The sequence below is a fragment of the Phycicoccus flavus genome, assembly GCF_004025965.2.
GTDB lineage: Bacteria > Actinomycetota > Actinomycetes > Actinomycetales > Dermatophilaceae > Phycicoccus > Phycicoccus flavus.
Map to the genome: position 1 here is coordinate 1 of NZ_SAYU02000031.1, position 45,562 is coordinate 45,562.

Sequence of the window (45,562 nt, forward strand, 5' to 3'; positions counted from 1 at the left end):
CTCTTCGACGGCCTCGACCTCGGCGGGTCCGGACGCCCCGGAGCCGCGGGTCCCGCGACCCACGACAGCGCGCACGCCGCCCTCGTCAACGCCGCCGGCGTCCCCACCTGGGCGCAGGCCGCCGCGGAGGGCCGCGGTCCCGACGGGGGTCCGGTCGCCCCTCCTGGGCGGCTCGACGCCGACGCCCTCCTCGAGGGCCTGAACCCCCAGCAGCGCGAGGCCGTGCTCCACGAGGGGCCGCCACTGCTCATCGTCGCGGGCGCCGGGTCGGGCAAGACCCGGGTCCTCACCCACCGCATCGCCCACCTGCTCGCCGACCGCGGGGTGCAGCCGGGACAGGTGCTCGCCATCACCTTCACGAACAAGGCCGCAGCGGAGATGCGCGAGCGGGTGTCGGCGCTCGTCGGCCCGCGGGCCAGGGCGATGTGGGTCATGACCTTCCACAGCGCGTGCGTGCGGATCCTGCGCCGCGAGGCCGACAAGGTCGGGATGCGCTCGCAGTTCTCCATCTACGACGCCGCCGACAGCCAGCGACGCCGGCGGTCGTCGGCCGGGCTGCGAGGATGGCCCGCGTGACCGGCTCCGACACCGTGCCCGACGACTTCGCCCGCTACGTCGCCGACTCCCCGACGTCCTACCACGCTGCCGCCGCGGCCCGGGACCGGTTCGTGGCGGCCGGGTTCACCGCTCTCGAGGAGTCCGCCGAGTGGCCCACCGCTCCGGGCGGATACGTCGTCGTCCGCGACGGCGCGGTCGTCGCCTGGCGGGTGCCGGCCGGTGCCGGGCCGACGACGCCGTTCCGGGTGCTCGGCGCACACACCGACTCGCCGGGCTTCCGGCTGAAGCCGCACGCCGTCGTCCGCGCCGACGGCTGGGAGCGCCTCAACGTCGAGGTCTACGGCGGGCCGATCCTCGGCAGCTGGTTCGACCGGGACCTCGCCGTCGCCGGGAGGGTGGTCGACCCCGACGGCACCGTCCGGCTCGTGCGCACCGAGGCGGTCGCCCGCATCCCGCACGTGGCGATCCACCTCGAGCGCACCGACGACTTCCGCCCCGACCGCCAGCGCCACCTCCTGCCCGTCGTCGGGGTCGACGACGGCTCCGACCCCGCCGACGTCCGCCACTGGCTGCGGGAGGCGCTCGGGGACGCCGTCGCCGGGGACCTCTTCCTCGCCGACACCCAGCCCGCCGCGCGCATCGGCGTCGGCGGCCGGCTGCTCGCCTGCGGCCGGATGGACAACCTCACGAGCGTCCACGCCGGTCTCGCCGGGCTGCTCGAGGCACCGGAGGACGCCGGGCACGTCGCCGTCCTCGCGGCCTTCGACCACGAGGAGGTCGGGTCGGCGTCGACGTCCGGCGCGGCCGGCCCGCTGCTCGAGGACGTCGTCGGCCGGATCCAGGAGGGGCTGGGCGCGAGCCGGTCCGAGGCCGCCAGGGCGCTGCGCGGGTCCTGGCTGCTCTCCAGCGACGCCGGACACCTCGTCCACCCCGGGCACCCGGAGAAGCACGACCCCGGCAACCGCCCGCGTCCCGGCGGCGGTCCGCTGCTCAAGGTCAGCGCCACCCAGCGGTACACGACCGACGCGCGCGGCGAGGCGCTCTTCGCGGCCACCTGCGCCGCCGCCGGGGTGCCGTGGCAGCACTACGTCAACGTCAACACCATCCCCGGCGGCTCGACGATCGGACCGCTCGCCGCGACCCGGCTCGGGATCCCCACGGTGGACGTCGGGGTCGGGCTGCTGTCGATGCACTCCGCCCGCGAGCTCGTGCACGTCGACGACCTCGTCGCCCTGCACGCGGCGGTCGCCGCCTTCCTCGCCGGCTGACGAGGGACCCCGCGACGGGCCTCAGCCCGGGTCGGGCCGCGGGCCGCGCCGGGCCTCGCCGGGCACCGGCACCCGGCCGTGCCGGAACAGGGGCTCCTCGCCCTCGGCCGGCGGCTCCTTCTTGGGACTCAGCGACCACAGCAGCCAGCCGATCCCCCCGAGCGGCACCTCCATGACGTGGGTGACGAGCGAGAACAGGACGACCCCGCCGGTGGCCGCCGCGGCGTCGGCCCCCCAGCCGACGAGGATCGCGCTCGTCGCCGTCTCGGTGACCCCGACCCCGCCCGGCGTGATACCGACCGCCGTGAGCAGCCGGCCGACGGCGTAGGCCGCGAAGAGCAGGTCCAGCGACAGCGTGACGCCCGTCTCGCGCATGACGAGGACGAAGAGGACGTAGTACGTCCCGAAGAAGGCGACGATCCCGAGGCTCATCGACCACCAGCGCCAGCGGACGACGTCGATGATGCGCGAGCGCAGGTCGCTCACGAGGTCCGCGACGCTCATCGCGGGGCCGGTGGCGCGCCGTCGTCGCACCAGCGGCCGGACCACGCGGTCGATCACCGCCCCGACCCGCTGGGCGACCCGCTCGCTGGCGAGCATGGCCGCCACCGTCCCGATGATCGCGAGCCCCGACAGCGACCCGGCGACGGCGAGGTCGGTGAGCGCGCGCGGCAGGTCGACCCCACCGGCGACGAGGACGAGGATCGCCAGCACCGGCAGCGCGATCCGGGCCAGGACGTTCCAGATGCCGGTGACGACGGCGGACGTCGACGTCGCGCGCCGGGTGAAGCCCCACGACCGGCACAGCGCGAAGGTGGCGGCGAGGCCGAGCGCCCCGCCGCCGGGCAGCAGGTTCGAGACCGACGACCCGCAGAGGTTGATGACGAGGGCCTTGCCGTGGGTCAGGCCGCGCAGCGAGCCGGTGAAGGTGAAGGTGTAGAACCACAGCCCGACGAGCATGAGCAGCTGCAGGCCGACCGCGTGCAGCAGCGGCACGGTGCGGATGACGGCCCAGATGTCGGACCACGACGTCTTCGCGAAGTAGGGCAGCCCCCACACGAGCAGCACGGCCGCCAGCGACAGCCCGACGAGGAACTGGAGGACCTGGCGGCCCTGGGTCGGCAGCTCGACGCCGCCGGCCCTCACGGCAGGCCCTCGAAGACGTCCCGGCGGACGCCGCCGCGGAACGGTCCGGAGGGGTCCCGGTACCACTCGCGGCCGAAGACGAGGTCGTAGAGGGGCCGCGGGATGCGCAGGAAGACGGCGAGCGTGCGGTCGCCGGTCTGCACACCCGCGCCGGGGGCCGACGCGCCGCCGCCGGTGGCCTGGGAGGCGTGCGCCCGCATCGCGGACCGCTTGGCCTCGACGTGGCGGCGGACGTCGATGCGGTGGGTGATGTCGCGCCGGGCGGTGAAGGCCCGTTCGAAGCTCGTGGGGTCGAACTCCTCCGGGAAGCGGTAGACGCGCGCGGCGAGCCGGACGGCGCGGGCGATGGTGTCGCGCGGGACGGTGGCCTCGAGCACCCGCGGCGTCCCGGCGATCCGGGCCGCCCGGGCGCCGACCTCGTGCACCCGCCGGTGGTCGCGGTGGCCGTAGCCGCCCGCGGCGTCGTAGCTGAGCAGGACATCGGCGCGCTCGGTGCGCAGGATGGCCGCGAGCCGTTCGGCGGCCTCCTCGACCGGGGCCCGGCAGAAGCGCGTCACGTCGGGCAGGTCCGGCTCGGGCTCGGGTCCGCTGCCGCTGTCCGCGTAGCCCAGCCACTCGACCCGGACGACGCCGAGCGCCGCGGCCGACCGCGCCGCCTCCGCGAGCCGCAGCTGTCCGAGGCCGATCCGCCGCAGGTCGTCGTCGGCCAGCCCCGCCCCGCCGTTGGTCGCGAGGACGAGCACGACGCGGTGCCCCTCGGCGGCGGCCTTCGCCATCGTGCCGGCCGTGAGGAGCGCCTCGTCGTCGGGGTGGGCGTGGAACGCCACGAGCGTGCGGGACATCGCGCCCATCCTCGCGCATGGCAGGGTGGTCCCCCGTGAAGGTCGCGCTCCTGTCGGACTGCTACCCGCCGCGGGTCGGGGGCATCGAGCGGCAGGTCCACGACCTCGCGCACCGGCTGGCCGGCGCGGGGCACGACGTCGAGGTGTTCACGGCCACCACCGGACCCGGGGGAGAGCGGCACGGCGCGCGGACCGCGGAGGACGGCGGCGTCGTCGTGCACCGGATGGCGCTGCCGCTGCCCGGCGGGGTCCCGGTCAACCCGCTGGCCCCGCCGGAGGTCCGTCGCCGGCTGGACGCGGGCGGCTTCGACGTCGCCCACGCCCACCTCGGCGTCGTCAGCCCGTTCGCCACCGACCTCGTGCGCACCGCCCGCGACGCCGGGCTGCCGGTGGCCGCCACCTTCCACTGCGTCCTCGGGGGGGCCGTGCCGGGGATGCGGGCCGCGGGCCACCTGCGGCGCTGGGCCGGCCGCGGGGTGGCCCTGAGCGCGGTGTCGCGGATGGCCGCCGACCAGGTCTCGCGCGCCGCCGGCGGGGCGCGGGTCGAGGTGCTCAACAACGGGGTCGACGCCGGCTGGTGGAGCGAGAGGGGCACCGACGACGCGGCGGACGGGGACGGCCCGTCGTCCGGGCTGCACGTCGTCACCGTGATGCGGCTCGTGCGGCGCAAGCGTCCCCTGGCGCTCCTCGGCGCACTGCACCGCACCCGGACCCTGCTCCCCGACGACGTGCCGCTGCGGGTCACCGTCGCCGGCGAGGGGCCGCAGCGGCGGGTCATGGAGTCCTACCTGCGGGCCCGCGGCATGGGCTGGGTGGCTCTGCCCGGGCGCCTGGACCGCGTCGGCCTGCGCCGCCTGCACCACGCCGCCGACGTCTACCTGTCCGCGGCCCGCCTCGAGGCGTTCGGCATCGCCGCGCTGGAGGCCCGGGCCGCCGGCCTGCCGGTCGTCGCGCTGCGGGGCACCGGCGTGGACGACGTCGTGAGCCACGGGGTCGACGGCCTGCTCGTCCCCGACGACGAGGCGCTGGCCGTCGCCGTGGCCGGGCTGGGCGCCGACCCCGGGCGGCTCGCCGCGATGCGCGAGCACCTGCGGGCGGTGCCGCCGCGGCAGGGCTGGGAGCGGGTGCTCGACGCGACGGTCGCCGAGTACCGCCGGGCCGGGGCCGCCGGGTGATCACCGTCGTCGGCCGGTCCGCCGGCACCGAGGTCGCGCGGTTCGTCCTCGAGCACGGCGCCGACCCGGCCGACGGGCTCGCCGCCCGGGGCTGGGCGACCGCGCCCGACGCCCCCGGTGACCCGTCGCGCGCGCCGGGGGTCGCCGTCAGCGGGGTCCTCGGCCGCCTCGTGCTCACCTACGACGTGACGGCCACGCGGGCCGTCGCCGCGTCGGCGGGACCGGCCGGGCCGGGGCTGTCCGCCACGGACCGGGCCGCGGTGACGCCCCGCCAGCGGGTGGCCGCGTACGCCGTCGTCGTCGACGCCGGACGCCTGCTGCTCACCCGGCTGTCGACCCGCACCGACGCCCCGGGCCGGTGGACGCTGCCCGGCGGCGGGCTGGACCCCGGCGAGTCGGCGGAGGCCGCCGTCGTCCGGGAGGTGAGGGAGGAGACGGGCCAGGACGTGGCCGACCTGCGGTTCGTCGGCGTGATGACCGCCCACTGGGTCGGCCGGTCCGACCGCGGCGCCGAGGACTACCACGCCGTCCGGTTGCTGCACACGGCCGTGTGCCCGGCACCCGGAGAGCCCGTCGTGCACGACGTCGGGGGCTCGACCTCGGACGCCCGGTGGGTCGCCCTGGACGCGCTCGGCGCCCTCGACCTCGTCCCCACCGTGCGGTGGGCCCTGCGGGCCACCGGCCACGCCTGAGCGCGACCGGGGCCGCAGGGCCCACGGGGTGGAGGGTCAGTCGGCCCGCCGCCCGGCGCGCAGACCGAGGACCCCGACCCCGGCGACGACGACCCCGCCGGCGACGACGGCCCACGGACCGATCTCGTCCCAGGCCGGGCTCACGTCGGCGGACTGCCCGACGAGGACGACGACGGCGACGAGCAGGCCGAGGAGCCCGAGGAAGAGGGCGAACGGGGCCGGGCCGGTGCGGTAGACGACCGGTGGGCCGTACGGCTGCGGCACCCCCGTCGGGGTGGGGCCGGCCGTCGTGGCGGGCGGCGGCACCGCCCGGCCGGCAGCCTCCGATTCCGGGCCCTCGGGGCCGTCCTCGCGGGTGGTCCCGCCCTCGAGACCGAGGTCGGCCGAGAGGGTCCGGGTGTCGTCGTCGGACCTGGGGTGGGTGTCGTCGGTGGCCATGTCAGCCCTCCTCGTCGATGGTGATGTCGCCGAACCCGAGCTGGACGGAGACGACGAGGTCCGGCTCGCCGCCGTCCCCGGTGACCACGCGGGGCGCGCGGTCGGTGCCGTCCTGCAGGACGTCGCTGCGCCGTTCGCCGGACGCGGTCGTGTAGTCGTGCTCGATGCGTCCGAGCCCGGTGGTCGGGACGATCTCGACGGTGAGGTCGGCGGGGACGCGGATGTCGAGCTGCCCGGCGCCGAGGCTGGCGCGGACCTCGCCGGCGGGGGCGCCGTCCGGCGGGGCGGTGAGCTGCCGCAGGTCGAGGACGGCGTCGCCCGCGCCCAGCTCGTAGTCGGCCGGCAGGCCGGACGTCATGGGGGTCCAGGTGCGGTCCCCGAAGCCGCCGCGTGCGTCGACCGCCTGGGTCGCGGCGGCCGTCGCGACGCCGAGGAAGGCCAGGACGACGACGAGGAAGCCGCTGAACCCGGCGGCCCGGCCGGAGAGGCCCAGCCCGACGACGACGGCCGAGACCCCGGCCAGGGCCAGCACGATCCCGAGGACGGCCGGCTCGCCCGGGAACCCGACGGGCCCGGCGAGCAGCGTCCCCAGACCGCCGAGGACGATGGCGACCCCGAGCGAGACGAGCCCGACGAACCCGCTCGGACGCCGGCGGCGGGGCCGCGGGGGCGGCGGCGGCACGGGGGCGGCGGGCGGGCGAGCGCCGCCGTAGGGGCCGCGGGCGAGGGTGCCCGGTCCGCCGGGGGGCGTCCCGGCCGGCGCCGCGGTGGACGGAGCGCCGGTGTCGAGCGTGCCGGGGGCGAAGGAGCTGGTCGGTGCGGACATCGGGGGTCCTCCGGGGGTGGGGCCGGCGACGGTGTCGTCGCCGACGGGAGCGGGGGTGCCGGGTGGCGGCGGCGGGGGGACGGCGCGGGCGGGGCCGGTGCCCGGCCACGGGGCGAGGGCGCCGGGCCGGCTGCGGGTGGCGAGGAACCACACGACGAGCGCGACCGGCAGGACGATCCACAGCGAGCTGCCGATGCCGTCGTTCCCGAAGCCCACCGAGGCGAGCCCGCCGACGACGAACAGCCCGGCGGCGACGCCGAGGACGACGGGCCAGGCCTCGCCCTGCCGCAGCGCGCGCTCGGCGAGGACGCGGTCGTGGCGGTCGGGCAGGACGAACCACAGGACGAGGTAGAGGGCGATGCCGAAGCCGCCGGCGATGGTCAGGGCGATGGCCGCGGCCCGGATGAGCAGGGGGTCGACGTCGACCCGGGCCGCGATGCCCGAGCAGACGCCGCCGAACCAGCGGCGGTCGGTGTCCCGGCGCAGACCGAGGCCGCGCAGCCGGGAGAAGAGGTCGTCGAGGGCGCCGGGCGCTCGCTGGGGCGGCGGGGGCTCCTGGGTGGTCGTGTCCGTCATACCGACCAGGGTCCCGGCGACGGCCGCCCGCCCGCCATGAGGGTCGACCCTGACCCTGCCCTGAGCGGACCCCTGGAGCGGGCCCGGAGGCCTCCCGGTGCGTCAGGATGGGGGTGTGCCCACCCCCTACGAGCCCGCGACCGTCCGGGCCGCCGCCGCCGCGCCCGAGCCGGTGCCGGCGCCGTCCCGGCCGCCGCTCGTGCGCTCGCGGGCGGCCGGGTGGACGCCCGGGGTCTGCGAGGCCGTGGCCCGCCACCTCGGGGTGTCGCGGCGGCTCGTGCGGCTCGCGTTCGTCGTCCTCGCGGTCTCCGGCGGGGCCGGCGTGGCCGCGTACGTCTTCCTCTGGGCCCTCACCGGCGAGGAGGACATCGCCCCGCAGGACGAGCCCGGCCGGCGCTGGTCCGAGCGGCGCCGGTGGCTGCTCTACCTCGCGGTCGGCGTCGTCATCGTCCTCGTGGGGCTGGCGCTGCTCGTCCCCGGCGTCGGCGTCGACATCCGCGGCTCCTTCCTCGTGCCGGTCGTCGCCATCGGGGTCGGGGCGGTCGTCGCCTGGAGCACCCTCGACGACGCCCAGCGCACCCGGTGGCTGTCGTCGGGGCCCGGCGGCGTCGGGTGGCTGCGGGTGGGCATCGGGTCCATCCTCGCGCTCGTCGGCATCCTCGCGCTGATGACCCGCGGCCGCTCCGTCACCGTCGTCTGGGACGCGATGCTCGCGGCGCTGTCGGTGCTCGTCGGCGCGCTCATCCTCGCGGCCCCGTGGGCCGTCCGGCTGTGGAGCGACTTCCGGCGCGAGCAGGTCGCCGCCGCCCGCGCCACCGAGCGCGCCGACATCGCCGCCCACCTGCACGACTCCGTGCTGCAGACCCTCGCCCTCATCCAGCGCCAGTCCGCCGACCCGCAGGCCGTGACCCGGCTGGCCCGGGCCCAGGAGCGCGAGCTGCGGACCTGGCTCTACGACGGGCCGACCGGCTCTCAGGAGTCGCTGGCCGCCGCCGTCACCGAGGTCGCGCACGAGGTCGAGGACGTGCACGGCGTCCCCGTCGACCTCGTCGTCACCGGCGACCGGCCCTTCGAGCAGCACGGCGTCGCCCTGTCCCGGGCGCTGCGCGAGGCACTGCTCAACGCCGTCCGGCACGGCGCCCCACCCGTCACCGCCTACGTCGAGATCGGGCCGAGCGGGGTCGAGGCGTTCGTCCGCGACCGCGGCACGGGCTTCGACCTCGACGCCGTCCCCGAGGATCGGCTCGGGGTCCGCCAGTCCGTCCTCGGCCGCATGGAACGGCACGGCGGCTCGGCCCGGGTCCGCCGCCGCGAGGACGGCACCGAGGTCGAGCTGCGGCTGCCGCCGATCGAAGGAGAACCGACATGAGCCCCTCGTCCAGCACCCCGTCCGGTGCGACCCCGGCCGGCCCGTCCGGCGGGTCCTCCGGCGGCGGGTCCGGCGGCGCGCCCACCCCGGTGCGCGTCGTCCTCGTCGACGACCACCGGATGTTCCGCACCGGGGTGCGGGCCGAGCTCACCGAGGCCATGTCCGGCGGGTTCCCGGTGTGCGAGTTCGTCGGCGAGGCACCCGACGTCGACACCGCGGTCGCGGTCATCCGCCGCGAGACCCCGGACGTCGTCCTCCTCGACGTGCACCTGCCCGGCGGCTCCGGCAACGGCGGCGCCGACGTCGTGCGCGGGTGCGCCGGCGTCGAGACCGCCGCGGGGACGCCGGTGCGCTTCCTCGCGCTGTCGGTGTCCGACGCGGCCGAGGACGTCATCGCCGTCATCCGGGCCGGCGCGCGCGGGTACGTGACGAAGACGATCACCGCCCGCGACCTCGTGTCCGCCATCCGCCGGGTGGCCGACGGGGACGCCGTCTTCTCGCCCCGGCTCGCCGGGTTCGTCCTCGACGCGTTCGGGGCCGCGGCGGGCGAGATCGCCGAGGTCGACGAGGAGCTGGACCGGCTCTCGGCGCGCGAGCGCGAGGTCATGCGGCTCATCGCCCGCGGCTACCAGTACAAGGAGGTGGCCAAGGAGCTGTTCATCTCCGTGAAGACCGTCGAGACGCACGTGTCGTCGGTGCTGCGCAAGCTCCAGCTGTCCTCCCGGCACGAGCTCACCGCCTGGGCCATGGGCCGCCGCCTCGTCTGAGCCCGCCTCCCCACCCGTCCCGACTTCCCCGCCCCATCCGCGAAGGGCGGGGTTGGCAAGGTTTGATCGCCCCTGCGAACCCCGGGTTTCCCGTGTAGAGCACGCGCCGGCCCTCAGGCCGCCGGGTGGCGGCCGAGCGTCGCGGCGGCGTCCCTAGGCTGTCCGCATGGAGATCGTCGAGAACCTGCTCGTCCTGCTGCACCTGCTCGGGATGGCGGCAATCGTCGGCAGCGCGGTGTTCGTCGCCCGTGGCCGCCCGACGCCGGCGCTGCTCTGGGGAGCCCGGGCGCAGATCGTCACGGGCCTGCTCCTCGTCGGCGTCGTCGAGATGGGCGATGACCCGGTGAACCACGCCAAGATCGGCGTCAAGCTCGTCGTCGCGATCGCCGTCGCCGCCTGCGCCGAGGTCGCGGCCGGCCGGGCCCGCCGGGGTCGGGGCGAGCGCCCGCAGCTCGTGCACGCCGCCGGCGGGCTCGCCGTGCTGAACGCGGCGGTCGCCGTCCTCTGGGTCTGAGGGCTGCCCGACGCCGGCGAGGCCGGGGCGTCCGTCACCGCCTGTGCGGCCGGCGGCGGTCAGGGCAGGAGCAGCAGCTTGCCCTGGGTGCGCCGACCCTCGAGGTCCTCGTAGGCCCGGGCGGCGTCGGCGAGGTCGTAGCGGCCGCCGATCGACACCCGCAGCGAGCCGTCGGCCACGGCGCCGAGCACCTCGCGCGAGCGCCACTCCAGCTCCTCGCGGGTCGCCACGTGGTGGCCCAGCGACGGTCGGGTGAGGAACAGGGAGCCGCCGCCGTTGAGGCGCTGGATGTCGAACGGCGGCACCTGACCGCTCGCCGCGCCGAAGAGGGCCATGACCCCGCGCGGGCGCAGCGAGGCCAGCGAGGCGTCGAAGGTGTCCTTGCCCACCCCGTCATAGGCGACGTCGACCCCGCGTCCGTCGGTCGCCTCGCGCACCGCGGCGGCGAGGTCGTCGACGTCCCGGTAGTCGATGACGTGGTCGGCCCCGAGCCCGCTCGCCGTCGCGCACTTCTCCGGTCCGCCCGCCGTCGCGACCACCGTGCCGCCGAGCGACTTCACGGTCTGCACGAGCAGCTGCCCGACGCCACCGGCCGCGGCGTGCACGAGCGCCGTCGTGCCCGTGGCCACCGGGTAGGTGCTGCTCGTCAGGTAGTGCGCCGTGAGGCCCTGGAGCATGACGGCGGCCGCGACGTCGAGGTCGACCCCGTCCGGCACCGCCACGACGCCGGAGGCCGGCTGGACGCTGAAGCGCGCGCCGCTGCCGATGCCCTGGGGCCACGCGACCCGGTCGCCGACGGCGAGCCCGGTGACGTCGGCGCCGACCGCGACGACGGTGCCGGCGCCCTCGTTACCGGCGACGAACGGGGTCTCCATCGGGTAGACGCCCTCGCGCTGGTAGACGTCGATGAAGTTGACGCCGACGGCGGCGACCTCGACGAGCACCTGGTCCCGGCCGGGCTCGTCGGCGTCCCGCTGCTGCACCTCGAGGACGTCGCGCCCCCCGGTCTCGGTGACGACGAGGGCGGGTCCGCTGTGCTGGCTCATGCCGCCGATGCTAGGCGGGCGCCCCCCGGTCGAGGGCGATCCAGTACCGGCGCTTGCCGTCGCGGACGTCCTCGAGCACCCCGCCGTTGGCCTCGATCGTCCGGGCCGACCCGACGTTGTCGTCGTCGCAGGTGACGAGGACCGGGTCGATGCCCAGGGCCGCGCACTCCGGCAGCGCGAGGCGCAGGGCGTCGGTGGCGACGTGCCGGCGGCGGGCGGACGGGCGCACCGAGTAGCCGATGTGGCCGCCGTACTCCAGGAGGAACGGCGTCAGCCGGTGCCGGACGGACAGCGACCCCAGGTAGGTCGTGGGGTCGGCGTCGTCGACCACCCAGAAGAAGGTGCACGGCACGTGGCCGGTCGGTCGCGGGGTGTCCTCGCGGGCCTGGTCGCGCCGGTGCCCTGCGAAGCGCGCGAAGCCCTCGGGGGTCTCGAGCTCGGCGCGGGAGAAGGCGACCCCCGCGAAGCCGCCCTCGTCCGGCTCCTCGACCCACAGCCCGTCGCCGTCGCGGTGACCCTCGCCGACCGCGACGAACTCGTCGTGGGCCGCGAGGTAGGACGCGCGCATCGCGGCGTCGGGGGCGTGCAGGACGATCACCCGGCCGACGGTACGTCGGCGGCGCGGGCGCCTTCCACCCCGTCACCCGGTGCGCAGGCCGCGCAGCACGGCGTCGAGCATGTCCGGCGTCAGCCGCTTCGTGTAGGTGTTGTGCGGACTCACGTGGTAGGAGCCGACGAGCCAGACGACGCGGCCGTCGGGCAGCCCCAGGGGGACCTCGGCGGCGTGCCCGAACCGGGGTTTGGGCCGCGGCACCTCCCAGCCGAGGGCGCGGGCGGCGTCGATCGCCGCGTTCCAGCCGATCGAGCCCAGGCAGAGGACCGCGCGCAGACGCGGCGCCGCGAGCACGAGGTCGCGCTCGAGCCACGGCGAGCAGGCGGCGCGCTCGTCCGGCGTCGGCGCGTTGCGGGGCGGGGCGCAGCGGACGGCTGCGACGATGCGCAGCCCGGTGAGCCGCTGGCCGTCGCCGGCGCCCACCGAGGTCGGGAGCGCGGCGAAGCCGGTGCGGTGCAGGGCGGCGTAGAGGAAGTCGCCCGAGGCGTCGCCGGTGAACATCCGGCCGGTGCGGTTCGTCCCGTTGGCGGCGGGGGCGAGCCCGACGAGCAGCACCTCGGCGTCGGGGTCGCCGAACGACGGGCCGGGGCGTCCCCAGTACGGCTGCTCCGCGAACGCGGCCCGGCGCCCGGTGCGCGCGACGTCCTCGCGCCAGGTGACGAGGCGGGGGCAGGCCCGGCACACCGAGATCCGCGCCTGGAGGGCGGGGACGTCCGCGGCGGAGGCGGCGAGCCGGCGGACCTGCGCCGGGGTGCGGGCCACCGGGGTGTCCGGGGCGGCGGGGTCGTCCGGCCAGCCGCCACCGGCCGGCGCGGGGGAGGGCAGCGGTGTGCCCGTCACCGGGTGCGGGTCGAGCCGGTCCCCGTCGGTGACCGGGTGCGGGTCCCGCCGTCCGTCCGCCATGCCGCGACTCTACGGAGGCGGGCGGCGCCGGTCGGCGTCCGACCGCGGCCCGTCCGCTCCCGGGCCGCCACGGCGTGGTGGCGGGCGGGGTACGGGAGGACTCGCGACGATGGGGTCGTGACGCGGGTGACGGTGGTCGGCGGCGGAGTCGTCGGGCTCACCGCTGCCCTGGCGCTGGCCGGGGCCGGCCACCGCGTGTGGTGCGTGCGGGAGGTCCCCGCGGCCGGGACGGTCTCGGCGGTCGCCGGCGGGCTGTGGTTCCCCTACCACGTCGAGCCCCGCGACCGGGTGGTCGCCTGGGGGCTGGTCTCGCTGGCCCGCCTCACCGGGCTCGCGGCGGACCCGACGAGCGGGGTGGCGCTGCGGGACGGCCTGCTCGTCGAGCGGGCGGGTCCGGACCGGTGGTGGACCGAGGGGGTCACGGGGTGGCGGGACGCCCGGCCCGGCGAGCTGCCGGAGGGGGCGGCGTCCGGGGTCGTCGCCCGGCTGCCGCTGGTCTCCATGCCGGTCCACCTCGCCTGGCTCGAGCAGGCCTGCGTCGCCGCCGGGGTGGAGCTGGCGGACGGCCGGGTCGAGGACCTCGACGAGCTCGAGGACGACGTCGTCGTCCTGGCCACCGGGCTCGCGACGCCCCGGCTGCTGCCCGAGGTCGAGGTGTCCGCCGCCCGCGGGCAGGTGGCGTTGCTCGCGAACCCGGGCCTGGAGCGCTGGTTCGTCGACGCCGGCGCCGACGCCGGCCTCACCTACGTCCTGCCGCACCCGGGGTGGGTGGTGTGCGGCGGGACCGACGACCCGGGGGAGGACGAGGCGCCGGACCCGGACGTCCACGGGGAGATCGTGGCGCGCTGCCGTGCGGCGGTGCCCGCCCTGCGCGACGCGGAGGTCCTCGGGTCGCGGGTGGGCCTGCGGCCGGTGGCGCCGGCGGTCGACCTGCGGCTGCGCGAGGTGCGGGGCCGGGCGGTCGTCACCGACGTCGGCCACGGCGGTGCCGGTGTCACCCTGTCCTGGGGGTGCGCCGACGAGGTCGTCGCCCTCGTCGCCGGTCTCGGCTGACCGCGCCCGTGCGGTCCGGGCCCGCCCCGCCCGGCGGACGGCGGGCCGGGGTCAGAGGTCCGGGCGGCGGGAGGGGCGGCCGCGCAGCGCCTTGGTCTCGGCCCGCTGCTTCTTGGCCCGGATCCGTCGCTCGACCGACCCGCGCGTCGGCCGGGTCGCCCGGCGCTTCGGCGGCGGCGGGGCGAGCGCCTCGCGCAGCAGGGCCGCCATGCGCTCCCGGGCGGCGACCCGGTTGCGCCGCTGCTGCCGGTGCTCGGACGCGGCGACGACGAGCCGGCCGTCGACGAGCCGGGCCTCCAGGCTCCGCAGCACCCGGCGCCGCTGGGCCTCGGTGAGCCCGGGGACGGCGGCGACGTCCAGCTCCAGCTCGACCCGGCTGTCGGCGGTGTTGACGCCCTGCCCGCCGGGACCGGAGGAGCGGGAGAACCGCTCGACGAGCTCACCGGCCGGCACGACGAGCCCCGCCGGCACCCCGGGGCCGGGCGGCACGACGAGGTCCATCAGGGCGTCCCGGTGTCGTCCTCGGGCTCCGGCGGTGCCTGCGCGCCCTCGGCCTCGTCGCGCTCGGCCCACTCCAGCAGCGGCGAGATGTCGAACACGGCGTCGTCGATGCCGGCGTGCAGGTCCCCGAGCTCGGCGAACCGGGCGGGCATCGTCGCGATGGTGAAGTCGTCGGGCTCGGCGTCGTCGACCTCGTCCCACCGGATCGGGGCCGACACGGTGCCGATGTCGTTGCCGCGCACCGAGTACGCCGCCGCGATGGTGTGGTCGCGGGCGTTCTGGTTGTAGTCGACGAACACCGCCGCCGGGTCGCGGTCCTTGCGCCACCACGTCGTCGTCACGTCGTCGGGGAGCCGCCGCTCGACCTCGCGGGCGAAGGCCAGCGCGGCGCGCCGGACGTCGGCGAAGCCGTGCTCCGGGGCGATGCGGACGTAGACGTGCAGGCCGTGCCCGCCGCTGGTCTTCGGCCAGCCCGTGGCCCCGAGCTCGTCGAGCACCTCGTGCGCGACGTGGGCGGCGCGGCGGACCCGGGAGAACGGGGCCTTCGGCATCGGGTCGAGGTCGATGCGCCACTCGTCGGGCTTCTCGGTGTCGGACCGCCGGCTGTTCCAGGGGTGGAACTCGACGGTGCTCATCTGACAGGCCCACGCGACGTCGGCCGGCCGGGTGACGCACAGCTCGTCGGCGTGCAGGCCGTAGCGGGGGAAGTGCAGGCGCACGGTCTCGACCCACGGCGGGGCGCCGCGCGGGAGCCGCTTCTGGTGCACCTTGTCCCCGGCGATGCCGTCGGGGAAGCGGTGGAGCATGCACGGCCGCTCGCGCAGCGCGTTGACGATGCCGTCGCCCACCGACAGGTAGTAGCGGACGAGGTCGAGCTTGGTCTCGCCCCGGGCCGGGAAGTACACCCGGTCCGGGCTCGAGACCCGCACGTCGAACCCGTCGACGTCGAGGACCACGGGTTCCCCGAACTCACCCTTGCGCGAGGCCATGCCGCCACCGTAGGGCTCCGGGGGCCCGACGTGCCCGCGGACCGGCGGGAACGACGGCGCCGGTGTCGCCCCCGTGCGCCCCCGTCGCGGTGTCCCGGGGGCGACCGACCTTCGACAGGACCACGACCCGCGCCGGGCCGCCGGTCCCCTGCCCGCGCGACCCGTGGGACCCGCGGGACGTCTGTGACGTGCGGAAACGCTCTCACCGACCCTCGACGGGCGGGATTCGTCAAACCTTCGTAAAAGGTTCGACAGAGGTCTCGACAAACCCTGGACGAGTCCATACGGTCTGACTACCGACACACCACGTCAGTGAGGACAGAGGAGACCGTCGACATGAGCCGCCGCCGCCCCCGGTACACCCCCTTCACCCGTACCACCAACCCGCTGCAGTCGCAGGACTCGGCCCGCGCCTGGGTGCGTGCCGGTGCCGCCGCGTCCGTCGCGGGTGTCGCCGCCGCCGCCTTCGCCGTGCCGGCGCAGGCCGCCCCGGACACCGAGTGCATGCGCGCCGGCATCTCGACGCTGAAGAGCGCCGGGCTCCTGTCCTCGGTCGCCAAGAACGGCGTCGCCATCTCCGACGCCGTGGCGCTCGGGGTCACCGTCCGTGACGGCGCCGACATCAGCGGCGTCCCGGACCCGATCCCGTTCAACGTGCTCCTCGCCGACCACCGCGCCGGCGAGAACAGCCTGTTCGTCTACCCCTGGTGCGGCTGACCAGCCCCCAGCACCGCCGCGACGGCCGGGACCTCACGCGAGGTCCCGGCCGTCCCGCGTCCGCACCTGCGCCGGCGCGCCGCGGGACACCCCGGCACCTGTCCCGCCCTCCGGCGGACCGGACCGGGGACGCAGGCCGACCGCCGTGGCGCGGGGGTGAGGGCGTCGGTGCCGGGACGTAGGGTGGAGCGAGCATGAGCACCCTCTTCGACGGCCTCGACCTCGGCGGGTCCGGACGCCCCGGAGCCGCGGATCCCGCGACCCACGACAGCGCGCACGCCGCCCTCGTCAACGCCGCCGGCGTCCCCACCTGGGCGCAGGCCGCCGCGGAGGGCCGTGGTCCCGACGGGGGTCCGCTCGCCCCTCCTGGGCGGCTCGACGCCGATGCCCTCCTCGAGGGCCTGAACCCCCAGCAGCGCGAGGCCGTGCTCCACGAGGGGCCGCCACTTCTCATCGTCGCGGGGGCCGGGTCGGGCAAGACCCGGGTCCTCACCCACCGCATCGCCCACCTGCTCGCCGACCGCGGGGTGCAGCCGGGACAGGTGCTCGCCATCACCTTCACGAACAAGGCCGCCGCGGAGATGCGCGAGCGGGTGTCGGCGCTCGTCGGGCCGCGGGCCAGGGCGATGTGGGTCATGACCTTCCACAGCGCGTGCGTGCGGATCCTGCGCCGCGAGGCCGACAAGGTCGGGATGCGCTCTCAGTTCTCCATCTACGACGCCGCCGACAGCCAGCGGCTCATGTCGATGGTCCTGCGCGACATGGACCTCGACCCCAAGCGCTACAACCCGCGGGCCTTCGGGCACCAGGTGTCCAACCTCAAGAACGAGCTCGTGGACGAGGAGACCTACGCCCGCCGGGTGTCCGAGGAGGGCACCCACCAGGAGCAGGTGCTCGCCGAGGCCTACACCGAGTACCAGCGGCGGCTGCGCGCGGCGAACGCCCTGGACTTCGACGACCTCATCATGACGACGGTCCACATCTTCCAGGCCTTCCCCGACGTCGCCGAGCACTACCGCCGCCGGTTCCGGCAAGTCATGGTCGACGAGTACCAGGACACCAACCACGCGCAGTACCAGCTGGTCCGTGAGCTCGTCGGCACCGAGGAGGGCCGGGGCGAGCACGCCGTCGCCCCCAGCGAGCTCGTCGTCGTCGGGGACGCCGACCAGTCCATCTACGCCTTCCGCGGCGCGACGATCCGCAACATCGAGGAGTTCGAGGAGGACTACCCGCAGGCGCGGACCATCCTCCTCGAGCAGAACTACCGCTCGACCCAGACCATCCTCCAGGCGGCGAACTCGGTCATCGCCCGCAACGAGACCCGCCGCAAGAAGAACCTCTGGACCGCGAGCGGCGACGGCGAGCAGATCGTCGGGTACGTCGCCGACAACGAGCACGACGAGGCCGCCTTCGTCGCCCGCACCATCGACCGGCTCGGCGACGAGCACGGCACCCGCCCCGGCGACGTCGCCGTGTTCTACCGCACCAACGCCCAGTCCCGGGCGCTGGAGGAGGTCTTCGTACGGGTCGGGCTCCCGTACAAGGTGGTCGGCGGCACCCGGTTCTACGAGCGCCGGGAGGTCAAGGACGCCCTGGCCTACCTGCGGGTGCTGTCCAACCCGGCCGACACCGTCAACCTGCGGCGGATCCTCAACGTGCCCAAGCGCGGCATCGGCGACCGTGCCGAGGCCTGCGTCGCCGCCCTCGCCGAGCGCGAGCGCATCCCCTTCGTCGCGGCGCTCGGCCGACCCGAGGACGCGCCGGGCATCGCCACCCGCTCGGTGGCCGCCATCCGCGGGTTCACCGGCATCCTCGAGGACCTCGGGCGGGTCCGCGACGACGAGGACGCCGGCGTCTCCGACCTGTTGGAAGCCGTCCTCGACCGGTCCGGCTACCTCACCGAGCTCCGCGACAGCCGCGACCCCCAGGACGAGACCCGGGTCGAGAACCTCGCCGAGCTCGTCGCCGTCGCCCGCGAGTTCGACGACGCCCGGCGGGAGACCGGCGAGGTGCTGGCCCTCGAGGACTTCCTCGAGCAGGTCTCGCTCGTCGCCGACGCGGACGAGATCCCCGAGAACGCCGAGGCCGAGGCCCAGGGCGTCGTCACCCTCATGACGCTGCACACCGCGAAGGGCCTGGAGTTCCCGGTGGTCTTCCTCACCGGCATGGAGGACGGGACCTTCCCGCACCTGCGCAGCCTCGGCGACGCCAAGGAGCTCGAGGAGGAGCGGCGGCTCGCGTACGTCGGCATCACCCGGGCCCGCGAGCGACTGCACCTCTCCCGCGCCGCCGTCCGGTCGGCGTGGGGCGCACCGCAGTACAACCCACCGTCGCGGTTCCTCGACGAGATCCCCGACGCGCTCGTCCGCTGGGAGCGGGAGCTGTCCGGGGCGTCCGCCGTCGGCCGGCGCGACCAGCGACCCGCCGTCGCCACCCTCGCGGCCCGCCCCGGCGTGCGCTCGCCGGGCAACCGGCCCATCGTCCAGCTGTCCCCGGGCGACCGGGTCACCCACGACTCCTACGGGCTCGGCAGCGTCGTGCGGACGATGGGGGAGGGCGAGCGGACCCAGGCCGAGGTCGACTTCGGCGGCGAGCTCGGCGTCAAGCGCTTCGTCCTGCGCTACGCGCCGCTCGAGAAGCTCTGAGCCGACCGGGGACGGCCGTGGGGGACCGGGTCGCCGACACCTACCGCTACCTGCGGGTGGTCACGCCGCTGCCCGCGGTGTGGCTGCTGCTGGCCGTCGTCGCGCTGGCGCTCGTCCGCGGCGAGGTGCTGGAGTCGATCAGCGACTACTACACCGGCCCGCTGCGCGACGTGTTCGTCGGTGCGCTCATGGCCTGCGGACTCGGGATGGTCGTGTTCAAGGGCGAGTCGGGCCTGGAGGACACGGCGCTGGACGTCGCGGGGATCAACGCCGTCCTCGTCGCCCTCGTCCCGATCTCCTTCCAGGACGGGCTCGACGCCGCGCGCCTGGCCGAGGCCGCCGGGGCGCCGCTGCCGGTCTCGGCGGCCGACCTCGTCGGCAACCTGCGGCTGGCCCTGGCCACCCTGCTCGTGGTGCTCGTCCTCTACCTCGTCGCCGACCAGCTGCTCCTGCGCGGCCCGGGCCGGCGGTGGTCGGGCCGGCCCCCGCTGGCGCGCGCGCTGACCCTCGTCTCGTGGGGCACCCAGCTCGTCCTCGTCGCCGTCGTGGCGCTCGTCCTGTTCGGGGCGCAGGCGGTGCTCGGGCGGTCGCTGTTCACCGCCGTCCACGTCCTCGCGGCGACGCTGCTCGTCGTCAACCTGTCCTTCGCCGCGGCCAGCCACGCCATCCCGCACCGGCTGCGCGCGGCGGACGACGCCCCGCCGGACGGCGCCCGGACCCGGCGGGTGTTCGGCCTGCTCACGGCGTCGATGTGGGTGGGCCTGCTCGTCGGCGGGGTGCTCATCGTCGCCGGGGTGCCCTACGCGGTGCTCGTCACCGAGGTCGTCGAGGTCGTGCTGTTCCTCGGCTTCTGGTTCACCGCGACCCGTGAGGAGTGGCGCGGGCTCGTCCGCGCGCTCCGCCCGGGTTGAGCGGACGCCGGCCGGCCCGCCCCGGGAGGGTCAGCGCCGGACGGGCAGCCGGCGGCCGGGGGACGTCACCAGAGGCCGTGGGTCTGGAGCCACGGCACGGGGTCGACCGGGTTGTCGCCGACGGCGCTGGTCTGGATCTCGAAGTGCAGGTGCGAGCCGAAGGAGTGGCCGGTGTTGCCGACGAGGCCCACCTGGCTGCCCGGGAGCACCGTCTGGCCGGCGACGACGTCGATCCGGCTCATGTGGCCGTACCAGGAGACGCTGCCGTCCCAGTACTGGATCTCGACCTTGTAGCCGAACTCGCCCTCCCAGCCCGCCTGGGTGACGGTGCCCTGGGACATCGCGTACAGCGGGGTGCCGGTGGGGGCGGCGAGGTCGATGCCGTCGTGCTGCTTGCCCCAGCGCCAGCCGAACCCGGAGGTGAGGTTCCAGATGCCGACCGGCCGGACCCACTTCTTGGCCTGGCGCTCGGCCTCCCGCGCGGCGGCCCGCGCCTTGCGCTCGGCCTCGGCGCGGGCCTGGGCCTCGGCGGCGGCCTTGCGCTTCGCGGCGCGCGCGGCGCGCTGCTGCGCCTCGGCCCGGCCCTGGAGCGCGGCCGTCTGCATCGAGGCGTCCTGCCGGCGGACGGCGATGTCGGTGGACGCCGAGGTGTCCGCAGCCTCCTGCACCCGGGCCATCGCCGTCTGCTGCCCGGTGAGCGCGATGGTGCTCTCGGCCCCGGACTGCTGCGCCACGGTCGCCGCGCCGGTGGCGGTGACCACGAGGGCTGCGGCGGCCGTCGTGGGCAGCACGAAGCCGGCGCTGAGGGCGCGGGGCAGACGGGGGCCACGGGAGCCGTTGCGATGGCGTCCGGAGTAGTGGCGACCCTGGTAGGACCGGGAAGTCACGATGGGATGGACCTCGGGGTGGTGCGGGTGGGGCAGGGGTGCCTGGCGGGCTGGGCAACCGTAGCGTGACCATTCCGTGACCGAAAGCGGTTCGCTGAGAAGTGTCGCGGGCGCCCTGTGGGGTACACGCGCGCAATGGGGCGTTGACCTGCGCCGATGTCTCGACGTCGAGGCTTCGTCGAAGGTGAGGGAATTCTCAGGAAAGTCCGGAGAGTCTAGAGGTGTCCCGCCTGCTGGTCACTCGCGGGTGGACAGAGGGGTCACCCCGCGCCGGACGGTGGCCCCGCCGGCGTCGAGCTGGGCCAGGGCCACCGAGATGCCGTGGACGACCTCGCCGAGCATCGGCAGGGTGAGGTGGCCGGCCCCGTGCAGGCGGACGTTGCGTGCGCCGAGGTCCGGATGACGCAGGGCCGCCGAGCGCTGCGGGAGGATCGCGGTGTCGGCGTCGGACCAGTACGACACGAACCGGGTGCGGCAGCCCGGGGCCGGTCGCGCGAGCTCGCGCATGAGGCCGCTGCCGGGACGCATCTGGCGCATGAGCCGGGTCGGCAGCGAGTAGGCCGCCCACGTGCCCTCGTGCGGGGTGCCGAGCGTCACGAGGGTGTGCACCCGCACGTCGCCGCCGAGCCGGGTGACGTAGTAGCGGGCGATGAGCCCGCCGAGGCTGTGACCGATGACGTGGATCCGCTCGAAGCCGGTCTCGGCGGCGACCCGCTCGACCTCCTCGGCCAGCCGCAGCGCCGCGGACCGCACGTCGGTGGCGAGGGTCGGGTAGTTCATCGCGAAGACGTTCGTGAAACCGCGGCGGGTGAGCCCGTGGCGCAGGAGGGTGAAGATCGAGCGGTTGCTGACGATGCCGTGCACGAGGAGGATCGGCGTCCCCGCGGCCTCGACGTCGGACACGAGCAACCCGCGGCGCACGGGGGGCAGGTGCTCGAGCCGGTGGTCCGGACGCGCGGCCCGGCCGGCCCCCGCCACGAGACCGACGGGCCAGGTGGCGACGTGCGCGCCGAGCCACGCGGCCTCCACCGCGGCTCCCGCGAGCACCGCCGGGTCCGTGAGGGCTGCCGCCGCGTGCCGCACCGCCGCGAGCGGGCCCGTCGCGCCGGACGCTCCCGAGACGACCCCGCCACGAGCCGGTGGCAGGGGGTCCCGGGCGGCGCGCATGGCCATCGTCATCCCACGTGGCGACTCCCGGCGCAACCGCATCTCAGCAATCTGTGGGAGAACGTCAAGGATGCGCCCCGGACCGGTAAAGAGTTACGCCGCCCCGGTCAATTCTTCGCAATAAGCATTGCCCCGCGGCCGGAGGCGGGACCATGTTTCCGGTCGTGCCCGGACCCGGGCGTGGATCCACGAAGGAGATGACCGTCCCCGTGAGACGACTCACCACCGGCCTCGCCCTCGGCGCGGCCCTCGCGACCCTGGTCGGCGGCCTACCCGCCGCGACCGCGGTCGGCAGCGCCACGACCGCCGCCCCGTCCGCGAGCAGCCCCGGCGCCGACCACGCGGCCCTCGGCCTGGCCAGGGCCGAGAAGCTCGTGCCCCGGTCCACCGTCACCGACCCCGACGGCACGACGTGGGTGCGCTACGACCGCACCTGGAAGGGCCTGCGCGTCGTCGGGGGCGACCTCATCGTCGAGAAGGCCAAGGGCGGCAAGGTCGAGGGCGTGCACTACAACGCCGACCACAAGGCGGTCGGCGCCCGCACGACGACGCCGTCCGTCGCCAGGTCGACCGCGATCTCCCGCGGCGCGGCCCGCTCCAAGGCCACGGACAAGCGCTCCGACGCCGAGCTCGTCGTCTGGGCCGGCGAGGGAACCCCGACGCTGGCCTACGACGTCGTGACGACCGGCGTCAAGGCCGACCAGACCCCGAGCCGTCTGCACACCATCGTCGACGCCGAGCGCGGCGCGGTCGTCACGAGCTTCGACGAGATCGTCGAAGGCACCGGCAACTCGATGTACTCCGGGAAGGTCACGCTCAACACCGTCCAGAGCGGCTCCACCTGGCAGCTCAAGGACAGCCGCGGCAACTACACGACCGACCTCGGCGGCGGCACCTCCGGCAACGGCACCCTCTTCACCGACGCCGACAACATCTGGGGCAACGGCTCGTCCACGAGCCGGCAGACCGCCGGTGTCGACGCGCAGTACGGCGCCGAGCGGACCTACGCCTACTACAACAACGTCCTCGGCCGGGCCGGCATCTGGAACAACGGCACGGGCGCCCGCAGCCGGGTCCACTACGGCAACGCCTACGTCAACGCCTTCTGGGACGGCACCCAGATGACCTACGGCGACGGCAGCGGCAACACCCACCCGCTGACCTCGCTCGACGTCGCCGCGCACGAGATGAGCCACGGCGTCACGGAGAACACCGCCGGCCTGCAGTACTCCGGCGACGCGGGCGGCCTCAACGAGGCGACCTCGGACATCTTCGGCACCGCCGTCGAGTTCTACTCCAGCAACTCGGCCGACGTCGGCGACTACCTCATCGGCGAGAAGATCGACATCAACGGCAACGGCACCCCGCTGCGCTACATGGACAAGCCGTCCAAGGACGGGCGCAGCCAGGACTGCTGGACCACCGGGACCAAGAACCTCGACCCGCACTACTCCTCCGGCCCGCTGAACCACTGGTTCTACCTGGCCTCCGAGGGCAGCGGCGCCAAGACGGTCAACGGTGTCTCGTACAACAGCCCGACGTGCAACGGCACCTCCTTCCCCGGCACCGGCCGCTCGGCCGTCGAGAAGATCTGGTACCGCACGCTGTCGACGAAGCTCACCTCGACGAGCACCTACGCCGCGGCCCGCAACGGCGCCATCACCTCGGCCGTCGAGCTCTACGGCAGCGGGTCGGCCCAGTGCACCGCCGTCGAGAAGGCGTTCTCGGCCATCAGCGTCCCGGCCGGCTCGGCGACCTGCGGGGGCAGCACCCCGCCGCCGCCCACCGGGGGGAGCCAGCTGCTCGGCAACCCGGGCTTCGAGTCCGGGGCGACGGTCTGGACCGGCTCCGCGGGCCCGATCACGAACAACACCGGCCGCCCGGCCCGCTCGGGCAGCTGGAAGATGTGGCTCGGCGGCAACGGCTCGACGACGACCGAGAGCGAGCAGCAGACGGTGACCATCCCGTCCGGCGCGAGCTCGGCGACGCTGTCGTTCTACGTGCGCATCGACACCTCGGAGTCCACGACGAGCACCGCCTACGACAAGATGCAGCCGCAGCTCGTCGTCGGGGGTGCCACCACGGCCCTCGCCACGTACTCCAACCTCGACGCGACGGGCTCGTACGTCAAGAAGTCCTTCGACCTCTCGGCGTACAAGGGCCAGTCCGTCACGGTGAAGTTCGTCATGAACGAGGACTCGGTCTACCAGACCTCCTTCGTCGTCGACGACACCGCGCTCACGGTCTCGTGAGCCCGGGGTGGTTGGGGGGGGGGCCCCCCCCCCCCCCCCCCCACCCCCCTCCCGCCGCCCGCCGGTCGGCCCGCGGCGCCCACCCCCCGCGTGCGTCCTCGCACGCCGCGCCGGCCGCGCCTCCGCGGCCCGGTGCCCACACCCCAGGAGAGAGCCCTCCATGTCCCACCGCATCCTCACCGGAACCGCCGTGACCGTCGCCGTGGCCGCCGCCCTGGCCGGCGGTGTCGCCCCCGGCGCCTCGGCCGGGTCCGACCCCTCCCCCCGCGCCGACGAGCAGCGCGCCGCCGGCGCCACCGCGCGCGCCCTCGGCCTGGGCGCCGACCAGTCCCTGACGGTCCGCAGCGTCGTCACGGACGCCGACGGCACCCGGCACGTCCACTACGACCGCACCCTCGACGGGATGCCGGTCGTCGGCGGTGACCTCGTCCTCGCCAAGCGCCCCGACGGCTCGGTCGGCGACCAGCACTGGGCCGCGGCCAAGGACGTCGCCCCGGCCGCCGAGCGCGCCACGCTCGCCCGCTCGGTCGCCGAGGCCACCGCCCGCTCGGGCGCCGGCTACCGCGTCGAGAGGACCTCCAGCGACCTCGTCGTCTACGCCGCCCAGGGCGCCCCGCGCCTCGCCTGGCAGGTGACGACCGAGGGCGTGCGCGCCAGCCAGACCCCGAGCCGGCTGAAGACCTGGGTCGACGCCCGCAGCGGCACGGTGCTCGGCTCGGCCGAGACGATCGTCGAGGGCACCGGCAACACCCAGTACTCGGGCACGGTCACGCTCAGCACGATCACCGGTACCGGCGGTTACCGGCTGCGCGACACCGTCGGCAACCACACGACCGACCTGAACGGCGCGACGTCCGGCACCGGCACCGAGTTCACCGACGCCGACGACGTCTGGGGCAACGGCACCACCTCCAGCCGCCAGACCGCGGGCGCCGACGCCCAGTGGGGCGCCCAGGAGACCTACGCCTACTACAACGACGTCCAGGGCCGGAAGGGCATCTGGGACACCGGGGTCGGCGCGCGCAGCCGCGTCCACTACGGCAACGCGTACAACAACGCGTTCTGGGACGGCACCCAGATGACCTACGGCGACGGTGCGGGCAACGCCAAGCCGCTGACCTCCATCGACGTCGCCGGCCACGAGATGAGCCACGGCGTCACCGAGAACACCGCGGGCCTGAACTACCGCGGCGAGTCCGGCGGTCTCAACGAGGCGACCTCGGACATCTTCGGCACCGCCGTCGAGTTCCACGCGGGCTCCGCGGCCGACCCGGGCGACTACCTCATCGGCGAGAAGATCGACATCAACGGCAACGGCACCCCGCTGCGCTACATGGACCGGCCGAGCAGGGACGGCCGCAGCGCCGACTGCTGGAGCAAGCAGGTCGGCCGGCTCGACGTCCACTACTCCTCGGGCCCGCTCAACCACTGGTTCTACCTCGTGTCCGAGGGCAGCGGCGCCAAGACGGTGAACGGCGTCGCCTACAACAGCCCCACGTGCAACGGCTCGTCGATGAGCGGCGTCGGGCACTCGGTGGCCGAGAAGGTCTGGTACCGGACGCTGAGCACCAAGCTCGTGTCGACGAGCACCTACAAGTCCGCCCGGGACGGCGCCATCGCCTCGGCCAAGGAGCTGTACGGCACCGGCAGCGCCGAGTGCGCCGCCGTCCGGAACGGCTTCGACGCCATCGCGGTCCCCGCGGGCACGCAGACCTGCACCACCTGAGGTCACGCCTCCGGGGCCCAGGCCCGCAGGAGGGGCGAGGGCGCGTCACCGGTCACCGGTGGCGCGCCCTCGGCGTGTGCCGGCCGGGCGCCCTCCGGGGGCTGTCCGGTCCCGGTGGGGCGGCCCGGGGGATCGCGGATCGGGCCACCGGTGGGCGGCCCGGACCGACCGCTCGCGGGTGCGATCCCTCCCTCGTCCGCCTCCGGTGACGACCCGCACACCGGACGCCGATAGTGTGCGGAGCAGCCCACCTTTCGCCGACAGTGAGGACGGATCGCCTCGTGGACCTCTTCGAGTACCAGGCCCGTGACATGTTCGAGAAGCACGGGGTGCCCGTGCTCGCCGGGGCCGTCGCGACGACCCCCGAGGAGGCGAAGGAGGCCGCCGAGCGGGTGGGGACGGCCAGCGGTGGGGTCACCGTCGTCAAGGCCCAGGTGAAGACCGGGGGCCGCGGCAAGGCCGGCGGCGTCAAGGTCGCGAAGACCGCCGACGAGGCGCAGGAGCACGCCCGGGCGATCCTCGGCATGGACATCAAGGGCCACACCGTCCACCGCGTCATGGTGGCCCAGGGCGCGCAGATCGCCGAGGAGTACTACTTCTCGATCCTCCTGGACCGCGCCGAGCGCCGCTACCTCGCGATGTGCAGCGTCGAGGGCGGGGTGGAGATCGAGCAGCTGGCCGTCGAGCGGCCCGAGGCACTCGCCCGTGTCGCCGTCGACCCGAACACCGGCATCGACGACGCCAAGGCCCGCGAGATCGTCGAGGCCGCCGGCTTCGACGCCGACACCGCCGCCAAGGTCGAGCCGGTCATCAAGTCCCTCTGGACGGCCTACCAGGAGGAGGACGCGACGCTCGTCGAGGTCAACCCGCTGGTGAAGACCGAGGCCGGCGACATCGTGGCCCTCGACGGCAAGGTCTCCCTCGACGCCAACGCCGACTTCCGCCACCAGGACCACGGGGCCCTCGAGGACACCGCCGCCACCGACCCGCTGGAGGCCAAGGCCAAGGAGAAGGGCCTCAACTACGTCAAGCTCGACGGCTCGGTCGGCATCATCGGCAACGGCGCCGGCCTCGTCATGAGCACCCTCGACGTCGTCGCGTACGCCGGCGAGGAGTTCGGCGGCCAGAAGCCCGCGAACTTCCTCGACATCGGCGGCGGCGCCTCGGCCGAGGTCATGGCCGACGGGCTCGACGTCATCCTCAACGACCCGCAGGTCAAGTCGGTGTTCGTCAACGTCTTCGGCGGCATCACCGCCTGCGACGCGGTCGCCAACGGCATCGTCGGCGCGCTGGACACCCTCGGTGACGAGGCGAGCAAGCCGCTCGTCGTGCGGCTCGACGGCAACAACGTCGAGGAGGGCCGGCGGATCCTCGCCGAGCGGGACCACCCCCTCGTCACCGTCGAGGCGACAATGGACGGCGCCGCGCGCCGGGCCGCCGAGCTGGCCTCCCAGAACTGACCGACGACAGCGACGAGAGAGCAGGAACGACACCCATGGCCATCTTCCTCACCGCGGACTCCAAGGTCATCGTCCAGGGCATGACCGGTTCCGAGGGCATGAAGCACACCCAGCGGATGCTCCGCTCGGGCACCGCCGTCGTCGGCGGGGTCAACCCGCGCAAGGCGGGCACCGAGGTCGAGTTCGAGGACGGCGTCACCGTCCCCGTCTTCGGCAGCGTCTCCGAGGCGATGGAGGCGACCGGCGCCGACGTCTCGGTCGTCTTCGTCCCGGCCGCGTTCACCAAGGCCGCCGCCATGGAGGCGATCGACGCGGGCATCCCCCTCTGCGTCGTCATCACCGAGGGCGTCGCCGTCAAGGACACCGCCGAGTTCTACAACTACGCGAAGGACAAGGGCGGCACCCGGATCGTCGGCCCGAACTGTCCGGGCCTCATCAGCCCCGGCGCCTCGAACGCCGGCATCATCCCCGCCGACATCGCCGAGGGCGGGCGCATCGGCCTGGTCTCGAAGTCCGGCACGCTGACCTACCAGATGATGTACGAGCTGCGGGACTTCGGCTTCTCCTCCGCCGTCGGCATCGGCGGCGACCCGGTCATCGGGACGACGCACATCGACTGTCTCGAGGCCTTCCAGAACGACCCCGACACCGACGCCATCGTCATGATCGGCGAGATCGGCGGCGACGCCGAGGAGCGCGCCGCCGCCTACATCAAGGACCACGTGACCAAGCCGGTCGTCGGCTACGTCGCCGGGTTCACCGCCCCGGAGGGCAAGACGATGGGCCACGCCGGCGCCATCGTGTCCGGCTCGTCGGGCACGGCGGCCGCGAAGAAGGAGGCCCTCGAGGCCGCCGGAGTCAAGGTCGGCAAGACCCCGTCCGAGACCGCCGACCTCATGCGCGAGATCATGCGCTCCCTCTCCTCCTCCTGACCCCCACCCCGGCGGACATTTCGGGGTGACCCCGAAATGTCCTCCGGACCCCGGTTCGTAAGGGGGGGTCCGGAGGACGTTCCGGGGTGTCGGGCGTCCGTGTGGGCGCCCGCTCGTCGGCGGTCAGTCCCCGTTGACCATCACCAGCCAGGTGCCGTCGCCGGCGATCAGCACCCGGTAGCCCGGGTACGTGCCTTCGGCCTTGGCGGTCTCGAGGCTGCGCTCGTCCAGGAGCCCGAGGTCGACCAGGCGCTGCCACTCCGCGTCGGTGCGCGGGGTCCGCGGCCACTCCGTGCCGAACTCGTTCTGCTCGGACGGCATGGCCAGGACGAGGGTGAGGGCGCGGTAGCGCGCTTCGCTCCCCGGCAGCGCGAAGGCGTCCGTCACCGGGCCGCCGGAGTGGTCGAGCACGGTGTCGTCCCGCGTCGCCAGTTCGGTCAGCCCGCGTGCGTCGCAGGCCACGGCGAGGTCCATGAGACGGCGCGCCGTCGCGAGGGCGGCGGCCGTCGCGTCGCCGGCGACCACGTCACCGCGGACGGCCCCGCACTCCGGCGGGACGACCGGCGCAGGGGGCGCCGTGACCGACGGCTGCGGCTCCGGCTCCGGCGGGGCCACGACCACGGCGGTCGGGGTCGGGGACGGCGTGGGTGTCGCCGGCGCGGTCGGCGTCGGCCTCGGGCGCTTGGTCGCGCGCCGTGTCGGGGTGGACGTGGCCGTCACGCTGGGGCTCGGCGTGGCGCTCGTGGGCACCGGTGCCGTCGACGTCCCGGCCGGGACCGGCTCGAGGGCCTCGGGGCGCCCGAGGTTCAGGAACCCGAGGGCGGCGACGGCGAGGACGACGGCCGCGGTGGCCAGCGTCGTCCACAGCATGCGGCGCCGCCGCGCGGCGCCGCCGGAGGCTCGCACGTCCTCGGGCTGCGACAGGTCGAGGGACTCGACGTCCCGGGCGAGGGTCATGAGGGCGTCGCGGACGAGCATGTCGTCGCGGTTCAGAGGCTCATCGGCCATGGCGGGTCTCCTTCCCGTGCAGGTCACGGGGTCCGGGGTCTTCGAGGTGGTCGTCGTCGGGCCGTAGCAGTGCGGCGAGCTGCGCCCGGCCGCGGTGCAGCCGGGCCTTGACGGTGCCGACCGGGGTGTCGGTCTCGGCGGCGATCTGCTCGACGCCGAGGTCCGCGAGGTAGTGCAGCGCGAGGGCCTCCCGGGTGGGTGCGCCCAGCCGGGAGAGCGCCTCGAGGACGGCCACCCGGTCCGGGGACGGTCCGGGGGTGTGCCGGGCCGCCCCGTGCCGGGTGTAGGCCCGGTCCTGCGCCTTGCCGCGGCGCCACTGGCTCACCGCCAGCCGCCGGGCCACCGTGCGCACCCACGCCAGCGGGTCCTGCGCGCCGGAGACCGTCGGCCAGTCCCGCCAGGCCCGGGCGTAGGCCTCCTGCGTGCTGTCCTGGGCCAGGGTCAGGTCCCCCGTCGTGGCATACACGAGATGGACCACCCGTTCCACCGTCGCCCGGTAGAAGGCGTCGAAGTCCCTCGCTGCGTCATCGTCCATGTCCCCTCCGTCTCGTCGTCTCACGATGCCGGACGCACACCACCCCCGCCGGGGTTGCGTCGGTTCCGCGACCGGTCCGGGACCTCAGAAGGTGAAGTACGGGAAGCCCGAGAACTCGGACCGGCCGGGCTCGAGCACGACCAGCGTGTCGGCGCCGGCGCTGGGGTCGAGGTAGGACGAGGACATCCCGAGCTGCAGCCGCGTCCCGTTCTCGAAGGTGAGCCGGTAGACCGTCGAGGAGGCGTCCGGTGCCACCCGGTCCGGGAACTCCCGCTGAAAGGCGGCGACCGGGTCGCCGACGCCGAGGCCGTGGAGCCGGGCGGTGGTCGGCGGTAACAAGACGTCGAGGACCCCGGCCCCGGACGTGCCCCGGCGCTCGGAGTCGATGAGGCCGATGATCCCGGAGCCGGCGCCCTGCTGGGTGATCTGCGAGTCCGCGCCGTCCTGCACGAGGGCGTCGACACGCACCTGGCCGTCGACGAATCTCCGCTGCTCGATCCGGACGCTGCCGTCGGGGTAGTCGCGGCGGATCGTCGCGCGCACCTGGGCGGGGGTCATCCCCACCCGGAACGGGCCGACCGAGCCGTCCTCGCCGATGACGTCGGTGTCCGTCGTCGTGGGGGTCCGGCGGGGCGAGGCGGAGGAGGACGGGCCGGGCAGCGAGGTGCGCGACGCGGTCGCGCTGACGGTCGGGCCCGGGGTCGCGGGGGAGGGGTCCGGTGCGTCGCCGCCGCGGAGCAGGCCGTACCCCAGCCCGCCGAGCACCAGGACGAGCACGGCGGCGACGAGTGCGCGCCCGCGGGTCCGGCCCCTGCGCCGCCGGTCGCCGACCGCGCGGACGGCCGAGGGCCGGTCGAGCACGGCGGAGTCGGCCTCGGCAAGGGTGTCGGTCAGGGCGTCGCGCAGGGCGTCGTCGTGGGCGCGGGTCCACCCCTGGTCAACGGATGCCACGGGATCCCTCCTCGCGCGTCGGGTCGTCAGTGCGTCGGTCGGTGAGGTCGGGTCGGTCTGTGGCCAGCAGGGGCCTGAGCCGCTGCCGGCCGCGGTGCAGCCGCGCCTTGACGGTGCCGACGGGCGAGCCGGTCTCCTCGGCGATGCGGTCGACCGACAGGTCGCCGACGTAGAAGAGGACCATCGCCTCGCGGATCTCGTCCGGCAGGGCCCGCAGGGCGGCGACGACAGCGACGTGGTCGGCGCCCGGCTCGCCGGCCGGCCCGGCACCCGCCTCGGGCACGGCCACCTGGCGGTGGGCCTCGGTCCGGTTGCGGGCGCGCCGCCACTCGCTGACCGCCGCGCGCCGGGCCACCGTGCGGACCCAGGACAGCGGGTCGGTGTAGGTGCGCACGCGCCCCCAGTCCGCCCAGGCGCGCGCGTACGCCTCCTGGGTGCTCTCCTGCGCGAGCGCCAGGTCGCCCGTCGTCGCGTGCACCAGCCGGACGACGCGGTGCGCCGTGCCGCGGTAGAACGCGTCGAACTCCCGCGTGCGGTCCTCCCCCACCCGTCCCCCTCGTCGTCGGCTGTGCTCCCGTCCCTCCCGACGCCCGGCCAGGGTGCCAGGTTGCACCCCGGCCATGGGGACGCGGGGACCGGTGTCGGTCAGGACGGGTGTCGGCGCGGCTCCGTCGCGGCGCGGCGGCCACGACGCACACTGGGGGACGATGACCGTCGTCGACCGCCTGCTGTCCGCGCTGCCCGGCACCGAGGAGCCCGCCGGGGAGGCGCCGCCGCCCTGGGCTCCGGGGTGGCGCCGGTCGGCGGTCATCGGCGTGGCGACGGGGCTGGTGTCCGCACTCCTCGTCGTCGGTCCGGTGCTGCTGACGTGGCGCGCCGACCCCCTGGGCGGCTCGGCCACGGGCGACGCGCTGGCCGTCGGGTCCTCCCTCTGGCTGCTCGCCGGCGGGGCGCACCTCGTCGCCGGGACGGCGACGCTGGCCTTCACCCCGCTGCTCGCCTTCGGGGTCCTCGTCCTCGTGGCGCGCCTCGGCGCCCGCGAGGCCATGGTCTCGGTGAGCACCGAGGGCGGGATCTGGGGCGGGCTGCTGCCGCGTCCGCTGGCCGCGGCCGTCGGCGCCTGGTGGGGCGGGTACGTCCTCGTCGTGGCCGCCGGCTGGGTCCTCGCCGCCCGCGGCTCCTTCCCGCCGCTGGTGTGGACGCTCGCCCTCCCCGCGGTCCTCGTCCCCCTGCTCGGGACCGGCCTCGCGCTGCGGGCGGTCGCGGCCGACGACCCCGACGTGGTCGGCGCGCGGCTCACCCCGCGGCTGCCCGAGACGGTGCGCCGCGGCGTCGCGGCCGGGGTCGCCGGGGCCTGGGTGCTCGTCGCGGTCGGGGTCCTCGTCGTCCTCGGCGCCGTCGTCCTGGGCTGGCCGGCGGTGGCCGCCGTCGACCACGACCTCGGGTCCTCGGGCGCCGGGACGTGGATGCTCGACGGGGTGCAGGTGGCCGCGCTGCCGAACCTGGCGGTGTGGGTCGTCTCGTTCCTCGCCGGACCCGGCTTCTCCGTCGTCGAGGGCGCCTCGGTGACGTGGAGCGGCGTCGAGAGCGGGCTGCTGCCGCTCGTCCCCGTCCTCGGCGCCCTGCCGCAGCCGCAGGAGTTCCCGGCGGCGGTCGGCGTCGTCGGCGTCCTCGTCCTGGCCGTCGTCGGCGGCTGGGTGGCCCGCCGCTCGCTGGGCTCGGTCGCGCGCCTCTCCCGGGTGCGGACCAAGCTCGCCGTCGCCCTCTCCGCCTGCGCCACGACCGCGGTCCTCGTCGGGCTCCTCGACGCCGTCGGCGGCGGGTCGCTCGGCCAGTTCCGCCTGTCCTCGGTCGGCGCGCCCGCCGCGCACCTGACCCTCGCGCTCTTCCTCACGCTGCTCGTCGGCGCCGTGCCGGTCGTCCTGCGCGACGCGTGGCGGCTGCGGCGGTGACCGGCCCCGACCCGCTGCGGCTCGTCGTCCTCGTCTCCGGGTCCGGCACGAACCTCCAGGCGGTGCTCGACGCCGCCGACGCCCCGGTGCGCGTCGTCGCCGTGGGGGCGGACCGCGACGGCACCGGCGGCCTGGAGCGGGCCGCGGCCCGGGGGCTGCCGACCTTCGTCTGCCGGGTGCCGGACTTCGCCGTCCGCGCCGCCTGGGACGAAGCGCTCGCCCGGCTGGTGCTCGACCACGCGCCCGACCTCGTCGTCTCCGCGGGGTTCATGAGGATCCTCGGCCCGGCGGTGCTGGACGCCGTGCGGGTGGTCAACACCCATCCCGCGCTGCTGCCGAGCTTCCCGGGCGCGCACGCCGTCCGCGACGCCCTGGCGCACGGGGTACGGGTGACCGGTTGCACGTGTCACTGGGTCGACGCCGGCGTCGACACCGGGCCGATCATCGACCAGCGGGCCGTGCGGGTCGAGCCCGGCGACACCGAGGACACGCTGCACGAGCGGATCAAGGTCGCCGAGCGCGAGATGCTCGTCGACGTGCTCACCGCCCTCGCGGAGGACCGGTCGTGGCGCTGACCCCGGCCGAGCTGCCCGCCCGCGCCGTCGAGTTCATGCGCGAGCGCCACCTGGCCCTGTTCACCACCCTGCGGCGCGACGGGAGCCCGCACGTCGTGCCCGTCGGGTTCACCTGGGACGAGGACGCCCTCGTGGCGCGGGTCATCGCCGGACGGTCCAGCGCCAAGGTGCTCCAGGCGCGCGCCGGTCGCCGGGCGGCGCTGGGCCAGGTCGACGGCCGGCGCTGGCTGAGCCTGGAGGGCACGACGCGGGTGCTCGAGGACCCCGACGCCGTCCGCGACGCCGAGGAGCGGTACGCCGCCCGCTACCGGCAGCCGCGCCCGAACCCGCAGCGCGTCGTCGTCGTCCTCGACGTCGACCGGGTGCTCGGCGCGTCCTGGCCCGAGACCTTGCCGCCCTCGCCGTACGCGTCGTCCTGACCCGCCGCCGCCCGGACCGAGCGCCGGGCGGCGGCGGTCACGGTCAGACCGTCCGGCAGACCGGACCCGCGGTCCAGGCCAGCGGCCCGGCGTCCACGGACACGACGCACACCTGGAACGACGGCCGCCGCGTCCCGGACCCGGCGGTCGTGTACCGCGCGGTGCCGGAGGCGTCGGTCGTCACCGTCGGGGTGTCGGAGAACGCGCCGGAGAAGCGCAGGCCGACCCGGGCGCCGGCGACCGGCGTGCCGTACTCGTCGGTGACGGTGACCGTGGCGGTCCCGGCGGCCGACGACTTCGTCACCGACGTCGTGCCCGCCACGAGGGCGGAGACGACGGCCTCGGAGGCCGGGGCCACCGGCTGGGCGTCGATCCGCAGCAGGTCGACCCGCACGGTGTCGGGGCGCAGCTGACCGGCCGTGGAGTCCGTGTCGACCACGCGCACCCACACCGGCCCGCTCGCGGTGCCGAGCGTGAACGAGGAGTCGACCGACCCGGTGAGCGTCGTCACCGGCAGCCACGACGTGCCGCCGTTGCGCGACCACTCCAGGCGCATCCCGGAGTCGGCGTCGCCGCCGTCGAGCACGGTGGCCGCGACCGCGAGGGAGAGCGAGCCGTCCGTCGCGGGGAAGCTCCAGCGGTGCTCCAGGGTGTCGTAGCGGCTGTTGGGCTTGCCGCCGGAGGAGACCTCGTCGACGGCCTGCCCGACGCCGTCGGCGCTGCGGGTGTCGGCCACGGTCCCGGTGACGACGCCGACGACGGCGAGCTCACCGTCGGCGACGGTCCCGGAGGAGGGCGGCGTGCGGTCGACGGTCGCCGGGGCCGAGGGGGCCGAGACGTTGCCGGCGGTGTCGCTCGCGGTGACCCGGTAGACGTTCGTGCCGGCCAGCGGGGCGGTGTCGGTGAAGGACGGGCTCGTCGTCGACGCCAGGGTCGTGAACGGGCCGGCCGCCGTGGAGGCCCGGGCCACCGTGTACCCGGCGAGGTCGGGCTCGGTGTTCGCGGTCCACGACAGGGCGACGACGTCGCCGGAGGCGGTGGCCGTCAGGCCGGTCGGCGCCGCCGGCGGGGTCGTGTCGGCGGTCGTGGCCGGGGTGAAGCGCGCCGTGAGGCCGTAGGTGCCGAGGCTGCCGTAGTCGGTGTAGCCGGTCGGGGGCACGGCCGTGGGCGAGCCCGCGCCGACGCCGTCGACGCTCACGGTGTAGTCGCCCGCGGGCAGGGTCGCCGTGAGGGTGGCGGCGTGCGCGGTCGGGGCGTCCGCCGAGGCGACGACCGCGCCGGAGGAGTCGCGGACGGTGAGGGCGAGGTCGAGGTTGGCCACCGGTGCCGGCGGCGGGGTGGCCGAGACCGTGACCGGCCCGGCGGCGGCGGACAGGGAGAAGACGTCGACGTCGGTGCGGGTCGAGATGCGCCCGGAGACCGTCACGGTCGGGCCGGTGAGCGCGGTGGCCGTGGCCCGGGTGTCGCCGTGGTCGTCGGCGCGCAGGCCGAAGCCGTTGCCGTTGGTCAGCGAGGAGATGATGGCGACGTCGTCGGGACCGTTGTTGTAGTTGGCCGCGGCGTCGTTGTTGTTCGCGCCGGTGTACTCCTGCTGGCTCCACTGGACCGTCGACGGGCTGTACGAGGCGCCCATGATCGGCCCCCACCCGGTCTCGCCGGTGCCGTGGCCGCGGTAGTAGGCGTCGCCGGACGTCGTGCCGTCGTGGGCGAGGAGCAGGGTGTGGCCGACCTCGTGCGTCGCGGCCTCGGCGACCCCGCGCGAGCCGGAGTTGTAGACGAACGCGGGCTCGTCGGTCGGGTCGTCGAAGGCGCCGATGTACGCGTGGCCGCCGCAGCCGCAGGACGCGAAGGTGTCGGAGGTGACGACGACGCGCACGCCCCACCGGGTGTCACCGGTGCCGGAGCGGCGCAGCGCCTCGGTGCCGGGGTCGGCCGTCGTGACGTTGACGTTCCAGGGCGCGAAGTCCTCGGCCACGACGTCGTAGGCGTTGCGCACGACCGCGAGCTCGGTGGCGCTGAAGGTGGTGGGGTCCCCGTCGGTGTCGTACGGCGGGTTCTCGATCGTCTCGACGCCATAGGCGGAGTTCCACGTCGTCCCGGTCGTCGTGTTTCCGTCGAAGTCGAGGTAGATCGTCTTCTCCGCGCCCGGCAGGCTGGAGAGCGAGAAGACCGGGTCGGTGGTCGGCGGCGCGGCCGCGGCGACCGGGGCGGGATCGGGGGCGCCGGCGTCGGCGGCCTCGTCGAAGTACGCGAGCTGGAGGGAGCGGTCGACCTTGAGCGTGCGGTCGGCGAGGAGGGCGGCGCGCAGCTGGGCGCGGCTCATCCCGTTCTCGCGGGCGACGGCGGGCAGCCGGTCCCCGAGCCGGGCGACCGATGCCCGGCCGCCGACGAACGGCTTCTCGGGCGGTGCGGCCGCGGTCGTCGGGGCCGCCAGGGCCAGGGCGAGCGGGGCGAGGGCCAGCGCGGCCAGCACGGTGCCCGGCCGCAGGGGACCGGGGCGCGCGGAACGGTGGCGGGGGGAACGACGGGGCACGGGAAGTCCTCCTGGGACGGTGGCGAGAGGTTCGGATCCTGCCGGTCCGCGGCCTCCGGCGCGCGCCGGAGCGCGCAGAGCCGGACGAACGGACGAGACCGCACGGTCGCTAGGATGCGGGCGACGCCCGGCGCGGGTGGTCGCCGCGGGCGGGTCCCGCGGGACCGACCCCTCGCCGCCGTCGCAGGACCGACGACTGGCGCGGGTGGGTCACCACCGGGAAGTCTGCAGTCGGGGCATCGCCCGCCTGGGTGCCCCGGGACCGACCGCCGACCCTCGTGTCCCCGCACCGCAAGGAGCCCGTCATGTCCGCCGTCTCCGCCCCCGGACCCTCGCAGGACGTCCGTGAGGTACGCCGCGCCCTCGTCTCCGTCTACGACAAGACCGGCCTGCCCGAGCTCGTGCGCGGCCTCCACGAGGCCGGCGTGGCGCTCGTCTCCACCGGCGGCTCCGCCGGCGTCATCGAGTCCCTCGGCCTGCCGGTGACCAAGGTCGAGGACCTCACCGGGTTCCCGGAGTGCCTCGAGGGCCGGGTCAAGACGCTGCACCCGATGGTGCACGCCGGCCTGCTCGCCGACACCCGCAAGCCCGAGCACCTCGCGCAGCTGGCCGACCTCGGCGTCGAGGCCTTCGAGCTCGTCGTCGTCAACCTCTACCCGTTCGCGGCCACCGTCGCCTCGGGCGCGAGCCCCGACGAGTGCGTCGAGCAGATCGACATCGGCGGCCCGTCGATGGTGCGGGCGGCCGCGAAGAACCACCCGAGCGTCGCCGTCGTCACCGACCCGGGGGCCTACGACGCGGTCCTGGAGGCGGTGCGCGGCGGCGGGTTCACCCTCGAGCAGCGACGTCGGCTGGCGGCAGAGGCGTTCGTCCACACCGCCACCTACGACGTCGCGGTCGCGTCCTGGATGGGCAACGCCTACGCCGACACCTCGGAGGGCACCGGTTTCCCGGCCTGGGCCGGCGCGACGTGCGAGCGGGCGGCCGTGCTGCGCTACGGGGAGAACCCGCACCAGCGGGCGGCGCTCTACACCTCCGGCGCCGGGACCGAGCCGGGCCTGGCCCAGGCGCGCCAGCTGCACGGCAAGGAGATGTCGTACAACAACTACGTCGACGCCGACGCCGCCGTGCGCGCCGCCCACGACCAGGGCGACGTGCCCACCGTCGCCGTCGTCAAGCACGCCAACCCGTGCGGCATCGCCGTCGGCTCCGACGTCGCGGACGCGCACCGCAAGGCGCACGCCTGCGACCCGGTGTCGGCCTTCGGCGGGATCGTCGCGGCCAACCGGCCGGTGACCGCGGAGATGGCCGCGACGGTCGCCGACATCTTCACCGAGGTCGTCGTCGCACCGGGGTTCGAGCCCGAGGCGCTGGAGATCCTCACCCGCAAGAAGAACGTCCGGCTGCTGGAGTGCGCGTCCCCGGGGCGCGGCGGGGTCGAGACCCGGCCGGTCAGCGGCGGTCTGCTGGTCCAGGAGCGCGACCTCGTCGACGCGGTGGTCCGCGACGAGGACGGCGCCGTCACCGGGGGGGACGACGCGGCGCACTGGCGCCTGGTCGCCGGCGAGGCCGCCGACGACGCGACCCTGGCCGACCTGCAGCTGGCCTGGCGGGCGGTGCGGGCCGTGAAGTCCAACGCCATCCTCCTGGCCCGCGACGGCGCGTCCGTCGGCATCGGGATGGGGCAGGTCAACCGGGTCGACGCCTGCCACCTCGCCGTGTCACGGGCGGGGAAGGAGCGGGCCCGGGGTGCGGTGGCGGCGTCGGACGCCTTCTTCCCCTTCGCCGACGGGCTGCAGGTGCTCCTCGACGCCGGAGTCCGCGCGGTCGTCGCCCCCGGCGGCTCGATGCGCGACGCCGAGGTCGTCGAGGCCGCCCGCTCCGCCGGCGTCACCCTCTACTTCACCGGCACCCGCCACTTCGCCCACTGACCCCCACCCCCGGCGGACATTTCGGGGTCACCCCGAAATGTCCGCTCGACCGTGGTTCGTAACCGGGGTCTCGGTGACATTTCGGGGTGACCCCGAAATGTCCAGGGGGGTCAGGTGGTGACGCGGTCGCGCTCGGCCTCGACCTTGGGGGCGGTGCGGAGCAGTCGGAGGAAGGTGACGAGGCCGATGCCGCCGACGGCGTTGCCGAGCGCGGCCCACCCGATGGCGACGAGGAGGGTGCCGAGGCCGATCTCGGCGCCGGCGACCATCGCGCCGATCATGAAGATGGCGTCGAGGACACAGTGGAAGAGCTCGGCCCCGACGAGCACGGCGCCGAAGAGGATCGCCGGGACGACCTTGACGCCGAGGTTCTCCGTCGAGTGCTGCATCCGCGTCATGAGCGTGATGACGAGGCCCGCGAGCACGGCGAGCAGGAAGCTGGACAGCGACACCCCGAGCTCGGCGTAGTGCTCGCCGGTCTCGCGGGCGACCTCCTCAAGGTCCGGCTTGGCCAGGAGGATGACGGACACGACGATCGACCCGCCGAGGATGTTCGTCACGAGCGTGACGGCCCACAGCCGCGCCAGGGCCGGCCACGGGCCGCGCTCGGCCACCGCGGCCGTCACGGGCACGAGGAAGTTCTCGGTGAACAGCTCGCTGTGCGCGAGCAGCAGGGCGACGAAGCCGACGGAGAACGCCAGGCCCGCCAGGACCTGGTCGCCCGTCACCTCCTTGACGACGTAGAAGGCGAGGATGCCGACGCCGATGTCGATGCCGCCGAGGGTGCCGGTCGCGAAGAGCTCACGCAGCGGCCGGGTCAACCGCTCGTGGCCCTCCTCGACGAGGCGCTCGAACGCCTCGTCGATCTCCTGGTCCGGCTCCTCCTCGTCGCGTACGCCGTCGGTGTCCCGGTCGATGTTCGTGGCCACAGCCGCACGCTAGCCGCCCGAGCGGAAGATCCGTCCATCGCGTGCCGAGGACGGACACCCCGGGACGTCGGCGGACCTCAGGGGCGGTAGCCGGTGGGGTCCTCGCCGAGGTCGACGATGGCCGCGACCGGCCCGCCGCCGTCGGGGCCCTGGTGGGCCGCCGACACCGAGACGAACACCGCCGGGTCTCCGGTCACGGCGGCCGTCACCCCGCCCACGGCGGCCTTGATCTGGCGGTGCCAGTGCACGTCGGAGTCGTCGAGCATCGCGTTGCGCCGGCCGCGCACGGCACCGTCCTGACTGACCTCGCACTTGAGGAAGAGGTTGACGAGGCGGCCGTCGAGGTCGCTGTGGTGCGGCCGCTCCGGCAGGTCGAGCCCGGCGTCGCGGATGGCGTTCCACAGCCCGTCCTGGTCGAGCGCGTCCTCCATCACCGCGTGCCCGATCCGGTAGCGGCCGCCGACCCCGCGGGCGTTGCCGACGACGACGACCTGCGCCCGGTCGAGCTCGACGCCCGACGAGCACGACGCGACCGAGGAGTACAGCGAGCGGTCCTTGAGCACGTCCTCGTCGCGGGGCATCGCGATCTCGCCCAGGGCGTAGGCGATGCCGAGCGCCGTGCCGCCGTTCGAGACGTCCATCGAGGCCAGCGTGTCCTCGGTGAAGACGTCGTTGCCGCGGGACTTGGCGTCGCGGATGGTGTCGATGGTCAGCAGGGGGGTCTTGGTCTGGACGTAGTGGACGTCCGCGGTGTCGGTGATCCCGGCGCGCTCCATCGCGACCTTGACCGCCTCGGCGACCTTCGTGACCATCGCGACGCGGCCGATGTCCTCGGGCCGGAGCTTCTCGCTCATCGCGAAGCCGACGGACAGGCGCGGCTCGTCGGTCTGCTCGGCCCGGTCGGCCGGCACGGTGGCGAAGACCGTCGCGTGCGGGCTGATGACGCCGTCGGTGCCGCCGGACCAGACGATGGGGATGTCCTTGACCCGCTCGGGGTCGGCGCCCTTTTCGATGAGCAGCTCGCGGAAGGCGCGGTCGGCGATGATGCGGGTGTAGTCGTTGACCCCGCCGTTGCCCTCGGTCTTGCCGATGACGGCGACGACTCGGTCGGCCTCCATGATGCCGGCGTCGATGAGCTTGCCAAGCTCGGAGGCGTCGGAGACGGAGTGCAGGGGGACCTTGCGGACCTCGATGGCGTCGGGCACGGGGATCGTTCCTCTCGGGTGGGGCGGGGTTCGGCCGGGATGCGGGTGCAGGAGTGACGGATCAGGGGGCGGCGGGGTCGGGGTCGCGCTCGACGACGGTGCCGACGCCGCCGTCGACCGCGTCGGTGATGTGCCGCAGCGAGGTGACGACGCCGCGCCGGCCGCCGCCGGCGACGAAGCGCAGGACGGCCTCGACCTTGGGGCCCATCGAGCCGGAGCCGAACTCGCCCGCGTCGGCCAGGGCCCGCAGCCCGGCGACGTCCACCCGGCCGAGGGCGCGCTCGTCGTCGGTGCCGTAGCCGGTGGAGACGTGGTCGACGTCGGTGGCGATGACGAGGACGTCGGCGCCGAGCTCGCGGGCGAGCAGGGCGGCGGTGAGGTCCTTGTCGACGACGGCCTCGACGCCGCGCAGGGTGCCGTCGTCGTCGCGCACCACGGGGATGCCGCCGCCGCCGGCGGCGACGACGACGTGCCCGGCGTCGAGCAGCGCGCGGGCGGCCGCGACGTCTAGCAGCTCGCGCGGCTCGGGGCTGGCGACGAGCCGCCGCCACCCCTTCTCGCCGCGGTCCTCCCAGACCTGGCCGTGCTCGACCATCCGCTGCGCGTCCTCGCGCCCGAGGTAGCGGCCCACCGGCTTGGTCGGGTCGGTGAAGCCCGGGTCGTCCGCGTCCACGAGCACCCGGCTGACGAGGGCGGCCACCGGCCGGGCGGCACCGAGCCGGGCCAGGGCGACGTCGAGCGCGTCGAGGATGGTGAAGCCGAGCGTCCCTTGCGTCTGGGCGCCGCACCAGTCCAGCGGCACCGGCGGGACGACGTGCGCGGCGAGCTCGTTCTTCACGAGCAGGTTGCCGACCTGGGGTCCGTTGCCGTGCGTGACGACGAGCTCGTGGCCGGCGGCGACGAGCCGGGCGGCGGCCGCCATCGCGTCCGTCACGGCGGTGATCTGCGCGTCCGGGGTGGCGCTGCCGTCCGGTCCGGTCATCGCGTTGCCGCCGAGGGCGAGCAGGACCCGCATCGTCACCCCGTTTCTCGCCTCGTCCCGGGCCGGGTGCCCGGAGCTCGACCCTACGGAGGCCGTGCGCGCGACCGCCTTGTCAGGTTCTGCCAGGCGGTGGCGTCCCGGCCCGCAGGCGGACACCATCACGGCTCGGACACGCCTCGGGTGCGCCCCTGCACGGATCACGGCACGCTGGCCTAGGCTGTCGTCCCGCCAGGAAAGGCCCCGGGGTTCCGCCGCGGGGCGCCGACCCCGCGCATCGCACGGACCGGCCGCTCCCCACGGGGCGGTGCCCCCTCCCAGCAGGAGAGCCGATGACCGACACCTCCGCGGCCCAGGTGTCCGCCCCCGCCGCGCACGCCGAGCGCGACCCGGGGCCCCGCCCTCCGCGCCGGAAGTCCTCGTCCGGGCCGAACCCGTGGCTCGTCCGGGCCCTCGTCCTGGTCGGGACCATCGCGGTCTGGTGGCTCGTCGCGAGCCTCGGCCTCGTCAACCCCGTCTACCTGCCCTCGCCGGGGGCGGTGTGGGACGCCTTCGTCCAGGCGAACCGGACCCACCCCATCGCGCCGGGCGTGGACCGGATGATCCGGGGCGAGTACAACTACTACCTCTGGGAGCACCTGCTCGCCAGCCTCCAGCGGATCGGCATCGGCGTCGGCGCCGGCATCCTCGTCGGGGTCCCGCTCGGGCTCGTCATGGCCACCGTCCGGTGGGTCGGCATCGTCGTCGAGCCCTACGTCAACTTCCTGCGCGCGCTGCCGCCGCTCGGCTACATCGGCCTCCTCATCGCCTGGTTCGGCATCGGCGACGTGTCGAAGTACTGGCTGCTCTTCCTCGCGGCGTTCCCGCCCATCACCCTGGCGACCATCGGCGGGGTCCGCGGGGTGCGCGAGGACATGGTCAACGCCGTCTACACCCTCGGCGCCAACCGCCGCCAGGCGCTGACGACGGTCATGTTCCCCGCGACCCTGCCACAGGTCATCACCGGCATCCGGGTCGCCACCGGCTTCGCGTGGACCACGGTCGTCGCGGCCGAGCTCAACAACGGCATCCCCGGCATCGGCGGCCTCGCCTACCAGGCCGGGACCGAGCTGAAGACGCCCATCACCATCGCCTGCATCATCGTCATCGGGGTCACGGCCCTCGCCCTCGACGCGCTCATCAAGCTCGTCGAGCGCACCGTCGCACCGTGGCACGGCAAGGCCTGACCCCACCACACCGAGAAGAGAGAACGACATGACGCGACGCACCACCACCTTCGCCGCCGGCGCCGCCGCGGCCGCTGCCCTGCTGGGCCTCGGCGGCTGCGTGGAGTCGGGGCGGTCCGCGACGGGGTCGGCCGGCGACTCCTCCGGCTCCGCGCAGGCCTGCCCCTGGGAGGCCGACGACTCGGTCACGGCGACCGCCCGGATCGGCTACCAGAAGGTCCCCAACGGCGACCTCGTCGTCAAGGACCTCGGCCTGCTCGAGGCCTGCATGCCGAACGCCAAGGTCACCTGGACCAACTTCGCCTCCGGCGGCGACGTCGTCCAGGCCTACGCCGGCAAGAGCATCGACCTCGGGCTCATGGGGTCCTCGCCGGCGACCAAGACCCTCTCCGCGCCGCTCAACCTGCCGCTCAAGGTCGTCTGGATCTACGACGTCATCGGCGCCGCCGAGTCGCTCGTCGTCCGCGACAAGGGGATCACCGACCTCCAGGGGCTGAAGGGCAAGACGATCGCGACGCCGTTCGGCTCCACGGCGCACTACTCCCTGCTCCAGGCGCTCCAGGACGCGGGCATGGACCCCAACTCCGACGTCAAGCTCATCAACCTCGAGCCGGACAAGATGCCCGCCGCCTGGCAGGGCAAGCAGATCGACGCGGCCTGGGTCTGGGACCCGACCCTCACCGAGCTGAAGAAGACGGGCACGACGATCCTCAGCAGCGCCGACACCGCGAAGGCCGGCAAGCCGACCTTCGACGTCGGGACCGCGACGAGCGACTTCGTCGAGAAGAACCCGGAGTTCATGGTGCAGTGGGCGAAGGCCCAGGACTACGCCGTGAAGATGATCTCCGACGAGCCGGGCAAGGCCGCCGAGTCCATCGCCGTCGAGCTCGGCATCCCGCCGGCCGAGGTCGAGAAGCAGTTCGCCGGGTACGAGTTCCTGCCCGCCTCCGAGCAGGCCGGTGCGGACTACCTCGGCGGCAAGATGGGCAAGGACCTGGCCCAGACGGCGAAGTTCCTCCTCAGCCAGGGCGGCATCGACAAGGTCGCCCCCGAGGCCACCTACGCCGACGGGGTCGACCCCACGCCCGCCGAGGACGCGTCGAAGTGAGGCACGACCGGGACGTCCGCATCGACGGCCTGGCGCACACGTTCGACACCGGTGACGGCGAGGGCGTGCGTGCCCTCGACACCATCGACCTGACGATCGAGCCGGGGCAGTTCGTCTGTCTCGCCGGGCCCTCGGGCTGCGGCAAGACGACGCTGCTCCGGCTCGTCGCCGGCTTCATGGAGCCGTCCGAGGGCGAGGTGCGCGTCGGCGGCGACCTCGTGACGAAGCCGTCCGCCGAGCGGGGCGTCGTCTTCCAGCAGCCGATGCTCTACCCGTGGATGACGGTGCGCGACAACGTCGAGCTCGGGCCGAAGCTGCGCGGGGTCAAGGCCGCCGACCGGCGCGAGACCGCCCAGCGCTTCCTCGACATGGTCGGGCTGTCGGACTTCGCCGAGCGCCGCCCCTACGAGCTCTCCGGCGGCATGCAGCAGCGCTGCCAGATCGCCCGGGTCCTGACCAACGAGCCGGACATCATCCTCATGGACGAGCCGTTCGGGGCCCTGGACGCCCTGACCCGCGAGCGCCTGCAGGACGAGCTGCTCGAGATCTGGCGGGCCACCGGCAGCACGGTCCTGTTCATCACCCACAGCGTCGACGAGGCTGTCTTCCTCGGCACCCGCGTCATGGTGATGAGCCCGCGGCCGGGGCGGATCGTCCTCGACGAGCGGGCCGTGTTCTCGACGCCGGAGAAGAACCTCGACGCCGACGAGATCCGCGCCCTGCCGGCGTACGCCGAGCTCGTCGACCGGGTCCGGCACGCCATCCACCAGACCGAGCCGAGCCCCTCCCGCTGACCCCGCCCCCGGGATTTCTCCCCGAACGTGTGTGAACACGCCGCGAATCCGCGGCGTGTTCACACACGTTCGGGGGGAGGGGCGGGGTCAGGCGCCGCCGTCGACCTGCTGGGCGGTGCGCGGGTCCGGGGCGCCGTCGGCCTCGTCGAGCCAGGCCCGTACCGCGGCACCGTGCTCGTCGAGCCCGGGCGGTGGCAGGTGCGTCTCGCGGCCGCCGGCGTAGGCGTTGTCGTCGAACCGGATCGGCGGGCCGGGGAGCTCGATCCGCCCGAGGACCGGGTGCTCGACGTCGACGACCAGGCCCTGGCTGCGGGTCTGCTCCCAGTCGTAGACCTCGTCGATGCCGCGCACCTTGCCCGCCGGGATGCCGACCTCGGCGAGCCGGGCCAGCAGGTCGGCGGCGGCCCAGGTGCCGAAGGCGGCGTCGACGACCTCGACGAGGTGCTCGCGGTTCGCCACCCGCAGCGCGTTCGTCGCCAGCCGCGGGTCCTCGGGGTCGATGCCGAACGCGTCCGTGAAGCGCACCCACAGCCCCTGTGAGCCGACGGCCACCTGCACCGGCCCGTCGGCGGCGTGGAACAGCCCGTAGGGCGCGAGCGCCGGGTGGTGGTTGCCCTGGGCCCGCCCGACCTGTCCCGCGACGGTGTACGCCGTGCCCTGGAAGGCGTGCACGCCGACGACGGACGCGAGCAGTGAGGTCCGCACGACCCGCCCGCGGCCGGTGACCTCGCGCTCGCGCAGTGCCGCCGTGACGCCGAGGGCGCCGTGCAGGCCGCCGAGCAGGTCGCCGATCGGCACCCCGACCCGCTGCGGCTCGTCCGGGCCGGGCCCGGTGACGGACATCAGCCCGGCCTCGCCCTGGGCGATCTGGTCGTAGCCGGGGCGCCCGCCCTCGGGGCCGTCGTGGCCGAAGCCGCTGATCGAGAGCACGACGAGCCCCGGGTTGAGGGTGTGCAGCCGGGCGACGTCGAACCCGAGCCGGTCCAGGACGCCGGGACGGAAGTTCTCGACGAGGACGTCCGCGTGCCGCACCAGCCGGGTGAGCGTCTCGCGACCGTCGTCGGACTTCAGGTCCAGGACGATCGACTCCTTGTTGCGGTTGCAGGACAGGAAGTACGTCGAGACGGGGTCGTCGTCGGGGCCGACGAACGGGGGTCCCCAGCCGCGGGTGTCGTCGCCGGTCGGGGACTCGACCTTGACGACGCGGGCGCCGAGGTCGGCGAGCAGCATCGCCGCGTGCGGACCCGCGAGGGCGCGGGAGAGGTCGACGACGGTGATGCCGTCCAGCGGTCCGGGCACGGGCGTGCTCCTGTCGGCGGGCTCGGGATGGTCGCGGTCAACCTAGCCGCTGCCGCCCCGTGCCCCCACCGGCGACCGGGGCCGGTGGGCGGTCCGCCGACCTGGCAGGTTCTGCCAGCCGTCCGCCCCGGTCGATGACAGTTGA

At 75.0% G+C, this 45,562-nt stretch carries 41 protein-coding genes, 1 pseudogene and 1 riboswitch; of the genes and pseudogenes, 22 read left to right on the forward strand and 20 right to left on the reverse strand.

Features of this window, described 5'->3' with window-relative positions:
• Both EPD83_RS20670 and EPD83_RS10630 read left to right on the forward strand, forming a co-directional pair.
• Window positions 1–534 (forward strand): annotated as a pseudogene (locus tag EPD83_RS20670) (UvrD-helicase domain-containing protein); the annotation flags it as partial.
• A 29-nt stretch (window positions 535–563) separates the two neighbouring features.
• Complete coding sequence (locus EPD83_RS10630) at window positions 564–1,826, forward strand: M18 family aminopeptidase (protein ID WP_128365691.1); 1,263 nt, start codon at window positions 564–566, stop codon at window positions 1,824–1,826.
• A 21-nt stretch (window positions 1,827–1,847) separates the two neighbouring features.
• On the opposite strand, the gene EPD83_RS10635 is transcribed toward EPD83_RS10630, so the two are convergent.
• Complete coding sequence (locus tag EPD83_RS10635; protein ID WP_235950497.1) at window positions 1,848–2,972, reverse strand: lysylphosphatidylglycerol synthase domain-containing protein; 1,125 nt, start codon at window positions 2,970–2,972, stop codon at window positions 1,848–1,850.
• On the reverse strand, window positions 2,969–3,823 hold the full coding sequence (locus tag EPD83_RS10640; protein ID WP_128365692.1) for a PIG-L deacetylase family protein: 855 nt from the start codon (window positions 3,821–3,823) through the stop codon (window positions 2,969–2,971). Before EPD83_RS10640 ends, EPD83_RS10635 begins: the two co-directional genes overlap by 4 nt.
• 26 nt (window positions 3,824–3,849) lie before the next feature.
• Here EPD83_RS10640 and EPD83_RS10645 point away from each other — a divergent pair, with 26 nt between their 5' ends.
• Both EPD83_RS10645 and EPD83_RS10650 read left to right on the forward strand, forming a co-directional pair.
• Window positions 3,850–4,989, forward strand: a complete 1,140-nt coding sequence (locus tag EPD83_RS10645; protein WP_235950498.1) for a glycosyltransferase family 4 protein — start codon at window positions 3,850–3,852, stop codon at window positions 4,987–4,989.
• Window positions 4,986–5,681, forward strand: coding sequence for an NUDIX hydrolase (locus EPD83_RS10650; protein ID WP_128365694.1), 696 nt, complete (start codon window positions 4,986–4,988; stop codon window positions 5,679–5,681). The genes EPD83_RS10645 and EPD83_RS10650 overlap by 4 nt, the downstream gene beginning before the upstream one ends.
• A gap of 36 nt (window positions 5,682–5,717) precedes the next feature.
• Here the strand turns inward: EPD83_RS10650 and EPD83_RS10655 are convergent, their stop codons facing one another.
• Window positions 5,718–6,119, reverse strand: coding sequence for a hypothetical protein (locus tag EPD83_RS10655; protein ID WP_128365695.1), 402 nt, complete (start codon window positions 6,117–6,119; stop codon window positions 5,718–5,720).
• Window position 6,120: 1 nt separating this feature from the next.
• Window positions 6,121–7,521: a PspC domain-containing protein gene (locus EPD83_RS10660; protein WP_128365696.1), complete on the reverse strand. Its 1,401-nt coding sequence runs from the start codon at window positions 7,519–7,521 to the stop codon at window positions 6,121–6,123.
• 115 nt (window positions 7,522–7,636) lie between these two features.
• Here EPD83_RS10660 and EPD83_RS10665 point away from each other — a divergent pair, with 115 nt between their 5' ends.
• The 3 genes from EPD83_RS10665 (at window position 7,637) to EPD83_RS10675 (ending at window position 10,171) form a co-directional block, all read left to right on the forward strand.
• Window positions 7,637–8,890 carry an ATP-binding protein gene (locus EPD83_RS10665; RefSeq protein ID WP_235950500.1) on the forward strand — a complete coding sequence of 418 codons (1,254 nt, stop codon included), beginning with the start codon at window positions 7,637–7,639 and terminating at the stop codon, window positions 8,888–8,890.
• Window positions 8,887–9,657, forward strand: a complete 771-nt coding sequence (locus EPD83_RS10670) for a LuxR C-terminal-related transcriptional regulator (protein WP_128365697.1) — start codon at window positions 8,887–8,889, stop codon at window positions 9,655–9,657. The genes EPD83_RS10665 and EPD83_RS10670 overlap by 4 nt, the downstream gene beginning before the upstream one ends.
• 166 nt (window positions 9,658–9,823) lie before the next feature.
• The gene (locus EPD83_RS10675) at window positions 9,824–10,171 is read left to right on the forward strand and encodes a hypothetical protein (RefSeq protein ID WP_128365698.1); all 348 of its coding nucleotides are present in this window, start codon (window positions 9,824–9,826) and stop codon (window positions 10,169–10,171) included.
• A gap of 59 nt (window positions 10,172–10,230) precedes the next feature.
• On the opposite strand, the gene EPD83_RS10680 is transcribed toward EPD83_RS10675, so the two are convergent.
• Genes EPD83_RS10680 through EPD83_RS10690 form a run of 3 tightly spaced genes read right to left on the reverse strand, consistent with a single transcriptional unit; the run spans window position 10,231 to window position 12,733 of the window.
• Window positions 10,231–11,217, reverse strand: coding sequence for a quinone oxidoreductase family protein (locus EPD83_RS10680; RefSeq protein WP_128365699.1), 987 nt, complete (start codon window positions 11,215–11,217; stop codon window positions 10,231–10,233).
• 10 nt (window positions 11,218–11,227) lie between these two features.
• Window positions 11,228–11,815, reverse strand: coding sequence for a GNAT family N-acetyltransferase (locus EPD83_RS10685; protein ID WP_235950504.1), 588 nt, complete (start codon window positions 11,813–11,815; stop codon window positions 11,228–11,230).
• Window positions 11,816–11,857: 42 nt separating this feature from the next.
• On the reverse strand, window positions 11,858–12,733 hold the full coding sequence (locus tag EPD83_RS10690; protein ID WP_128365700.1) for a uracil-DNA glycosylase: 876 nt from the start codon (window positions 12,731–12,733) through the stop codon (window positions 11,858–11,860).
• Between the two features lie 117 nt (window positions 12,734–12,850).
• On the opposite strand from EPD83_RS10690, the gene EPD83_RS10695 reads away from it, so the two are divergent.
• Window positions 12,851–13,786 carry an FAD-dependent oxidoreductase gene (locus EPD83_RS10695; RefSeq protein ID WP_205859496.1) on the forward strand — a complete coding sequence of 312 codons (936 nt, stop codon included), beginning with the start codon at window positions 12,851–12,853 and terminating at the stop codon, window positions 13,784–13,786.
• A gap of 51 nt (window positions 13,787–13,837) precedes the next feature.
• Here EPD83_RS10695 and arfB read toward each other — a convergent pair whose 3' ends face one another.
• Window positions 13,838–14,287: an alternative ribosome rescue aminoacyl-tRNA hydrolase ArfB gene (gene arfB / locus EPD83_RS10700; protein WP_128365701.1), complete on the reverse strand. Its 450-nt coding sequence runs from the start codon at window positions 14,285–14,287 to the stop codon at window positions 13,838–13,840.
• Window positions 14,287–15,276 (reverse strand): non-homologous end-joining DNA ligase, encoded by a 990-nt coding sequence (gene ligD, locus EPD83_RS10705; protein ID WP_128365702.1) that lies wholly within the window; start codon window positions 15,274–15,276, stop codon window positions 14,287–14,289. Before ligD ends, arfB begins: the two co-directional genes overlap by 1 nt.
• 336 nt (window positions 15,277–15,612) lie before the next feature.
• On the opposite strand from ligD, the gene EPD83_RS10710 reads away from it, so the two are divergent.
• The 3 genes from EPD83_RS10710 (at window position 15,613) to EPD83_RS10720 (ending at window position 19,549) form a co-directional block, all read left to right on the forward strand.
• The gene (locus EPD83_RS10710) at window positions 15,613–15,993 is read left to right on the forward strand and encodes a hypothetical protein (RefSeq protein ID WP_128365703.1); all 381 of its coding nucleotides are present in this window, start codon (window positions 15,613–15,615) and stop codon (window positions 15,991–15,993) included.
• 194 nt (window positions 15,994–16,187) lie between these two features.
• The gene (pcrA, locus tag EPD83_RS10715; protein ID WP_165566572.1) at window positions 16,188–18,638 is read left to right on the forward strand and encodes a DNA helicase PcrA; all 2,451 of its coding nucleotides are present in this window, start codon (window positions 16,188–16,190) and stop codon (window positions 18,636–18,638) included.
• Window positions 18,639–18,655: 17 nt separating this feature from the next.
• Window positions 18,656–19,549 carry a hypothetical protein gene (locus EPD83_RS10720; RefSeq protein ID WP_128367325.1) on the forward strand — a complete coding sequence of 298 codons (894 nt, stop codon included), beginning with the start codon at window positions 18,656–18,658 and terminating at the stop codon, window positions 19,547–19,549.
• Between the two features lie 65 nt (window positions 19,550–19,614).
• Here EPD83_RS10720 and EPD83_RS10725 read toward each other — a convergent pair whose 3' ends face one another.
• Together EPD83_RS10725 and EPD83_RS10730 are read right to left on the reverse strand one after the other, a co-directional pair.
• Window positions 19,615–20,436 carry a M23 family metallopeptidase gene (locus EPD83_RS10725; RefSeq protein ID WP_128367324.1) on the reverse strand — a complete coding sequence of 274 codons (822 nt, stop codon included), beginning with the start codon at window positions 20,434–20,436 and terminating at the stop codon, window positions 19,615–19,617.
• Window positions 20,437–20,673: 237 nt separating this feature from the next.
• Complete coding sequence (locus EPD83_RS10730) at window positions 20,674–21,603, reverse strand: esterase/lipase family protein (RefSeq protein ID WP_165566573.1); 930 nt, start codon at window positions 21,601–21,603, stop codon at window positions 20,674–20,676.
• Between the two features lie 209 nt (window positions 21,604–21,812).
• Here EPD83_RS10730 and EPD83_RS10735 point away from each other — a divergent pair, with 209 nt between their 5' ends.
• The 4 genes from EPD83_RS10735 to sucD all read left to right on the forward strand — a co-directional run bounded on the left by EPD83_RS10735 (window position 21,813) and on the right by sucD (window position 27,973).
• Window positions 21,813–23,855, forward strand: coding sequence for a M4 family metallopeptidase (locus EPD83_RS10735; protein ID WP_235950507.1), 2,043 nt, complete (start codon window positions 21,813–21,815; stop codon window positions 23,853–23,855).
• A 160-nt stretch (window positions 23,856–24,015) separates the two neighbouring features.
• Window positions 24,016–25,581, forward strand: coding sequence for a M4 family metallopeptidase (locus tag EPD83_RS10740; RefSeq protein WP_165566574.1), 1,566 nt, complete (start codon window positions 24,016–24,018; stop codon window positions 25,579–25,581).
• Between the two features lie 281 nt (window positions 25,582–25,862).
• Complete coding sequence (sucC, locus tag EPD83_RS10745) at window positions 25,863–27,041, forward strand: ADP-forming succinate--CoA ligase subunit beta (protein WP_165566575.1); 1,179 nt, start codon at window positions 25,863–25,865, stop codon at window positions 27,039–27,041.
• Between the two features lie 35 nt (window positions 27,042–27,076).
• A complete protein-coding gene (gene sucD / locus EPD83_RS10750; protein ID WP_128367858.1) occupies window positions 27,077–27,973 on the forward strand; it encodes a succinate--CoA ligase subunit alpha in 897 nt (298 codons plus the stop codon).
• Window positions 27,974–28,096: 123 nt separating this feature from the next.
• Here the strand turns inward: sucD and EPD83_RS10755 are convergent, their stop codons facing one another.
• From EPD83_RS10755 to EPD83_RS10770, 4 genes are all read right to left on the reverse strand, one after another.
• Entirely contained in the window at window positions 28,097–28,981 is an 885-nt protein-coding gene (locus EPD83_RS10755; RefSeq protein ID WP_165566576.1) for a hypothetical protein, read from the reverse strand.
• A complete protein-coding gene (locus tag EPD83_RS10760) occupies window positions 28,971–29,516 on the reverse strand; it encodes an RNA polymerase sigma factor (RefSeq protein ID WP_128368274.1) in 546 nt (181 codons plus the stop codon). Before EPD83_RS10760 ends, EPD83_RS10755 begins: the two co-directional genes overlap by 11 nt.
• A gap of 84 nt (window positions 29,517–29,600) precedes the next feature.
• Entirely contained in the window at window positions 29,601–30,467 is an 867-nt protein-coding gene (locus tag EPD83_RS10765; protein WP_164896747.1) for a hypothetical protein, read from the reverse strand.
• Window positions 30,454–31,014, reverse strand: a complete 561-nt coding sequence (locus EPD83_RS10770; RefSeq protein WP_235950509.1) for a SigE family RNA polymerase sigma factor — start codon at window positions 31,012–31,014, stop codon at window positions 30,454–30,456. Before EPD83_RS10770 ends, EPD83_RS10765 begins: the two co-directional genes overlap by 14 nt.
• A gap of 160 nt (window positions 31,015–31,174) precedes the next feature.
• On the opposite strand from EPD83_RS10770, the gene EPD83_RS10775 reads away from it, so the two are divergent.
• From EPD83_RS10775 to EPD83_RS10785, 3 genes are read left to right on the forward strand one after another with little or no spacing between them, the layout of a single operon-like run.
• Entirely contained in the window at window positions 31,175–32,419 is a 1,245-nt protein-coding gene (locus tag EPD83_RS10775; protein WP_165566577.1) for a cell division protein PerM, read from the forward strand.
• Window positions 32,416–32,994: a phosphoribosylglycinamide formyltransferase gene (gene purN, locus EPD83_RS10780; protein WP_235950511.1), complete on the forward strand. Its 579-nt coding sequence runs from the start codon at window positions 32,416–32,418 to the stop codon at window positions 32,992–32,994. The genes EPD83_RS10775 and purN overlap by 4 nt, the downstream gene beginning before the upstream one ends.
• Window positions 32,985–33,413 carry a pyridoxamine 5'-phosphate oxidase family protein gene (locus EPD83_RS10785; RefSeq protein ID WP_165566579.1) on the forward strand — a complete coding sequence of 143 codons (429 nt, stop codon included), beginning with the start codon at window positions 32,985–32,987 and terminating at the stop codon, window positions 33,411–33,413. The genes purN and EPD83_RS10785 overlap by 10 nt, the downstream gene beginning before the upstream one ends.
• Window positions 33,414–33,456: 43 nt before the next feature.
• On the opposite strand, the gene EPD83_RS10790 is transcribed toward EPD83_RS10785, so the two are convergent.
• Window positions 33,457–35,946: a hypothetical protein gene (locus tag EPD83_RS10790; protein ID WP_165566580.1), complete on the reverse strand. Its 2,490-nt coding sequence runs from the start codon at window positions 35,944–35,946 to the stop codon at window positions 33,457–33,459.
• A 182-nt stretch (window positions 35,947–36,128) separates the two neighbouring features.
• A riboswitch (ZMP/ZTP riboswitch) is annotated at window positions 36,129–36,206 on the forward strand.
• Window positions 36,207–36,251: 45 nt separating this feature from the next.
• Here EPD83_RS10790 and purH point away from each other — a divergent pair.
• Window positions 36,252–37,877 carry a bifunctional phosphoribosylaminoimidazolecarboxamide formyltransferase/IMP cyclohydrolase gene (gene purH, locus EPD83_RS10795; protein ID WP_165566581.1) on the forward strand — a complete coding sequence of 542 codons (1,626 nt, stop codon included), beginning with the start codon at window positions 36,252–36,254 and terminating at the stop codon, window positions 37,875–37,877.
• A gap of 110 nt (window positions 37,878–37,987) precedes the next feature.
• Here purH and EPD83_RS10800 read toward each other — a convergent pair whose 3' ends face one another.
• The 3 genes from EPD83_RS10800 to EPD83_RS10810 all read right to left on the reverse strand — a co-directional run bounded on the left by EPD83_RS10800 (window position 37,988) and on the right by EPD83_RS10810 (window position 41,026).
• Window positions 37,988–38,806, reverse strand: coding sequence for a formate/nitrite transporter family protein (locus EPD83_RS10800; protein ID WP_128367450.1), 819 nt, complete (start codon window positions 38,804–38,806; stop codon window positions 37,988–37,990).
• A 77-nt stretch (window positions 38,807–38,883) separates the two neighbouring features.
• Complete coding sequence (gene bar, locus EPD83_RS10805; protein WP_128367451.1) at window positions 38,884–40,011, reverse strand: barbiturase; 1,128 nt, start codon at window positions 40,009–40,011, stop codon at window positions 38,884–38,886.
• A 61-nt stretch (window positions 40,012–40,072) separates the two neighbouring features.
• Window positions 40,073–41,026: a carbamate kinase gene (locus EPD83_RS10810; protein ID WP_165566582.1), complete on the reverse strand. Its 954-nt coding sequence runs from the start codon at window positions 41,024–41,026 to the stop codon at window positions 40,073–40,075.
• 296 nt (window positions 41,027–41,322) lie between these two features.
• On the opposite strand from EPD83_RS10810, the gene EPD83_RS10815 reads away from it, so the two are divergent.
• Genes EPD83_RS10815 through EPD83_RS10825 form a run of 3 tightly spaced genes read left to right on the forward strand, consistent with a single transcriptional unit; the run spans window position 41,323 to window position 44,118 of the window.
• Entirely contained in the window at window positions 41,323–42,216 is an 894-nt protein-coding gene (locus EPD83_RS10815; protein ID WP_128366768.1) for an ABC transporter permease, read from the forward strand.
• Between the two features lie 28 nt (window positions 42,217–42,244).
• Window positions 42,245–43,324 carry a taurine ABC transporter substrate-binding protein gene (locus tag EPD83_RS10820; RefSeq protein ID WP_128366769.1) on the forward strand — a complete coding sequence of 360 codons (1,080 nt, stop codon included), beginning with the start codon at window positions 42,245–42,247 and terminating at the stop codon, window positions 43,322–43,324.
• A complete protein-coding gene (locus EPD83_RS10825) occupies window positions 43,321–44,118 on the forward strand; it encodes an ABC transporter ATP-binding protein (RefSeq protein ID WP_128366770.1) in 798 nt (265 codons plus the stop codon). The genes EPD83_RS10820 and EPD83_RS10825 overlap by 4 nt, the downstream gene beginning before the upstream one ends.
• An 87-nt stretch (window positions 44,119–44,205) precedes the next feature.
• Here the strand turns inward: EPD83_RS10825 and EPD83_RS10830 are convergent, their stop codons facing one another.
• The gene (locus EPD83_RS10830) at window positions 44,206–45,417 is read right to left on the reverse strand and encodes a CaiB/BaiF CoA transferase family protein (RefSeq protein ID WP_128366771.1); all 1,212 of its coding nucleotides are present in this window, start codon (window positions 45,415–45,417) and stop codon (window positions 44,206–44,208) included.
• Between the last annotated feature and the right edge of the window lie 145 nt (window positions 45,418–45,562).

Coding starts and splice junctions, on each gene's coding strand:
- EPD83_RS10775 (WP_165566577.1), top strand. CDS start 31,175: ATGACCGTCGTCGACCGCCTGCTGTCCGCGCTGCCCGGCACCGAGGAG.
- ligD (WP_128365702.1), bottom strand. CDS start 15,276: ATGGCCTCGCGCAAGGGTGAGTTCGGGGAACCCGTGGTCCTCGACGTC.
- EPD83_RS10690 (WP_128365700.1), bottom strand. CDS start 12,733: ATGGCGGACGGACGGCGGGACCCGCACCCGGTCACCGACGGGGACCGG.
- EPD83_RS10730 (WP_165566573.1), bottom strand. CDS start 21,603: ATGCGCGCCGCCCGGGACCCCCTGCCACCGGCTCGTGGCGGGGTCGTC.
- EPD83_RS10760 (WP_128368274.1), bottom strand. CDS start 29,516: ATGGACGATGACGCAGCGAGGGACTTCGACGCCTTCTACCGGGCGACG.
- EPD83_RS10815 (WP_128366768.1), top strand. CDS start 41,323: ATGACCGACACCTCCGCGGCCCAGGTGTCCGCCCCCGCCGCGCACGCC.
- EPD83_RS10660 (WP_128365696.1), bottom strand. CDS start 7,521: ATGACGGACACGACCACCCAGGAGCCCCCGCCGCCCCAGCGAGCGCCC.
- EPD83_RS10640 (WP_128365692.1), bottom strand. CDS start 3,823: ATGGGCGCGATGTCCCGCACGCTCGTGGCGTTCCACGCCCACCCCGAC.
- sucD (WP_128367858.1), top strand. CDS start 27,077: ATGGCCATCTTCCTCACCGCGGACTCCAAGGTCATCGTCCAGGGCATG.
- EPD83_RS10680 (WP_128365699.1), bottom strand. CDS start 11,217: ATGAGCCAGCACAGCGGACCCGCCCTCGTCGTCACCGAGACCGGGGGG.
- EPD83_RS10820 (WP_128366769.1), top strand. CDS start 42,245: ATGACGCGACGCACCACCACCTTCGCCGCCGGCGCCGCCGCGGCCGCT.
- EPD83_RS10655 (WP_128365695.1), bottom strand. CDS start 6,119: ATGGCCACCGACGACACCCACCCCAGGTCCGACGACGACACCCGGACC.
- EPD83_RS10810 (WP_165566582.1), bottom strand. CDS start 41,026: ATGCGGGTCCTGCTCGCCCTCGGCGGCAACGCGATGACCGGACCGGAC.
- EPD83_RS10630 (WP_128365691.1), top strand. CDS start 564: ATGGCCCGCGTGACCGGCTCCGACACCGTGCCCGACGACTTCGCCCGC.
- purH (WP_165566581.1), top strand. CDS start 36,252: ATGTCCGCCGTCTCCGCCCCCGGACCCTCGCAGGACGTCCGTGAGGTA.
- EPD83_RS10740 (WP_165566574.1), top strand. CDS start 24,016: ATGTCCCACCGCATCCTCACCGGAACCGCCGTGACCGTCGCCGTGGCC.
- pcrA (WP_165566572.1), top strand. CDS start 16,188: ATGAGCACCCTCTTCGACGGCCTCGACCTCGGCGGGTCCGGACGCCCC.
- EPD83_RS10755 (WP_165566576.1), bottom strand. CDS start 28,981: ATGGCCGATGAGCCTCTGAACCGCGACGACATGCTCGTCCGCGACGCC.
- EPD83_RS10670 (WP_128365697.1), top strand. CDS start 8,887: ATGAGCCCCTCGTCCAGCACCCCGTCCGGTGCGACCCCGGCCGGCCCG.
- EPD83_RS10710 (WP_128365703.1), top strand. CDS start 15,613: ATGAGCCGCCGCCGCCCCCGGTACACCCCCTTCACCCGTACCACCAAC.
- arfB (WP_128365701.1), bottom strand. CDS start 14,287: ATGGACCTCGTCGTGCCGCCCGGCCCCGGGGTGCCGGCGGGGCTCGTC.
- EPD83_RS10675 (WP_128365698.1), top strand. CDS start 9,824: ATGGAGATCGTCGAGAACCTGCTCGTCCTGCTGCACCTGCTCGGGATG.